The sequence below is a fragment of the Actinophytocola sp. genome (assembly GCF_035712165.1).
GTDB lineage: Bacteria > Actinomycetota > Actinomycetes > Mycobacteriales > Pseudonocardiaceae > DASYTH01.
Map to the genome: position 1 here is coordinate 1 of NZ_DASTBH010000485.1, position 56,921 is coordinate 56,921.

Consider the following 56,921-nt stretch of genomic DNA (forward strand, 5'->3'; position numbering starts at 1 on the left):
GGTCGTCGTCGTGGTCACCGTCTGGGACACGACAGTCCGCTGACCGTCCTTCTCGAGCGGAAGGTCGCTGTGCACCGGAACCCGGTCGCCGGAGGCGACATCGCGGGCCGCGCTGCGCTGCTGCGCCTCGTCATCGCCGAACAGCTCGCCGAAGAACGCGATGAGCCCCCCGACGATGCCCCCCATGAGGCTGCCGGCCGGACCGAGCAGGCCGCCCAGGTTCGCCCCGAGGGCCGCACCCTCGGCCGCGGCGGTGATCGCGGCGCCGGCGTCCTTCGCCGCCCTGGGGTTGAGTCCCAACGCGCCGAGCGCGCTCGACACACCGTCCCGGGCGAGGTCCTCGACGTGGTGCCACAACTGCTCCGTCGACGGATGGTTGCCCAACTGTCCGAGCCGGCCGCCGTCCAGCAGCCCCAGGTCCCTCGTCTGCGGGTTGAGCAGGGCCGTGCTCGCGTAGCCGCCGCCGGGAACCTCCGGCATTCCCATACCGGAAAGCAGCCAATGGAACTCCTCCATCGCCTGCGAGGGTTCACCTGCACGCCCGGCGGAGAGCAGGGCCGACAACGCCGGGCCCTCGAGCCCGTCGAACCCCTCGTACAGGCCGGCGGCGCCACAGAGGGACTCGAGCAACCGGTCGCCCGCGGCCGGATCTGTCGCACCGATCTGGCCGAGGACGGCGGCGACGGCGGAACTGTAGGCCGCCTGCGCCTCGTCCGGAAGCAGGGCGCCCGCGTCGGTCTGGAACTTGTGACCCACCTCGCCGATCGCGGCGAAGTGCAGTTCGCGCAGCCCCAACCAGGCGTCGTCGGCCGGGACGACGGCGATCAGCGCCGGCGACAGCCAGATGTCCCCGCTCGCGGTCGACGCGATGGCGTCCGGGGCGAGTGCCCGGCCTTCCCATAGGTTTCCGGCCATCATCCCTCCAACCGGTACTCGCGCAGCGCGCGGTCGGCGAACGAGCGGCGTTGCTGGAAGACGGCTTGGACGCGCGGGTCGTCCCGGGGCAGTTTCGTTCCGCCGTCGAGGATCGCGCCGGGCACTTCGAAGCGGTAGACGACGTCGTCGCAGGCGTCCGGCACGCTCACGGCGGGGTCGGCGACGACCGCGTGCACGCCGGGATAGCTGCCGGCCAGCTCGCCGGACAGGTAGTCCAGTTGGGCATCCATGCTGGACAGCACGTCCGGGCCGAGCACGGTTCCGTTGTAGGCGTGGGTGAACAGCCCGGCCCGCCGGGCGCCGCTGGTCCACTGGGCCAGGCCGACCCCGGGCAGCGCGGGTCCGGTCCGCGCCGCCCGGTCGCGGTTCATGATGTCCGCGGCGGAGAAGTCGTGTGTGCGGTCGTCGAATCCCTTGGCGCGCATCGGGGTGCTGGCGGCGCTCCCCTCGATGCGGCTGGGCAGCACGCCGGACTCCGCCCAGAGGTTGCCCACGATGCCCGCGGCGCCGTTGGCCGGATATCCGTAGTTGTCGACCAGAACCCGCACCGCGTAGGCGAGGCGTTGGGATCCGCCGACGGTGGTCCAGTCGACCTCCGGCGGGATCGGCTGCCCCGGCGTCGCGTAGATCTCCAGCACGCCGTCCTCGGCCGTCCAGTACAGCGAGCCGCCCTCGAAATCGCTCGTCCGGCCCGCGCCGTCGGGATACTCGTCGGAGAGCGGGAATCCCCAGGAACCGGCGGGTCCGCCGAGCGTGTCGAGGTAGTGGGCGCCGATCAGGCCGTGCACCTCGTGCGCGCCGAACCGCGGATGCGCGCACAGGGTGGCGAACTCGTGGCCGCGCCAGGCGCCCGCACCCGAGTAGGTGGTCGGACCGGTGGCCGCACCGGGGTCGAACCCGATCGCCAGCAGTTGCGCGAGTTTGCCGTCGAGCGCGGCCTCGGCGTCGAAGTCTTCATCGGACACAGGATCACCATCCAAGATCGAAATGCATGATGTCGCCACTCTCGTCCGGCCCGAAGTCGCATGCGCCCCAACGCATGCCGCCGACCTCCACCAGCGCGAGGACCACCTCGCGGCGTAGGTCGAGGAAGCCGCGCGCCGGGTTGCGGGTGGACCGGACGTCCGCCGGGCTGCCGAACACCATCGGCGTGCGGACCAACTCGAAGTCCCGCAACAGTTGCCAGTACTGCTGGGCCGGGGTGTACGGCCAGTTCGGATGGGCCTCGCGCCAGCCGTCGCTGGACATCTGCCCGTCCAGCGCGGCGATGACGGCGTCGGCGGCCGCGAGACCGCCGGGAAGCTCCGCGCCGAACACGTCGAAGGCGGGGTCGCCGTCGGCCAGTTCCGCCACACCGGGAACGGGCCGCCGGTCGACCCTGCGCGGGTCGGCGGAGAAGGCGGCGCCGAGGTAGTAGACCAGGCAGTCCGAGGCCACCTGGAAGTGGTCGTAGATGTCCCCGATGCTGTCGTGTATCCGGCAGCTTGTGTCGGAGGTGTCGGTCTCGCTGAACGTGAACGCGACGGCGCGGTCGTAGACCTCCACCGCCGCGCGCCGCACGGCGACCGCCGAGCCACGCTCGCCGCCGAACGTGTGCACGGTGCGGGTGGCCACATAGGGATTGGTGGTGTAGTTCAGGTCGACCGCGATCCCCGCCGCGTGGTGCCCGCCGGGATAGATTCCCTTGTGCGGCTCGTGGATCCCGGCCCACTGTTCGAACGGGCTCTCGACACCGGCGGCGCGGTGGAGTTCCCGCAGGTTCTCCTCGACCGCCGCCAGCGCTGCGACCATCGACGGATCGACCCCGTTCTCACACGGCTGACCCAGGAAGGTAGTCATGGCGTCTCCAGTTCCGTTGCCGGCACTGGGTCGGAGGGCCAAGACGCCCGCCTGATACGTGGGTACCCACTCGGAATGCCCCTGGCGACTCCGGTCCTGGTCGAGGACGGGTCGCGGGGTTGCCGGCATTTCCGTTGTGTGCCTGAGGCTTCTCCTAGGGTTGAGGGACCTCCGAGCTGAGGGGGAGTCACGATGGCGCACGACCCCGGCCTGGAGGCTCGGGTGCGCATGGCGGCGGATCTGCTCACCCCCATGGTGATCCGGGTGGCCGCGACCTTGCGCCTCGCCGACCACATCGCCGACGGCGCCCGAACCTGCGCGGCACTGGCGAAGGTCACCGACAGCGACGAGGACGCCCTGGGACGCGTGCTCGGTCACCTGGTGATGGCGGGATTTCTCGTTCGGCAGGATGGGGACGGTTTCGGCCTGACCGGTTTGGGCGAAGTGCTGCGCGGGGACGACTCCCGGGACGTCCGGGCCTGGCTGGATCTCGACGGCGCGACCGGCCACGCCGACCTGTGTCTGGTCGAGCTCCTGCACACGGTGCGGACCGGCCGGCCGGCCTTCGCGAAGCGTTACGGGCGGACGTTCTGGGAGGAACTGGCGGCCGACCCGGAGCTGTCCGCATCCTTCGACGCGCTGATGAGCTCGCAGGAGATCGGCCACCCGGCCGTCGCGGCGGCCTACGACTGGGGTGCGTTGGGGACGGTCGTGGATGTCGGCGGAGGCAACGGATCACTGCTGGTCGCGCTGCTCACCAGGTATCCCGGTCTGCGCGCGACCCTGGTCGAGCTGGACGCACCGGCGACCAGGGCGCGGGCGGCCTTCGCCGCGGCCGGAGTGGCCGACCGCACGGAGGTCGTCACCGGCAGCTTCTTCCGGCCGCTGCCACCCGGCGCCGGCGGCTACGTGCTGTCCTCCGTGATCCATGACTGGGACGACGACGCCGCGCTCGCGATCCTGCGCCGGTGCGCCACCGCGGCCGGCAGCAACGGCAAGGTGATCCTGATCGAGCAAACCCAGAGCCAGGGCGGAAAATCGGCGCGCACCGCCATGGATCTCCGCATGCTCGCCTACTTTCGTGGCCGGGAGCGCGGCCTGGACGACATCGCCGAGCTCGCCGCCGCCGCCGGGCTGACCGTCATCGCGGTCCATCCGGTCGAGTTCCGCTCCGTCATCGAGCTGCGAACGCACCGGTGACCGCCGCGCCGGGCTCACCCGGTCCGGTGCAGGCGTTCGAGGCCGTCGAGGAGCAGGTCGAGGGTGAACTCGAACTCGGTCTGGCTGTCGCACCAGCCGAGGGTCGGGTCGGTGACGTCGTGGACTTCGGCCGCCACCATGGCCGCCAGGTGCGGCAGGGTCGCGGCCATCGCGGCCAGGTCGGTCTCGTCCGCGATGCTCGCGCCCGCCGGTTCCGGGCTGAAGACCTCCTGGGCGAACCCCAGCGGCAGGCTGCCCAGCGCGTGCAGTGCCCGGTGGGCGAGGTGATGGGAGAACCCGGCGCCGAGGAGCGTGCCGACTATCCCGTCGCAGTAGGCGTACATGCCCGCCGGAACGGTTCTGCGCGAGTGCAGCAACCCGGGCGCCCACGGATGACGCAGCATGACCGCGCGCGCGGCGAGAAACCGCCGGCGCAACCGCACCCGCCAGCCGCCCTGGGCGTCGGCGTGGTCGGCCGCCGCGGTGATCTCGGCGAGCACGGCCTCGGCGAGGCCGTCGAGCAGTGCCTCCTTGCCAGGCAGGTGGTAGTAGAGCGACATGGCCTCGACATCGAGGTCGGCGGCGAGCCGGCGCATCGTCAGCGCGGGGATGCCCTCGGTGTCCGCCAGGACGACGGCCGCCGCCAGGACCCGCTGTCGGCTGAGCGGTGTGCGGGATGCCTTCGTTGCCACTGGACCCTCCTCACCCTTGCCTTGACCTTACAGCGTATGATTACCTTACGCGGTAAGGTCGAGCGCGGGGAGGGGCTGCGATGAAGGCCGCGGTGCACACCAGGTACGGCCCGCCGGAGGTCGTGTCGATCCGTGAGGTGGACCGGCCGCCGGTCGGGGACTCCGACGTGCTCGTCCGGGTGCACGCGACGACGGTGAACCGGACCGACTGTGCCTACCGGGCGGCCAGGCCCTTCTTCGCGCGGCTGCTCACCGGCATCACCCGGCCCCGGCGCACGATCATGGGCACCGAGTTCGCCGGGGAGGTCGAGGCGGTCGGCCGCGCTGTCACGTCCTTCACGGTCGGCGAGCGGGTGTTCGGGTACAGCGAGGGCGCGTTCGGCGCGCATGCCGAGTACCTGTCGGTGCCGCAGGACGGCTCGATCGCGACCATGCCGGCGGGCGTGACCTTCGAGCAGGCCGCTCCCGGAACCGAGGGGGCGCACTACGCGCTGGCCTGCATCCGGCACGCCGGGACCCGGGCCGGACAGGACGTCCTCGTCTACGGCGCTACCGGCGGGATCGGCTCGGCGGCCGTGCAGTTGCTGAAGAGTCTCGGCGTCACCGTGACCGCGGTGTGCGCGACGGAGAACCTGGCGCTGGTGAAGGACCTGGGCGCGGACCGGGTGGTCGACTACACGGTAGGAGACTTCACCGAGGACGAGCAGACCTACGACGCGGTGTTCGACACGGTGGGCAAGAGCACCTTCGGTCGCTGCCGGCGACTGCTCAAACCCGGTGGGGTCTACCTGTCCGCGGAACTCGGGCCGTGGGCGCAGAACCTCCTGCTGGCCCTGGTCACCCCGTTGCTGCGGGGCAGGAAGGTGAAGTTCCCCTACCCGCACGACAACCAGGCCATCGTCGGCCACCTGCGAGATCTGATCGAGTCCGGGGACTTCACGCCGGTCATCGACCGGCGGTATCCGCTGGACCGGATCGTCGACGCCTACCGGTATGTGGAGACCGGCCAGAAGATCGGCAACGTCGTGATCACCGTCGCCCAACTGGACTGATCGACCTTTTCCCTGCCGACCGGTCTCTGCTCCGGTCATAGGATCGCGAGCGGCCACGGGATTTCCGCGTGGTGCGGACTCAGGCAGGGAGTGCGGCAGGTGGCGTGGCAGTTCGGCCGTTATCGGATGGAGGAGTTGCTCGGCCGTGGGGGGATGGGTGAGGTTTATCGCGCCTATGACACCCGGCACGACCGGGTGGTCGCGGTCAAGCTGCTCGCCGAACACCTCGCCGCCAACGACGAGTACCGGCGGCGTTTCATGCGGGAGGCGCGGGCCGCGGCACGCCTGCGGGAACCGCACGTCATCCCGATTCACGACTTCGACGAGATCGATGGCCGCCTGTACCTCGACATGCGCCTGGTCGAAGGCGACGACCTGGGCGCGATACTGGCCGCCCGCGGTCCGTTGGACCCGGCCGCCGCCGTGGACGTGATCAGCCAGGTTGCCGGCGCCCTCGACGCCGCCCACGCCGAAGGGCTCGTGCACCGCGACGTCAAACCCTCGAACGTGCTCCTCGACGCCCACGGGTTCGCCTACCTCGTCGATTTCGGCATCGCCCGTTCGGTGACCGGAAACGCCGACATCACGGCGACCGGCACGCCGATCGGCTCACTCGCCCACATGGCGCCGGAACGCTTCACATCCGGGCCACAGGACCACCGGGTGGACGTCTACTCCCTGGCCTGCCTGCTGTTCCAGTGCCTGACCGGCAGCACACCGTTTCCCGACCGCGACACGCTGGCCCTCATCCACGCCCATGGGCATCTGGACCCGCCGAAACCGACGGCGATCCGGCCCGGCCTGCCGCCCGACTTCGACCGCGTCATCGCCACCGGCATGGCCAAACGTCCCGAAGACCGGTTCCCCAGCGCCGCGGCGCTGTCCGCGGCCGCCCGGCACGCCCTGGCCCAGCCGCCGCCCGGGCCCACGCCGACCCGGCCCATTCCTGATCCCCGCCCGACGCCGCCCGCGCGGTCCGGCCGCTGGTGGCTGGCCGGCACCGTCGCGCTGGCGGTGGTCGCACTGGCCGCGGCGGTGGCACTGTTCCTGCTACCCGACTCGACCGCCGGCAGGTCCCCGGGCCCGGCCTCCACGCCGGTCACGACCCCGACCACCGCCACCCCGACCGCCGCGACCACGGCGCCGGCGGCGGATCTTTCGGTCTCCGTCCCGCTGTCCAGGCCGGCCTGCGAGGGGTACATCGTCGTCGTCGGCTCCGCGGTCGACCCCGAGCGCTACCAGCGCGAAGTCCAGGCGTCGCTCGACGCCCACCCCGGAGCGAACTATCTGCACGTCCCCTCCACCGGTTGCCCCGCGCTGCGCGGACGTGACCAGTACGGTCATGACGTCTACGCCGTCTACTACGGACCGTTCGCCGGCAAGGACGGAGCCTGCCGGAGGAGTGCCGCCGCCGGCGGCGGCGCCTACGTCCGGCGCCTGGACAACGCCGTGGTGCAGGACATCGACTGCGGCTGAGCGGATGGCTATGGCCGGCCGGTGCCGGTGGCCAGCGGTGGGGGCCAGGCGGTGGCGTCGGCCGGGTCGGGTGGGGCGGTCGCGCAGATGACGTAGTGGCGCGGGGTCAGGGCGACGGGGAACTCGTCGAGGACGGCCAGGCACCGGGCGTGGGCCTGTTCGGGGGTGCGGACCGACTCGGTGGCGGTCAGGTAGGCGACCAGGGGCTCGCCGCCGGCCGATGCGAAGATCCGCGCGACCGCGGGGGCGAGGGCCGCATCGAGCAACTGTTGCACCTGCGCCACATCGACCCAGCAGGAGTCGAGCAGGATCCAGTCCGGTCCGCGGGACACGGGTTCCAGGGCGATCGTCGCACCGATCCGGGCGGCGTCGAGATCACCGTCGGCGGCGGCGACCAGCAGGCGTTCCACGGCCAGCAGCAGCGACTCCATCTCGGTGCGGGGCACCTGGCCGGTGTCGGTGCTCCACAGGTCCAGCTTGAGCAGGCCGTCCACCTGGTTGAGGCCGAACCGCACGAGGGTTCCGTTGCGCGGCACCGGTCGCCACCGCAGTTCGGTCGGCGGCACCTGCGCGGGGTCACGCCGGACGCCGGCGGCGAGCGCGGACCGGGACTCGGCGACGAGGCTGTTGAACAGCGGGTCGTACATGAACCGCAGGCCGCGCTCGTGTTCGATCTCCTGGTCGGCATCGGCCCGCTGAGCCGCGTCGTACCCGCTGTGCCGGCTGGCCTCGATCACCGCGGTCCAGGTCTGCCGGACCAGCGCGTCGAAGTCGCGCTCGCCGACGTCCACGGTCACGAGGGCGCCCTGGGCCAGCGGTCCGACGTAGCGGGCCAGGCGGCGCTCGAACCGGTTGCTCGAGATCAGCGGAAAGGTCAGCTCCCGGTAACCGAGCCGGCGGGCGAGCACGGCGCAGATCGCGGCGAGCACGATGCTGGACCGGCTGGCCCGGGTGCGCGCCGCCACCCGGCCCATCGCGATCGCGGCCGCCCCGGACGACAGTTCCACCGCCAGCGACTCGCCGGTCGGCCGGGCGCCCGGCAGCGCGTACAGGCACCGGGGCAGGCGCCGCGTCTGGTCCAGCATGTACCGCAACGCCTGCTCGGCGCGCAGCCGCGCCGCCGGGGTGGCCTCCGCCTCCGCCTGGTCCAGCGGCTGGTGGCGGGGTTCGCCGGTCCGCGCGGCCGGGTCGCGCACCAGTTCGGCGAACTCCTGCCTGACGATCTCCAGTGCCTGGTGGTCCACGGCCATGTGCGAGATGCCGGCGGCGCAGGCGATGACCCGCTCGCCGGGGCCGAGCGCCACCGCCACCCGCAGCGGAAGTCCCGGCGGGGCCGGCGATCCGCGCAGCCACCGGATGAGCGCCTCGGCCACGGCGGGCCGGTCGCGCGGTCCCCACTGGCCCTCCCCGAGCGAGCAGACTTCCAGCGTGAGCACGCCGGAGCCGGCGACGACCTGCCGAGGGGGCTCGTCGTGCAGGTAGGTGGTGCGAAGGCTTTCGTGCCGGCCGAGCAGCACGGCCAGCGCCCCGGCCACGCCGTCGACCGAACACCCGGCGGGCACCTCGAGCTCGCCGAAGACGTAGGCCAGGTAGTGGTCCGGGGTGCGGATCAGCCACCGTTGGATGTTGAGCTGTCCCAGGGTGAGCGGACCCTCGGCAGCGCGCGTGCCGGTGAACTCGACCGCGACGGTGCGCAGCGGGGTCAGCTGGGTTCGCCGCCGGCGGGTGCCGGTGGGGGTGCTCACGCCGGGTCGCCGATCAGCTCACGGAGAACGACCGCCAGCGGCCGCCCGTCCGCCGTGCAGTCGTGCACCCGCACGGTCGCCGGCCAGTCCACAGTGGACCCACTGCCGAGGACGTCCAGCGTGCCGGGGTACGGCTCCGGTCGCCAGTCCCGGACGGCGTCCCGGTTGGCCTGCCACACCCCGGCGGCGTCGGCCGGTTCGTCCTGCGGCACGAGTCCGGCGTCGATCGCGGCCAGCAGGCGCACCTCGGCCGGACCGAGTCGGGTGGCCATCTCGTAGGCGATCGCCGCGCCGGTGTCGCAGCCGCCGAGCAGGTAGGGACCGGTGGGCTGGACCGCCCGCACCGCCTCGAGGTAGGCGCGCGCCATGGCCGGCACCGTGCGGACCGGCTCGGCGCCGGTGTACAGGCCGGCGGCCTGCAGCCCGAACACGGTGAACTCCTCGCCCAGCTCGTGGGCGAGGGCGCTGTACGAGCCGACCTGACCGCTGGCCGGATGGACCAGGAACAGCGCGGGCAGGCTCCCGTCGCCGCGTTGAATCTGCTGCAGGGGACCGGAAAGCCGCTCGTTCAGCGCACCGAGCCGGTCGGCGAGCGCCTCGACGGTCGGGTTCTCGGTCATCACGTTCAACGGGAGCTGGACGCCGAACTCCTCCAGGACGGCGTTGATGATCCGGGCGGCGTCCAGCGAGTTTCCGCCTATCTCGAAGAAGTTCTCCCGGATCCCGACCCCGAACCCGAGGACCTCCTGCCACTGCCGGGCCAGCCAGAGCTCCACCGGGTTTCGCGGGTGGAGGTAGCCGGTGCCGGTCGCGTCGTCAACGGCTGGGTTCATCGCGCGGTGCACCGCCTTCGTGGTTCGGGTCGAGTCGCCAGCGTTGGAGCTTTCCGGCCGCCGACCGAGGGATCCGGTCGACGAACGTGAACTGTTTCGGGATCTTGTAACCGGCCAGCCGGCGCCCGCAGTGCGCGGCCAGTTCCGCCTTGCGCAGCGTGGTCTCGGGGCGCAGCACGACCTGCGCGCCGACCACCGAGCCGAGTGTCTGGTGTGGAACGGCCATGGCCACCGCGTCGAGCACCCCGGGGTGGTCCAGGAGTGCCGCCTCGACCTCGTTCGGGTCGACCTTCTCCCCGCCGACGTTGATGGTGTCGTGGTCGCGGGGTTCGAGGAACAGGTAGCCGTCCCGGTCGAGCCGGCCGCGGTCGCCGACGGTGGCGAACCCGTCCGGGGTGGTGCGGATGGACCGGTCGTCGACGTAGTCGGACCGGCCGATCCGGTGCGGCGTGCGCAGGTAGACCGTGCCGGAGGTGCCCGGCGCGACCGGCCGGCCGGCGCCGTCCAGGACGCGGATCTGGGTGAGGAAGCCGCGGCCGACCGTTCCCGGGCGGGCCAGCCACTCGTCGCCGCGCACCAGGGTCACGCCGATTCCCTCGGTCGCGCCGTACAGTTCGTACACCCGGTGCGGGCCGAGCAGGTCGATCCAGCCGCGCTTGGTGTCCGGGTCGCACCGGGCGGCGGTGTGCAGCATCGCCCGCAGGCCGGCGAAACTCTCCGGATCCGGCCGCGCGAGCCGCAGGATCTCACGCATGTGGGTCGGGGTGAGCTGCATCCACTCGACGGCGTACCGCCGCACCAGCTCGACCGTCCACTGTGGAGAGAAGAGGGGCTGCAGGACGACGGTGTTGCTGTCCAGCAGGGCATCCAGGAAAGCGGTGAACGGGGCTGCGTGGTACAGCGGCCCGACGATGAGTTGCCGCTGCCCGGTGCGCCAGCCGGTCTGCCTGATCACCATCGACGGGGTCCGGGCCGGGTCGTAGCGGATCGGCCCCGGCCGCGCGGAGATTCGGGGGATGCCGGTGCTCCCGCCGGTGGCCAGCAGGTAGCCGACGGCGCCGGCGCCGGCCGGCGCGGACCCGGCCGGTTGGTCCACCCGGTGCGGCCGGTGGTCCTCCGCCATCAGGTAGACGTGGCTGAACCGCTGGCCGAGCAGGCCGAGCAGGATGTCCCGTTCGGCCGGCGGGGTCGCCGGGTTCATCGGGAAGACCGGGACCTCGGCGGCGAGCGCGGTCGCGATGCCGGTGGCCGCGGCCAGGGTGTTGCCGGCCGGCACGACGACGCACGGCCGGTCGCGCCCCGCGAGCTCCGCGCGCACGATGCCCGCCCCGGTCTCGACCAGGCCGGCCAACTCCCGCCAGGACAGGGCCTGCTCGGCCAGGTCGGCGTCGAAGCCGACCAGGGCCGGCTGGTCGGGCACGGCGCTGCCGGTGTCCGAGATGCGCTGGCGAACGGAACGGATCATCGCTACCGGAGGATCTCGGCCAGCCGCCGGACACTCGACGCGCTCATGAACTCGTACACGTCCAGCGACCGGTCGAACTCCGTCTCGATGGCGGCGATGATCGCGAGCGCCGAGAGCGAATCGCCACCGAGCTCCAGGAAGTCGTCGTTGGCGCCGATGGAGCGGACCTCCATCTGCGCCGACCAGATCGCCGCCACCCGGCGCTCGACCTCGTCGCGCGGATCCTCGAACAGCGTGCACCGGCCGTCCGCGACGGCCGCGGCGACGTACGCGAGGTCGACCGCGTCGCCGGACATCGGAATGCGTTCCACGATGAGCACTCCGGCCAGCCCGCCGTCCGCGCCCAGCCGCTGCCGGACGTGGTTGCGGAGCAACGGCCCGCTCAGGTACTCGCTGGTCTCGACGACCGCGATGGTGACGTCCTGCCCGTCGTGCCGCACGGTGGCGGTCTCGGCGCGGCCGACCCCGGGATATGCCGTCAGCACCTCGGAAATCTCGGACAGCCTCACCACTGTTGTTCTCCTCTCAGCAGACCGGCGACGAGCTTGTGCACCTCGGCGTCACGCAGAAGTTCGGTGTGGCCGGCATCGAGCGAAATGTTCCGGACGCCGTCCGCCGGCGGCTCATGGTCCTTCGAGGACAGGAACAGCGGGGTTGCGTCGCGCAGCTCGAACCGGCCCTGGCTGGCCAGCAGCAGGTAGTCCAGGTACGCGGTGAACCCCCTGGTGAGCTCCTGGCGGAAGAACTCGTTGAGGGACAGCCGTTGTGCGACCGCGCCCATCAGCCGGTCGTACCGGTCACGCAGCTCGGCGGCGAGGCCGGGCAGGTCGTCCGGACGCGACTCGAGCAGTTCCTCCGCGAGCAGCCGGGCGCCGTCCAACTCGTCGGCGGTCAGGTGCCCGGCCGACGACTCGACCGCGGCGATGAACTCACCGCACAGCGAACCGCCGGCCGTTGCCACGGCGTCGAAGAGCAGCACCACGGGCGGCGGTCCGGTCGCGGCGACCGCGTCGGCCACACCGGTGGCCAGGGCGGCTCCGGCGCAGTATCCCAGCACCGCGCGGACCGGCCGGCCGGTCGACCTGGCCTGCGCCACCCAGCGGGCTACGCCGGTGTCCAGCGACTCGACCCCGGCGAACCCGGAGTGTCCGATGTGGAGGAAGCACGCGTCCACCGGCACCGCGGCCGCCAGTTCCGCGAAGCCGGCCTCGGCCCGCCCGCCCGGGAAGTCCAGACACAGCACAAGGTCAGGTCCCCGGTCGGACAGGGGTTGCCAGTCCGTCAACTCCACCGTCCGACCTCCCGCGCGTTTCCATGACCGTCGCCAGTGTCCGGTAGTCGACCTTTCCGCCAGGTGTCTGGGGAAGCCGGTCGACGGACCGGAAGACCACGTGCCGGCTCGGCACCCCGAGCGTCTCGGCCAGTTGCCGGCGCTGCTCCTCGTGCACGGCGGGATCGCCCGCGCCGACCAGATACACCACGTCGTCGTCGCCGCAGATCACCGCCGCGGGCTGGCCCGGCCGGTCCACCATGCGCTCCAGGTCGTCCAGGCTGGTTCGGACGCCGAGCACCTTGACGATGCGCTTGGTTCGTCCGGTCAGGTACAGGTATCCGTCGCGCAGGTACCCGAGGTCGCCGGTGTCCAGGACGTCCACTTCGGCGCCCCGGCACAGGTCCGCGCGGCCGGTGGCGTAGCCGAGCATGACGCCGGGCCCGCGGTAGTGGACGGCGCCCTCCCCGGGCCGGGCCCGGTGGTGTGCGCTCGACGGTCCGATCGTGATCGTCGCACCCGGGACCGCGGTCCCGACCGACCCGAGCCGGGCGGGCAGGTCGGCCGGGTCGAGGCAGGCGATCCGCGCGGTCGCCTCGGTCTGGCCGTACATCACGAAGAACCGGCCCCGCCGTTGCTCCATCATGCGCACCAGGCGCATGGTCAGCTCCTCGTCCAGACGCGCGCCGGACTGCGTCATTGTGCGGATGTTCGTGTGGGCCAACAGGTTGATGTGGGTGGGGCCGAACGCCGAGTAGGTGGTGGGCACCGCGGCCAGTGAGGTCGCGCCGGCCCGGGTCAGGTGGTCCCACATCGCCAGCGACAGCGGTGACCGGTCGCTCAGCACCACGCTCGCGCCCGCCAGCAGGTGGGTGTTGAGCACCGAAAGCCCGTAGGCGTGGGTGATCGGCAAGGTGGTCGGCGCGCATTCCGCGGCGGTGATGCCCAGTGCCTCGATGATGGCGGCCGTGTTGCCGGCGAGCCCCGCGTAGGACAGCCGCACCGCCTTGGGACTGCCCGTGGTTCCCGAGGTGGCCAGCAGCAGGGCGGTGTCGGCGTGGATGTCGCCTTCCGGCGCGGACGCGGCGCGCCGGAACACCGGGACGCCGTCGGCCACCTCTTCGCCGGGGCGGTAACCGAGGCCGGTCAGGCCGTTTTCGGCGCCGCGCGTCGGCACGACGAACTCGGGTTGGTAGGCATCGATAATTTCGGTGGACGCCGGAAGAAACGCGACCGTGTGGCCGAGCCGCAGTCCGGCGAGGTAGGCCAGCAGGGTCGGCAGGTCCCGGTCGCCCGGGCACAGCACCAGCGCCTTGCTGTCGTGGCGCAGCGACCGTTGCCCGTCTGCGAGGCGTTTGGCCAGGTCGCCGTAGGTCAGCGTCCGGCCGCCGGTCAGTTTGACGGCCGGCGAGCGCGGCGACGCGTCATCATGCGTCACTAGGTCGAGCATCGCCGGCGCCACGGACACATTCTGCTGGCGACACTGATCGCGGTCCATAGCCCGCGCCCGCGAAGAATGGAGCTTGACGGTCCCGATCCGATGGAAAAGGATTTCGTTGATCGGTCGGGGAAAGGGAGCGTCCGCCATGGTCGACGAGATCCGCCAGTTCCTGCTCGAGTCGCTGACGGAGATGAAGTACAGCACCGAGGACATCGACGACGGCACGGTGCTCGGCCCGGCCGGGGTCGACCTGGAGTCGCTCGCCCTCGCCGAACTCGCGATGCGGGTGGAGGACCGGTACGGGGTGCGGTTCGACGAGGACGAGGCGGAGACGTTCGCCGCCATGACCGTCGGCGAGTTCTGTGTCGCGGTGGAACACCGGGCGCAGGCCGCCTCGGCGATGTGACCACGTCGGTGCGCGAAAACGTTGCGGTGACCGGGATCGGGCTGGTGAGCGCGGTCGGCGGTGCGGTCACCGAGGTGTTCGACGCGGTGTGCGAGGGACGGTCCGGGCTGGTGCGACCGCCCGCGGACCACGCGCTGCACGGCGTCGTCGACGTGGCCGCGATCGGCCCGGCCATCGACCCGGAGAGCGTGATCCCGGCCAAGGACGCGCGGATCGTGGACCGGTCGATCGTGCTGGCCGTGCGGGCCGCCGGGGATGCCTTGGCGGACGCGGGGATCGAGGTCGGCCGGGACGTCGACCCGTACCGGGTCGCGGTCGTGCTCTCCGGCGTCGGCGGCCTGGGGACGCTCGCCGGCCAGGCGGTCGAGCGATCGCGGCGGGGCCGGTTGGGCGTCAGCCCGTTCATGCTGCCCGGCACGCTGCCGAACATGGCGGCGGCCCGGATCGCGATCAGGTTCGGCGTGCGCGGGTACACCTCTTCGGTCGGCACGGCGTGTGCGGCCGGCGGGCAGTCGGTCGGCGAGGCGATGCGCATCCTGCGGGCGGGGGACGCCGACGTGGTGGTGTGCGGCTGCACCGAGGCGCCGCTGTTCCCGACCTTCGCCGACGCGTTCGGCAACGCGCTCGCCCTGGCCCGGGGCTGGTCCGACCCCACCGTCGCGAGTCGCCCGTTCGACCGGCGGCGCAACGGTTTGGTGCTCGGCGAAGGGGCCGGCGTGTTCGTGGTGGAGCGACCCGGGTTCGCGCGGGCGCGGGGCGCGCGGGTGCACGCCGAGGTGCTCGGCTGGGCGGCGACGAGCGACGCGTACCACCCGACCACGCCCCGGCCGGACGGCTCCAGCGCGGCCGAGAGCATGCGCCTCGCGCTGCGGGACGCCGGCCTGTCCACGGGCGACATCGGCTACCTCAACGCCCACGGCACGAGCACGAAGGCCGGTGACGCCGCCGAGGCCAAGGCGATCAGGAGCGTGTTCGGCGACGGCATGCCGCCGGTCAGCTCGACGAAGGGGGTGACAGGACACCTGCTCGGCGTCTCCGGCATGGTGGAGGCCGCGATCAGCATCATGGTGCTGCGCAACGGACTGCTGCCGCCGACCTACAACCTGGACGACCCGGACCCGGCCTGCGACCTCAACCACGTCCGCAAGGAACCGCTGCCGGCCAGGGTCGGCGCGGTCATGTCCAACTCGTTCGGTTTCGGCGGCCACAACGTCAGCCTCATCCTCGGCCCGGCGTCATGACCGAGCCCGTCGTCGAGCGGATCCCGGTCGCCTTCTCCGGGCCCGGCGCCGGCACCGCGCCGCTGACCTGGGGGCAGAAGGCGATCCTGCAGGACATGCGGGCGACCGGCTGGCCGCACAACAACAGCGGGGCGCATCCGGTGCCCGAGGGCGCCACCGTCGAGGACCTGGCGCACCGCCTCGGTGTGCTGATGAGCAGGTTTCCGGTGCTGCGGATGCGGTTGGCGACCGACGCGGACGGCAGGCCGTGCCAGGTGATCTGCGCCTCCGGCGAGATCGACCTCGAGGTGGCGACGTTCGCCGACGACGTGGACCCCCGCGCGCCCATCGACTACGGCAACACCCTGTGGCGCGAATGGCTGATGACCCCGCTCGCTCCGCACACACCGTGGTTGCTGCGCATGGCGGTGATGCGGCACCGAGATGCCGCGGTGTACATGGTGCTCGCGGTCAACAGCGTGGTCGCCGACGGCACCGGCACCCTGCTGTTCATGTCGGACCTCGGAATCGGAGAGCTGGCCGGGCGCAAGGTGGACGGGGACGCGATCGGAACCCTCGAACTGGCCCGGCGGGAGCAGACGCCCCAGGCCCGCCGGGTCAGTGAGCGCGCCATGCGTTACTGGGCGGGGCACCTGCGATCGCTGCCGCCGAAGACGTTCGGCGAGCCCCGCTATCCCGGCCGGCTCGGCGAGCGCTTCTGGCACGGGCGGTTCAACTCGCCCGCGGCGTACCTGGCCGTGCTCGCCATCGCCGAGCGGACCCGCACGGACACCTCGCGGGTGCTGCTCGCGGTGATCGCCATCGCGATCGGGCGGGCCACCGGCATCGACCCGCTGACCACGAACGTCATCGTGAGCAACCGGTTCCGGCCGGGCTTCGCCGAGGTCATCGGCCCGCTCGGCCAGGACTCCGTGCTCACTCTGGACCTCGGCGGCACCGTCGACGACGTGGTCGCCCGGACCCGCCAGGCCGCGATGGTCGCCTGGCTGCACGGCTACTACGACCCGGACCAGCTCGACGAGCTGACCGCCCGCCTCGACGCCGAGCGCGGTCACCCGGCGCGGATAACCTGCCGGTACAACGACCGCAGGCTGACCACCCGCCCGCCGTCCGAGGAGGTGGCCCAGGGCGCCGCCGTGACCCCGGAGATGATCCGGGCGAAGCTGGGGGAGACCTTCCTGGTGTGGGACGGAACCGTCGACCACCTGCCCGAGCAGGCCTTCATCAACGTCGAGAACCATCCCGAGACCGTGTACCTGCAACTCGTCTGGGACATGGCCGTCTTCACCACCGAGCAGGTCGAAACCCTGCTGCGCGGTGTGGAAGAGGTGGCCATCGAGGCCGCCTTCAACCCCGCCGCGCCTACCCGGGTGACTCCGGGTCAGGTATCCGGTTAGCCGGCGTGGTCAGGTATCCCAGGTCACGGGCAGCGTTTCGAGGCTGCGGACGACGAGACCGGGTTTGAAGCGGAGCTCCGCCTCGGGGACGGCGGGGCGCAGGCCGGGCAGGCGGCGGAGCAGGGCGCCGAGGGCCTCTTCGAGCTCCATCTGGGCGAGGGCGGCGCCGATGCAGTAGTGCGGGCCGGCGCCGAAACCGAGGTGTGGGTTGGCGGTTCGGGTGAGGTCGAGCCGGTCGGGTTCGGCGAACACGGCGGGGTCGCGGTTGGCGGAGACCACGGCGGGCAGGACGGCCGATCCGGCGGGGAGGGTGAGTCCGCCGAGCTCGACCTGCTCGGTGGTGACCCGGGGCAGGAGAATTCCGTTCTCGCCCAACTGGATGTAGCGGGTGAGCTCGTCCACCGCGCGGGACATCGCGACGGGGTCGTCCGGACGCAGCTGGGCGAGCTGGTCGGGATTCTGGTGCAGGACAAGGAGGAACAGGTTGATCTGGTTGGTGGTCGACTCGTGGCCCCCGGCCAGGATGCCGGCGGTGACCGAGATCAGCTCGGCCTCGGTCAGGTCGTCCTCGGCGTCCCACGCCGCGATGAGCGCGCTCATCAGGTCGTCGCCGGGGCGCTCGCGGCGCCGCTCGATCAGCTCGCCGAAGGCGGCGAGGGCGGCCCGAGGAGTGTCCGGGTCGGCCTCCCAGTCTGCGACGAGGGCGTCGGACCACTCCTTGACCCGGCCCTGGTCCTCCTCGGCCACCCCGAAGAGCTTGCTGATCACGTAGATCGGCAGCGGCGCGGAGACGTGGGTGATCAGGTCGACGGGTGGGCCGGCGGCCACCATCCGGTCGATCATCCCGTCCAGCAGCCGGGCGACGACCGGACGCAGCCGCTCGACCCGGCGGGCCGTGAACGCGCTGTTGACCACCCGCCGCATCCTGGTGTGCCGCGGCGGATCGATGCCCAGCAGCGAATCGGAGGCCAGCGAGCCGAGCTCTCCGGTCGGGCGGTCCGGCCCGGACGCGGCGGCCCGGCTGAACCGCGGGTCGGTGAACACCCGGCGCACGTCGGCGTGCCGGGTGGCCAGGTAGGCGACCGTCCCGTCGGGTAGCTCGATCCGGGGCACCGGGTGGGAGTCGCGCAGCCGCGCGTAGTCCGGTGAGATCTGGTAGCTCGCCGGGGCGGGCGTGAGCGGGAATCGGATCGGCGCCGGCTCCGGCCGTGTCACGCGCGGGCTCCTTCCGCCTCGACGAGTTCGGCGAGCGATCCGGCCACCTCGGCGGGCGCCGGCATCGCGTGGATCCGGTCCCGCATCAGCCCGGCCGCGGCCCGCCAGGGACCGTCGCCGGCCAGCGTGCCCACGGTGTCGCGCACGGTCGCCGCGTCCGGGTTGTCCAGCCAGGTCCCGGCTCCCGTCGCGGCGAGCCGCTCGGCGTTGAAGTGCTCGTCGGTGATCTGCGGCAGGATCAGTTGCGGCACACCGTAAACGAGTGCGGTCATGATCGTGCCGGCGCCGCCGTGCTGAACGAACGCGGCGCAGGTGGGCAGCACCAGGCGCAGCGCGATCGGCGAGTCGGGCACCCGGACGTTGTCCGGCAGCGGCCCGAGGGTTTCCCGATGGGCCGGCATCACGGCCACGACCACCTCGACGTCCAGTTCGGCCACCCCCCGGATGACCTCGGTCAGTTCCGTCCGTTCGGACAGGCCCGGGCCTGCCACCGTGCCGCCGGTGACGCAGACCCGCGGGCGTGCCGGCGGTTCGTGCAACCAGGCCGGCAGCACGGCCGTGCCGTTGTAGGGCACGTACCGGATCGGCCGGCTCGGGCCGGCGAGCGGCACCTGCATCGGCGGCGGCACCGGGTCGAGCATCATCGTGCCGGTCAGGCTGACCTCGGATGCGGCCAGACCGAACCGGTTCGCCAGCGGCCCGACCACCGCTTCGGTGTCCAGCCGCAGGCTCACCGTGTAGTCCGGCCCCCACAGCGCCAGCACGCCCGGCACGCCCAGTGCGGCGGCGGCGATCGGGGCCGCAAGGTTGAACGGTTCCCAGACAACCAGATCCGGCCGATAGGACCGTCCGAACGCGACCAAATCGTCCAACAGCGCATCGGCCATCCGGACCACACCGCCGTCCGGGCTGATCCGCGGTTCGAGGGAACCGTCGTCACCGTTCGCCTCGAACCGGCCCACCTTTCCGATGCGGCCGCTGAACACGGAGGCGAAGTCGACGTCCGCGCCCAGGGGCACCGCGGCGAGCCCGGCGCCGGTGATGACGCCGGTCATCGACGGGTGGCTGGCGACCAGCACCTCATGCCCCGCGGCCCGCAGCCCCCAGGCGAGCGGCACCAGGGAGTAGAAGTGCGAACGCCAGCCCCAGGTCGACATCAGAATCCGCATCGCTCACTCTAACCCGCCGGTCGAAGCCAGGAGAATCCGTTGACGTGGCACGGATTCGTGCCGGAGGCTTACCGTCCATGGCCGTCGTTTCCGAGCTGCGCGAATATCCGTTCACGCCGTTCACGGGCGATCTCCCGGACGAACTGCTCGACATGATCGAGTCGAACCCGGTGAGCCGGGTGCGGTTGCCGGACGGCCAGCCGGCCTGGCTCGTGCTCTCCTACGCGGACTGCTGCACGGTCCTGTCCGACCGGCGGTTCTCCCGCCTCCCGCCGGGCGCCGGGCCGGGCGGGGACGAACCCCGGGATCTGAACATGGACGGGCCGGCGCACTCGGCGGTGCGCCGGGTGGGCAGCCGGGCGTTCACCGCGCGCCGCATCGACAGCTACCGGCCCCGGGTGCAGCGGATCATCGACGACCTGATCGACGCCATGGTCGCCGGCCCCCGGCCGGCCGACCTGGTCAGCGGTCTGATCGCGCCGCTGCCGTTGCTCGTGATCTGCGAGGTGATCGGGGTGCCGGCGGCCGACCGGCAGCGGTTCCACGGCTGGCTCGCCGGCCTCAACTCGGTGCTCACCTACAACTCCACGGAAGCCGCGAAGGAACTGTGGGTGTACCTGTCGGCGCACCTGGCCGCCAGGCGCACGGCCCCCGGCGACGATCTGCTCTCGGTGTGGCTGGACGGGCAGGACGAGCACGGGCTGACCGACCACGAGCTGACCGTGCTGGCGATGGGCCTGCTGCGCGGCGGTTTGGAGGTCAACTCCACCGCCGCCGGGTTGCGCGCCTTGTTCCTGCATCCCGAGCAGCTGGCGAAGGTGTTGCGCCAGCCGGAGAAGATCGGCGCGGCGATCGACGAGATCCTCCGGTACACCGCGGTCAGCAGCATGTTCCGGGTCCAGGTGGTGACCGAGGACCTCTCGCTCGGCGGGGTGGCGATGCGGGCCGGTGAACGCGTGATGGCCATTCCGTGGGTAGGTAACCGCGATCCCCGGATCTTCCCCGAACCCAACGTGTTCGACATCGACCGCAAACCGACCGTGCCGCATCTCGCGTTCGGCTACGGCCCGCACTTCTGCCTGGGCACGGCACTGGCCAAGATGCAGGTCGAACTGTCCACCGCGACCCTGTTGCGCCGGCTGCCCGGGCTGGCCCCGGCGGTCCCGATCGACGAACTGCCCTGGCGGCACGACCGGATCAACGGCGGCATCGTGTCGTTTCCGGTTGTCTGGCAGGAGGATCAGTAGCCTTCGACGGCGTTCACCGAGTCCGGCCAGTAGCGCTGGCCGGGCGGGGCGACGTAGTGCTCCCAGCGCGGCGGGTTGCCGGTGGGCTCGTCGCCGAGGATGGTGATCCGCTGACCCCGGCGGGGTTCGCTGTAGTCGTTGACCGCGTAGTGCATGGTCACCCGGTTGTCCCACATGGCGACGTCACCGGCGCGCCAGTGGTACCGGCAGCTGAACTGGGGGCCCTCGGAGAACCGGAACAGGTACTCCAGCAGCGCGTCGCTCTCGTGCCGGGTCAACTGCGGGATGTGCGAGGTGAACAGCCGGTTGACGTACAGGGAGCGGCGCCCGGTCTCCGGGTGCACCCGGACCACCGGGTGCTCGGCCCGGCTGCTGTACTCGTTGCCGACCCGGATCGTGTGGATCGCGGTCAGCCCGTCGAGGAGGTCGCGCAAGGGCTGCGACAGCGACTCGTACACCAGGCACTGGTTGGTCCACATCGTGTCGCCGCCGGGGGACGGAACCTTGATCAGGTGCAGGATCGAGGCGATCGGCGGGCTCTGGTGGAAGGTCATGTCGGTGTGCCAGACATCGACCTTGGCGCCGTCCTCCGAGTCGATGATCACGATCTCCGGATGACCGTCCAGCCTGGGCAGATACGGGTGCAGCTCGACCTCGCCGAACCGCCGGCCGAAGGCGATGTGCGCCTCGGGCGTCAGATTCTCCTGCCCGGCCAGGAAGATCACCTGGTGGCGCAGCAACCGGTCGTGGATGAGGTGGAACTCGTCGTCGGTGAGCGTGTTGAGGTCGATGCCGTGGATCTGCGCGCCGAGGGCGCCCGTGGACAGCCGGACCTCCGGCGCGGTCACACTGGTCATCGGCCCATTCTGTGCCACGGCAACGGAAAGGTCCACGCCTTGACGGCGGCTCGCGGAGTCGGGAAGGCTACTCCGATGCTATCCGGCGATCCGGCCGCGCGACTCGACCTGCTCACCGACCTCGCGACCCCGCTGGCCGTACGCACGGCGGTCACACTGCGGGTACCGGAGAAGGTCGCGGGCGGCACGACGAAGCTCGACGACCTGGCCACGGCGTGCGCGGCCGACCGGGACGCGCTCGGCCGGCTGTTGCGCTATCTGGCCCATCGCGGGGTGTTCGTCGAGGTGTCGCCGGATGTGTTCGGACTGACCGAGGTCGGCGAGTTGCTCTGCGACCGCAGCGCCGGCGGTTACGGCACCCGCCTGGACCTCGACGGACTCGCCGCCCGGCTGGATCTGGCGGTCCTCGGCCTGCCGCACGCCGTTCGGTCCGGGGGGCCGGGTTACGCCGCCGTGCACGGTCGCGAGCTCTGGGCCGACCTCGATGCCACGCCGGAGTTTCGGGCGCACTTCGACGAGTTGATGGAGAGTCTGCAACGGACCACCGCGCCCGAGGTGGCGGCGCGCTATCCGTGGCCGGAGATCGGCACGGTCGCCGACGTCGGCGGCGGTTCCGGCGCGCTGCTGGCCGAACTCCTGACCGCGCACCCGCACCTGCGCGGCATTCTGGTCGACCGGGCCGAGCCGGTGGCGACGGCGGCGCGGAGGTTCGCCGACCGCGGGCTCGCCGACCGGGTCGAGTTGGTGGCCGGGGACTTCTTCCAGCCGCTGCCGCCGGGCGCCGACGTCTACCTGATCTCCCGGGCGCTCACCGACTGGAACGACGGGGACGCGACCGCGATCCTGCGCCGGTGCGCGGAAGCCGCCGGGCCGGACGGGCGGATCCTGATCGTCGAGGTGCTGCCGACCGAACCGCATGTGCCCCATCTGTCCTCCTACGATCTGCGGATGCTGGTCGAGGTCGGCGGCCGGGAGCGCGGTCTGGACGACTACGTGGTCCTGGCCGCGGCGGCCGGGCTCGCGCCACGCCGAAATTTTCGGGGCGCGGCCGGATTGACGTTGATGGAGTTCGGCTGATCGCTCGCTTGTGACCGGAATTGGCGCGTCGTACGGTCGCCTTGGGTGGCAACATCACCATTCTCGAAGGGTGGACCCAATGGCCGTCGCCGATTCCACTTCCAGGCCGGATCAGTCCTTCATCGAAGGCCTCGCCCGCAGCGAGTCGGCCCGGTTGCTGCGGGCGAAGCTGGGTCATCGCTGGCCGGAGACGACCGACGAACTCGATGTGATCACCCGGTACGCACTGCTACCCGCCGGCAAGCTGCTCCGGCCGTTGCTGGCGCTGCACGCCGCGGAGGCGGTCGGCGGGAATCCGGCGGATCTCCTGGTGGCTGCGCTGGGCCTGGAGTATCTGCATGCCGCGACCCTGGTGCACGACGACATCATCGACGGTGACGCGGTGCGGCGCGGCCGGCCCTCGGTTCCGGCCGCGTACGGCGTGCCGAACGCCATCGTCGTCGGCGACCACCTGATCTTCGGCGCCTTCGAGTCCATTGTGGAGGAACCCTGGGTCGCGTCGCCGGCCAGGGTGATCGCCGCCGTCGGCGAGCTGGCCGAGGCCGGACGGGACCTGTGCCGGGGGCAGACGCTGGAATCCCAGCTGGTAGGCGACATCGAGGCCGGCGCCCGGTGGTACCCGGAGATGATCCGGCGCAAGACCGGGACGCTGTTTCGGACCGCGTGCCACATCGGGGCGACGCTCGGCGGCGGGAACGCCGACGCCATCTCCGGGCTCGCCGCCTACGGGGAGCACATCGGCATCGCCTTCCAGATCCGGGATGACCTGCTTTCCTTCGTGGCCACACCGGAACAGACCGGAAAGTCCGCCACGAGCGACCTGACCAACGGGCGCCCGACGCTGCCGCTGATCCTCGCCTACCAGGCGGCCGGCGACGCCGACCGCGCCGAGTTGTGCGCGGTGCTCGCCCGCCGGGGCGCGGGCCCCCGCGACCTGGCCTGGCTCCGTGATCTCGTCGCGAACACCGGCGCGGTGGCCGGCGCGTACCGCCAGATGGCCGGGCACGTCGAGCGCGCCGTCACCGAGTTGGCGGTGCTGAGCCCGTCCCCGAGCGTCACCGTGCTCACGGGCATCGCGCGGTGGACGACGAGCCAGAACCTGTGAAAGTAGGGGAGGTGCTGCGGGCGCATGTCGAGACGTGGCGCCCCTACACGCTCGGGTACGTCGGGCTGGTCGGGCTCGGCGGCGCCGCGGTGGCCGGCGGCGCCGGGCATCCGTGGGTGCTGCTCGCGGCCTGGGCGGCGCCGACCGCGGGTTGGCTCGGCGGTCACTACCTCGGCGACTACTTCGACCGCGACCTGGATGCCATCGGCAAGCCGCACCGGCCGATCCCGTCCGGCCGGCTGAGTCCGCGCACCGCCTTGCTGTGCGGCGCTTTCTGCATCGGCGTGCTGGTCGCCCTCGCGGTGGCCGGGGGCTGGGGGACCCTGGCGGTCGCGCTGCTCGGCGTGTGCGGGATCGTCGCCTACAGCCGCTGGCTCAAGGCCCGGGGGCTGGCCGGCAACCTGGTCCGGGGCGCGCTCGGCGCGATCGCGCTGATCTACGGCGCGTGTGCCGTGGGCGTCTGGCCGCCGACCGCGGCACTTGCCCTGTTGCTGGTGCTGGCCGCCTTGTTCTGGTTGCACGACACCATGTCCAACCTGGTCGGCACGCTGCGCGACGTGGCGGGTGACCGGGCAGGCGGCTACGCCACGCTGCCGGTCCGACGCGGCACCCCGTTCGCGGTCTGGACCGTGTTCTGGCTCTACGCGGCCATGATCGTGGTCGCGTTCGCGGCGGCCGCGCTGGTCGAAGTGGACGCCCGGCCGGCTTACCTGACCACGGTGGGAATCGTCATGGCGCTGGGGGTGACCGCGCTGGCCCCGCTGCTCCGGCGGCGCGGCGACCTGCCGGTCGCCGTGGCCCTGCGGGCGCACGAGGTGCTGGTCGTCGAGCGGGTCGTGCTCGCCTCCGCGGTGGTCGGCGTGGGGCTCGGGCCCGGCGCCCAACTCGGATTGGCCATTCCCATCGTGGCGCTGACCTGGTGGACTCAGTCCGCCATGCGTGCACGGCACGAACTGGGCACTACCGCAACGCTTCGTCGAATACCCGTGGAGGACGTCTCATGAAGGCCGTGTCCGACGCCGACGTCGTGAAGGTCATCGAGAGCGGCGCCGAGGCGTTGTTCGCCCGTCAGCGCGACAACGGCGTGTTCGGCGACGATCCCCCCGCGTCGGTCCTGGGCACGGCGGGAACCGTGGCCGCGCTGCACGCGGCCGATCCGGACGGCTCGGCCGACCTGGTCGCGGCGGGCACCGCGTGGTTGCGCGACAACCAGCTCCCGGACGGCGGCTGGGGCGGCGTCGCCGGTGCGCCGAGCGAGATCGTGCCCACGTCGATCGCGACCGCGGCGCTGGCGATGACCGCGCCGGAGGCCAGCGCCGAGGCGATCGAGGCCGGCCGCGCCCGGATCACCGCGCTCGGCGGGGTGGACACGGTGACCGACCGGGCGGTCACCCTGATGTGCCGGCAGTTCCTCACCATGGCCGGGATGACCGAGGAGGCCGGCCCGCTGCGCAGGCTGCCGCTGGAGATCGTCGCCGTCGACCGGGTGCGTCGCCGGCTGGTCTCGTTCCGCACCACGCCCTTCGTCGGCCTCGCCCTGATGCAGGCGGATCTGTTGCCGGCCAGCCGGTTACGCCGGTACACGCTGGCCCGCGCCCGACCGGCCGCACTGCGGTTGGTGCGTTCGGTCTACGACCATGAGGGGAAAACCGGTGCGCTGAGCGAAGATCCGTGGCCGGCCGCGCTGGTGCTGCTCGGCCTGGCCCGGTCCGGCGAGGCCCCGGACATCGCCGAGGCGATCACCGGTTGGTTGCGCCGGGCGGTTCGTCCGGACGGCGCCTGGGACGCGGTCACCAACCTCGACCTGACCCGCACCGGCTACGCCGCGACCGGCCTGATCGCGGCCGGCTACGCCGCCGACCCCCGGCTCGGCCCGACCAGGGATTTCCTGCACGCCACGCGAAAGACCGAGTCGTTCGAGATCCTGGACGTGCCGCCGGGCGGATGGAGCTTCTCCAACCAGCGCGGCTGGCCGGTGACCCTGGAGTCCGCGGAGATCGTCGCGGCGCTGGCCGGGTTCCCGGACGCCGGCACGGATCCGGTGCTGCGCGGCGGAGCCGAGTGGCTGATCGGCCGGCAGGACTCCCGGGGCTCGTGGAGCCTGTGGGTGCGCGACACCAAGCTCGCCAACGACGGGCCGTGCCCGGCGATCACCAGCCAGGCGATCACCGCGCTGCACGAGTCGGGCCACGCCGACGAGCATCCCGCGATCGTCGCGGCGGCCGAATGGCTGCTGTCCGTGCCGAACCCCGACGGCACCTTCGACAACCTCTGGTACCGCGACCACACCTCCGGGACCGCCGTGGTGGTCGGCGCCCTGTCCCGGGTCGGCCACGCCCACCACGACGTGGTGCGCCGGGCGGTCCGGTGGCTGTGCGACACCCAGCTTCCGGACGGCTCCTGGGGTCCCGGCGACGGCACCGACGGATCGGTCGAGGAGACCGGCTGGGCCGTGCAGGGCCTGCTCGCGGCCGGCGGTGGCACCGAGGTCGCCGGGGCCGTCGGCCGGGGCGTCGGCTGGCTCGTGGCGGCCGCTTCGCCGGACCACGGCTGGGAACCGACCCGGGTGTGCAACTACATCCGTCACTACATGCACTACGCCAACGCGGTGATCACGCAGTCGGTGGCGTTGAAGGCGCTGGGCGAGTACCGGGCCGCCACCGCGCGCAGCGCCGCCGACGTTCCCGGTGCGGTCGCCCGATGACCACCACCATCCCGGACTCGGTCGACGTCGTCGTCTCCGGCGCCGGCGCCGCCGGACTGGCCGCGGCGCGCGCGCTCGGCGCGACCGGGCGGACCGTGCTCGTGCTGGACCGCCAGCGCACGCCGACCCCGGTGGCGAAGGGCGAGATCCTGCAGCCGGAGTCGGTCCGGATCCTCGACGAGTGGGGCGTGCTGGAGGCGTTGCGCGCCACCGGGGCCCGCCCGGTCGAGCGCCTGGCGATCCGGGACCCGCACGGAGAACCGTTGCTGTCCATCGACTACGGCCAACTGCCCGGCCCGTACCGGCAGGTGCTCTGCGCCGAGTACGCCGATCTGCGTAACGTGCTGGCCGGTGGAATGCCCGGCACGGTGGAGATCCTGCGGGGCGTACGGGTCACCGGCGCGCTGCGGGACGGCGCCGGCCGGGTGTCCGGTGTGCACACGGTCGGCGACGGGGCCGGTGCCGGCGGCACCGAGATCAGGGCCGGCCTGGTGGTCGCCGCGGACGGCATGTCGTCCCCGCTGCGCAAGGCGGCCGGGGTCGGTGTGGACCGTCAGGAGTACCCGCACCGGCTGCTCGCGCTCGACGTCGAGGGCGTGGACGTGGCCGCCGAGCTCGCGGCCTACCGCACCGCCCGGGGGCTGTGCCTGGTGTACCCACTGCCGGGAAACCGTTGCCGGCTCTACGTCCAGGTGCGACCGGACGAGTTCCGGGCGTCCGGAATGGCCGATCTGAACCCGTGGTGCGACGCGCTGCTCGCCGACGTGCCGGCGATCGCGCCCCTGGGTTCGGCCGTGCGGGCCAGCCTGCGCCGCCGGCAGCTGTTCGCGGTGTACCGGCTGCGCGCCGACCGGCTGTCCGCGCCGGGCCTGGCGCTGGTCGGCGAGTCCGCGCACGCCGTGCATCCGATGGCCGCGCAGGGCGTCAACAGTTCGCTCCGCGACGCCGAGACCCTGGCCGGGGCGGTGACCAGTGAGTCCACTGTGGACAATTCGCTTGAGGCGTACGAGGCGGACCGCCGGCCGCGGCTCGACCACATCGCGACGGTCAGCCACAACGCCGCGCGCATGATTACCGCCTTGTCCGGGGCGCCGAAACTGCTCGGCGCGCGGATGATGCGCCGGACCGCGGCGAACCCGCGGCTGCTCCGGCAGACCGCCGGCAACCTGTCCGGAACCGACGTGCGGCCGCTGACCCTCGTCGACCGCCTGTACCAGTTGGGGTTGCTGGTCGACCGGCACGCCAACACCCCACCCGTCACCGCTACGGACCGGAGCGAGGCCCGATGACCGCCGTGGAGACCGACGAGTCGACCGACCTGTCGATGAACGAGACGCCGTTCCCGCCGCTGCCGACTCTGCGCCGGGTCGTCGAACAGGGCGCGGCACGGCTCAACCGGTACCCGGACCGGACCGCCGCCGCACTGACCGCGGGCCTGGCCGGGCGGCTGGGCGTCGGACCGGAGGCGATCCTGGTCGGCCCGGGCTCGGCGGGGCTCTGCCAGCATCTGGTGCAGGCGTTCGGCCCCCGGCCGCACGTCGTGCACGCCGCGCTGTCGTTCGAGGGCTACCCGCTGATCATCGGCAACGCCGGCGCACAGGGTGTCCCGGTGCCGATGGACGGTTACCGGCACGACCTCGCGGCGATGGCCGCGGCCGTGACCGGCACCACCAGGTGTGTGCTGATCTGCAACCCCAACAACCCGACCGGCGCGGTGCTGCACCGGGCGGAGCTTTCCGCGTTCCTCGACCGGGTTCCGGCCGACGTTCCGGTCGTCATCGACGAGGCCTACCGGGAGTTCGTCACCGACCCGGACGTGCCGAACGCGCTGGACCTCTACCACGCCTACCCGAACGTGGTGGTGCTGCGCACCTTTTCCAAGGCGTACGGTCTGGCGGCACTGCGGATCGGGTACGCGGTGGTGCCGCCGGCGCTCGCCGGCCCGGTGCGGATGGCCGGCGCGGTGTTCTTTCCCGGCGCGCTCGGCCAGGCCGCGGCGCTGCGCGCGCTCGAACCGGACGTGACCGCCGAGTTGGAGCGGCGCTGCGCCACGCTGGTGGCCTCCCGCGACCGGCTCGCCGCCGAACTTCGTGGTCTCGGCCTAACCGTGGCGCCCAGTCAGACGAACTTTCTCTGGCTGCCGTTGGGGGAGCGGGCTACCCCGTTCGCCGAGTCGGCCCGGGCGGCCGGAATTCTGGTGGCGGCGCTCGACGGCCGGGGCGTGCGGATCACCGTCGGTTCGGACGAGACCAACGACCGGTTGTGCGCCTTCCTCCGAAGCCACCTCACCAGCCTGACCTGATGGTCGCCACGATGTGGGCGCGGTCCTCCTCGGAGAGCCACCAGCCGACCGGGATGGACACCATGCGCTCGCTGACGCTGTCCAGTCCGGGTAGCAGCGAGGCGAACTCGCGGACGCAGCTGTAGACGTCGTTGCGTTCGTGCACCTGGCTGACCATCACCCCGGCGTCGTCCATCTTGCGCATGAACCCGTCCCGGTCCTCGACCTTGATGGTGTAGATCCAGAACGAGGGTTCCCGGTCCGCGGAGCGCTCGGTCAGTTCGAGACCGGGGACATCGCTCAGTTCGGCGTCGTAGTGGGCGGCGTTGCGCCGGTGCGCGCGCAGGTTCTCGTCGGCCTGCTCCAGGTTGGCCAGACCGATGCTCGCGTTGATGTCGTTCATGTGGAACTTGAAGCCGAACTCGGCGATGTCGTTCTTGAACGTGAACCGGACGTTGCTGTCCCGGTCGATTCCGTACCAGCGCAACAACCGGGTGCGGCGCTGCAGTTCGTCGTTGGGCAGCACCATGAGGCCGCCGTCGCCACAGGTGAGGTGCTTGATGGCCTGGAAACTGAACACCGCGATGTTGCCGTGGTTGCCCAGCGGCCGGCCCTGGAAGGTCGCGCCCCAGGCGTGCGCGCAGTCCTCGATCACCATCGGCCGGACGCCATGGGTCTGCTCGGCCCGGTCGAGGATCTTGCGCAGCCGTTCGAGATCCACCGGATATCCGGCCCAGTGCACGAGGACGATGGCCTTCGTGGTCGGAGTGATCTTGCGGGCCAGGTCGTCCAGATCGATGTTGAGGGTGGCCGGATCGACGTCCACCCACCGGATGCGCAGGCCGTTGGCCAGGATCGGCCAGTTGGTGGCACTGCACGTCATGGGGGTGGTCAGCACCTCGCCGCCATCCTTGCCGCCACCGGTCACCAGGTGCAGGGCGAGGTGCAGCCCCGAGGTGGCGCTGTTCACCGTGGACACGTTGGCGTGTCCGATCCGGACGGCGAGGGCGCGCTCGAACTCGTCGACCTTCTGTCCCTGCCCGATGAAGCCGCTCAGCAGGACCTGCTCCAGCAGCGCCGGCGCGGATTTCGACATCGCCACCTTGAAAAGCGGAATCACCGGAACACCTCTCCTTCGTCCATGACGGCGGGCTATCGCACCTCGATCCCGGCCAGGCAGAGATAGCGCAGGTCGGGGTCGTAGTCGGCGGCCACCACCAGGCCCGCCGAGCCGGTGAGCGCGTCGGCCAGGTGCCACCACACTCCCGTTGTCGGCTGCCCGGCCGGGACCGTCGTGTGGTCCGGGTGACCGGTCCACGCCGCGGCGAGCGCGTCGGAGCGCACGACCCGCACGCCGTCGCTGCCGGCGGCCAGTTCGGTGACGTCGCGGTCCGCCTGCCCGGCAACGGCCTCCGGAGCCACGGCCGGGTGCTGGCGCAGGCCCGTGACCCGCGGGCCGCCGATCGCGCCGAACAGCATGGCGACCCCGCGATGCTCGGCCGGCGTCGGCGCGGTCGAGTCGTAGGGCAGCGTCGCCTGCTCCACGACGATCAGCAGGGCGCGCGGCGCGCCGTAGTCACGGATGATCCGGAGCCCGGTGAACGGCGCCGCGCTGCCCTGGTCGCAGACGGCGAACGACAGCGGTGTGCCCGGACAGAGCCGGCTGAGGTAGGTCGCGGTCGCCCGGCCCGGCCACAGGTCGTGGATCGAGAACGCCAGCACCAGCAGGTCGACCGGCTCCGCGGGCGCGACCGCGGCGAGAAGCTCCCTGGCCATCTCCCCGTAGGACTGGCCGGACCGGACCCGGTGCGGCTCGGTGCCGAACGGTCGGGTCAGGTCCGCGAAGTAGGCGTCCACTTCGGCGCGCTGCCCGTCGTCGGCGAGGAACACGGCCGGCGCGGTGAACGTTCTGCGCTCGATCCGGATCAGGCGCATCCCGGGTTACCAGGGCCGGCTGTGCCCGGCGATGAACGTGGCCAACTCGCCCACGGTCTGCAGTTCGTCCGGGTTCATGGTCTCCACGTCGATCTGGATCCCGAGCCCTTCCTCCAGCTCCAGCAGCAACTCCAGGCCCAGCGACGAGCTGAGACCGAGCTCGTCGGCCAGGTGCATGTCCTCGGTCACCGGCGCCTCGCGCTCGAGCAGCCGCTGCAACACCGTCGACATGACATCGACGACGCGTTGCCGTAACTCGGCATCGACGGTGTCGAGCTCGGCATCGGGCGCGGTCATCCTGGCCTCCTTGGACGTGCGGTATCAGTGCTGGAACACCATGGCGGCGAACGTCGCCCCGGCCCCGGCGCCGACGGCCGCGACGAGGTAACGGTCACCCTCGCACAGCAGCCCGCGCTCCCGGGCGGTCTGGTAATTGGCAAACGCGTCGGCGCAGAACAGATGGCCGTTGATCGGCACGTTCGACAGCATCACGCGCTCCACCGGGAAATCGAGCAGCAGGCACAAACGCTGCCAGGTCACGATGTTCACATTGTGCGGCAGAACCAGCCGAATGTCGTCAAGTGTCAGGCCGGCATCGGCGACCGCCCGCCGGATCACCTCGGCCAGCGCCGGGCGGTACTCGCGCTGGAACCGCTCGTTGGGCTCGCCGAGCTCGGCGTCGAACTCGCCGCGCTGGTCGCAGGCGTAGGAAAGCAGCCGGTCGCGCTTTCCGGTGGCGCTCACCAGACACGCGGCCGAGCCCTCGCCGAAGATCGAGGTGCCGGGCAGCAACCGGGCATCGCGGGTGAAGGCCTTCTCGCCCGTTAGGACGAGCGCGAGGGCTCCATCGGCAGGATCCCCGGCCAGCAACCGGCCGGCGAGCTGGACCGCCAGCAGTCCGCTGGCGCAGCTCTGCTGGGTCACGGTGAACGTCAGCGCGTGGCCCAGCCCCAGCTCACCGCAGACCTCGTGCAGCGGGTTTCGCGGATACGGCACGACGACCGGCATCGCCCGGCCGTAGACCACGTACCGGACCCGGTGCTCCCGGCCGCGCAGCTCGTCGATCCCGGTGGCGGCGGTGCGCAGCAGATCGGCCAGCGACCGGTCCGGGTCGAACCGGATCTCGCCCAGTCCGTGGAACCGGCGGAACAGCCTGACCTGCATGTCGGTCAGGCCGAGCGGATCCGCCAGGTTCTCAATGGGCACACGGAAAGCCGGCGTGTACACCGACACCGCGTCCAGGGCGGTCATATCGCGAGATCTCACCACGCGGTTCCGGCCACCGTCAACGCGTGCCATCATTGCCCGATGTCGCGGTTCCTGCTCGTGGTGCTGCCGCTGCCGGGTCATCTCTATCCCATGCTCGCCATCGGGCAGCAGCTTGTCCACAGTGGACACGAGGTGGTCTGGTGCGGTCCGGAGTCGGTGCTGCGACCGATGGTCGGTTCGGACGCGACGATTCACCCGACCGGCCTGCGCACGTTCCGCCGCTACGACGAGACCGGCATGGCGGGGCTGCGGGCGCTCTGGGACGGCTACCTGATCCCGTTCAGCCGGTTCATCCTCGGCCCCGTCGACGCCGCGGTGACCGAGCACCGGCCGGACGTCATCGTGACCGAGCAGTACGCGCTGGCCGGCGCGTTGGTGGCGCACCGGCGCGGCGTGCCGTGGGCGACGCTGTGCACCGGGACCCTCGAGCTCACCCCGCCGCCGGAACTTCCGGAGTTCGCGGACTTCGTGGCCGAGCGGGTGGCCAAGGCGGTGGCGATGGCGGGCCTGGCCGGCGACCCGATCGACCCCAGGTTCTCGCCGCACCTGGTGATCGCCCTGACCACCCGTGGCCTGACCGGCGACGCCGAACTGCCGGACCGCTGCGTGCTCACCGGCGCGGCCACCGGTCCGCGCCCGAACGCCCCGGATTTTCCCTGGCACGCCTGGGATCCGGACCGGCGGCACGTGCTGGTGACGGTCGGCACCATCGTCGGGCACATGATCGGGGACTTCTACGAACGGACGGCGGCGGCGCTCGCGCCCATGGCCGGCGAGGTGCAGGCGGTGTTCGTCACCTCCGGGGTCGCCGAAAGCCCGTGGCCGGACAACGTGATCGCCGCCCCGCTGGTGCCGATGCTGGACCTGATGCCCCGGCTGGACGCGGTGGTGTGCCACGCCGGGGGAGTGGTCAACGAGGCGCTCGCCTGCGGTGTTCCCCTGGTGGTGGCGCCGGTGCGGGCCGAGCAGGTGGCCCTGGCCCACCAGGTCGCCGCGTCGGGCGCCGGGATCGAGATTCCGATGGCCGAGGTGGGGCCGGACGGGATCGCCGCCGCGCTGCGGGCCGTGCTGGACGAACCGGGCTACCGGCACCACGCCAAGCGGATCGCCGCCGAGTTCGCCGCCGCCGGGGGCGCGGCCGCGGCCGCCGCCGAACTCGTGGCGCTCGCGACTGTCGCGCAGCCGCCCCCGACCGCGAGGATGGCCGGGTGGACGAACCCAGGCTGATGGCGCTGCCGACCGGCGAGGATTTCGCGTGGGCCCGGCAGCGGCGCGCCAATGTCCGCGTGGCCGGCGGAATTCTCGACCTGGTGCTGCCACTTCGGGAGGGTGGCGACGGGCCGGCGCTGTTCTGCCCGCCGCCGCTGGTCGGCGTGAGCTGGTGCTATCTGGCGCTGCTGCCGCACATCGGGCCCGATCACCCGGTCTACGCCATGCAGTCGCGGGGGTTGCGCCGGCCGGAGCCGCTGCCGGTCGACATGGCCGAACTGGCCCGCGACTTCGCCGACCAGATCCGGATCACCCGGCCACACGGCCCGTACCACCTGTTCGGCTGGTCCCTCGGCGGGAACATGGCCTACGCGATCGCCGAGGAACTCGAGCGGCGCGGCCACGAGGTCGGGCTGCTCGCCATCGGGGACGCGACGCCGCTGCTGCCGCACAGCATCAGCCCTGCGGACGACAACACCTGGCTGCTCTGCGACTTCGTGCTCCGGGAGTTCGGCTACCAGCCGACGATCGAGCCGGACGAACCCGAACCGGTGGCACGCATGCTCGAGCTGATCCGGGCGCGGCCCGGCCTCGGCCTCGACGAGTGGCCGGACCGCCGGATCCTGGCGCTGCCGAGGGTGATCAGGAACAACATCGCGATCGCCCAGCGGCACCGGCCCGGCCGGGTCCGCGCGCCGATGCTGTTCTTCGCCGCGACCCGGATCGACCCGGACACCGACGCGAAGCTCGCCACCTGGCGGCCGTACTACGACGGCCCGATCGACGTCGTCGAGGTGGACTGCAAACACGAGCACATGCTGCTGCCGGAACCGGTCGCGCGGATCGGCGACGAACTCGACGGCCGGCTCGGTCCGAATGAATCACGACCAAATGCATGATTGTCATCAGGGGCCGGACCAAATTAGCCTCACCTGGTGAGTCCGCGACCGCCGTTGCCGATTTACGCCGCCGCCGAACCGGGCCCAGCCGCCGTCTCCGCACCAAAAGCCCTGATGATAGAGGCTACGGGCTTGCGAAAGACCTACCGGGCCCGTGGCCGGAAGGCCAAACCGGTCGAAGCGGTGCGCGGTGTGGACTTCGCTGTGCGGACCGGCGAAATTTTCGGTTTTCTTGGACCCAACGGCGCGGGTAAGTCGACCACGCTGCGAATGCTGGCGACGCTGATTCGGCCGGACGGCGGGCAGGCCACCATCGGGGGCGCCGATCTGGTGCGCGCGCCGGCGCGGGTCCGGGACGTCATCGGGTTCGTCGCCCAGACCGGTGGCACCTACGACGAGGCCACCGGCCGCCGCGAACTGGTGCTGCAGGCCCGGATGTACGGTCTGCCCAAGACGAAAGCCGTGGCCCTGGCGGAGAAGGCGATCGCGGCCTTCGACCTCACCGAGTTCGTCGACCGCCGCATCCACACCTGCTCCGGCGGGCAGCGCCGGCGGCTCGACGTCGCGCTGGGGGTGATTCACGGGCCCACGGTCATGTTCCTGGACGAACCGACCGCGGGGCTCGATCCGCCGAGCCGGGCGCGCATGTGGCGGGAGGTGCGGCGGCTGCGCGAGGAGGGTATGACGATCTTCCTCACCACGCACTACCTCGACGAGGCGGACGCCCTGTGCGACCGGATCTCGATCATCGACAAGGGACTGATCGTCGCCGAGGGCACGCCGTCGGCGCTCAAGCGGGAGATCTCCGGGGATGTGGTCGTGGTGGACCTTGCCGCGCCGGACACCGCGGGTGTGGTCGGCGAGGCCGCCCTGCGCGCCGCCGCCGAGGTGCTGACCGTGCAGCCCTACGTGCACAGCCAGGAGACGGTGGACACCACGCTGCGGCTCTACGTGGACAGTGCCGCGACCGCGATCCCGTTGGTCATCCGCGCGCTCATCGCGGCCGGGATCGAGCCGGGCGCGATCGAGTCCCGCCGGCCCAGTCTCGACGACGTGTTCCTGGCCAAGACCGGCCGGACCCTGGACGAGTAGCGGCATGCGTGGCATGAGGGCACTCCGCGACACCTGGCTGATCTTCCAGCACGAGGCCGGGTGGATGGTGCGCAATCCGGCGCTGGTGGCGCTCACCCTGGCTCAGCCGATCGCCTATCTGATCCTGTTCGCGCCGTTCCTCAAGGTCGCCATGGCCAACCAGGGCGTGGAGACCTACGCCGAGGCCTACCAGGTCTACGTGCCCGGGCTGTTCGTGGCGATGGGCCTGTTCGGCGGCCTGTTCTCGGGTTACGGCCTGCTGAGCTCGTTACGGGCGGGCGTCATCGACCGCTGCCGGGTGACCCCGGTCAGCCGCACCGGCCTGCTGCTCGGCCGGGCGCTGACGCACGTGGCGCTGATCGAGGTGCAGGCGATCGTGATCACGATCGCGGCCCTGCCGTTCGGCCTGCGGGTGAACCCGGGTCACCTGCTGCTCGCGTACCTGTTGCTGGCCATGGTGGTGCTGCTGAGCACGTCGGTCTCCTACGACATCGCCCTGCTGGTGCGCAACGACAACAGCCTCGGCGTGCTGATCAACACGGTGGGTCAGCCGGTGTCGCTGCTGGCCGGCGTGCTGATCCCGCTCACGCTCGCGCCGCTGTGGGTCCAGGACGTGGCGCTGTGGAACCCGTTCGCCTGGGCGACCGACGGCCTGCGCGCCCTGTTCGCCGGCAACATCACCGATCCGGCCGTCTGGCAGGGCACGCTGATCGCGTTCACGGCCTGCGCGGTGAGCGTCGCCTGGTCGGCTCATCTGTTCAACCGGGAGGTCTCATGAGTATGGGCAAGCTGCGGGCCGCGCTGGCCGGGGACATGCGGGTCGGTGCCGGCAACGTGCTGCCGATGCTGGCCGAGCACGGCGTCGATCCGGACTCGCCGAGGGTGACCTTCGACGTCGATGTGGACGGGATCGCCGCGTGGACACCGCTGTCCCTGCGCATGCTGACCGAGCGGGTGGCGGCGCGGGCGGAATGGTTCGTCCGCAAGGGAGTCCGGCGGCGCGACCCGGTCGCGGTGTACACCACCTCGGCGGCCGACGTGTTCCTCAACTTCTTCGCGCTCACCTGGCTGGGCGCGATTCCGGCGCTGATGAACGGAAACATGCCGATCGAGGTGGCCGCGGAGTTCATCCGGAGACTGCGCGGGACCGGGGCGGTGATCGACGCCGACCATGCCGAACTCACCGGGCATGATCTCGGCGTACCGGTCTTCGAGGCCGCCGAGACCGGCACCGGCGATCCGGAACTGGCGCCGCCGCACTTCCGGCACCACGGCGACGACCCGGTGACGATCACGCACTCCTCCGGCACCACCCGCACGCCCGCCGCGGTGGTCCACTCGCACCACAGCCTGTTCGCCGCGATCCGCGCGGTGCGGCTCACCGAGGCCCGCCCGTACGGCGAGGTACGCGAACTGTCGGCGCTGCCCGCCGCGCACGCCGCCGGCATCATCGTGCTGAACCAGGCGCTGTGCAACGGCTACCAGATCCTCTGTGTGTCCGGCCAGGGCGGACCGTTCCAGCGCAGCGGCGAGGTGATCCTGGACGCCATCGAGCGGTGGCGGCCGACCGCCGTCTTCGGGTTCGCGGTGACCTGGTCCGAACTGGCCCGGTTCGACCTGTCCACTCGCGACGTCAGCTCGGTGCGCAACTGGTCCAGCACCGGGGACTGCGCGCACGAGGCGCACGTCCGACGCCTGGTCGCGGCCGGCAGTCACCTGGCCTGGACCCGGGACGGGGTGGTCAGCGTGCCCGGCTCGAAGTTCATCGACATGCTCGGTTCCACCGAGATGGGCCACAGCGCGTTCTTCGTCACCCACCGGCTGGGCAGCGACCGCTACGACCGCTGCGTCGGCAAGCCGTACCCGTTCGCCGAGGTGGCCCTGCTGGACGTGACGACAGGTGAGGAGGTTCCGGTCGGCCAGGTCGGTCAGTGCGGGCTGCGGTCCCCGACGCTCGCGCTCGGCTACTGGAACGACTCGGCCACCACCTTCCGCACCCGGCTGAACGGCTACTACCTGACCGGGGACCTGATGTACCGGGACGAGGACGGCTTCTACTACCAGGTCGACCGGGCCAGCGACGCGGTCGACCTCGGCGGCGGGAACTGGCTCTACACGGCGCTTTCCGAGGAACGCATCCTCACCCGCTGCCCGGACGTGCGGGACTGCAGCGTGATCGCGGCCGGGCAGGACGGCGGCCCCCCGGTCACCGACGTGCTGCTGGTGCTGCATGCCGGCGCCGATCCCGCGCTCGACCGGAGCGAGGCGGTCCGCGCCGCGCTGGGCCCGGCGGCCTCGGCCACCCTGCGGCGGATCGAGGTGGTCCTGGACGACGACGTGGTCATGGGGCCGACCGGCAAGGTGCGCAAGTTCCTGATGCGCGAACGGATTCTGGCCGAAGCGCGGGGGAGGTAGCGGGTGCGGTACCCGGTGTCGTTCGCGCAGCGGCGAGTGTGGCTGCGCGAGACGCTCGCGCCCGGTGGTCCCGCGTCGCACCTGCGGTACGCGGCCTGGCTGGACGGCCAGGTGGAGCTCGGCGTCCTGCAACGCGCGCTGGACGCCGTGGTCGCCCGGCACGCGGCGCTGCGCACCAGCATCGTCGCCGGCGGCGACGAGCCCGAGCAGGTCGTCGCCGATCGGGTGAGCGTGCCCATCGACCACGTCGTCCTGCCGGACGGCCCGGACGCCGCCGCGCGGGCCGAGGTCGTCGCGGCCGGGCTGGCCGAGCAGCCGTTCGACCTGGCCCGCGGCCCCCTGCTGCGGGCCGCGCTGATCGGGGCCCGCCCCGACCGGTCGTTGTTCGTGCTGGTGGCGCACCAGATCATCGCCGACGAGGCGAGCCTGGCCATGCTGCTCACCGAACTGTCCACTGTGTACCAGAAGGACTCCGAGGCGTTGCCGCCACTGTGGATGGACTACGGGGACTACGCCGTCTGGCAGCGCGACCGGCTGCGCGGTGAGGAACTGTCCCGCCAACTGGACTACTGGCGTGAGCGGCTGCGGGACGTGCCCCCCGGGCTCACCCTGCCGAGCGACCGGCCCCGGCCGGTGACGCGGTCGGTTCAGGCCGTCACGGCGACCGCCGCGCTCGACGCGGCCGCGGCTGGCCGGCTGCGTGCGATCGCCCACGAGGCCGGCACGACGCCGGCCATTGCCATCCTCACCGGCTACGCGGTTGCGCTGTCGCGGTATGCCCGGCAGGCCGACCTGCTGATCGGTGTCCCGGTGCGCGGCCGGATCCGGGTGGAGCTGGAACCGATCGCGGGCCGGTTCGCCGACACGGTCGCGGTCCGGCTGTGTCTCGCCGCGACCGTCCCGTTCACCGAGGTGCTCGGCCAGGTGCGGGATGCCGTCGCGGAAGCCGAGACGCACGGCGAACTTCCGCTCGACAAGCTCGCCGAGGAGTTGGGCGTGGAGCCCGCCGTCCGGTTCGTCCCCGCGGCGTCCGCGGCGCCCGCGCTGGAGCTTCCCGGCGTGGCCGCTCGGACCCTGGAGCCGGCCACCGGCATCGCCGAGTCCGATCTCGACCTGTCCACGAGCGACGATGGAACCCTGACGCTGCGGTGCCGCAGCGACCTGTTCGACGAAGCGTTCGCCGGCCGGTTCCTGCGTTCGGTGCTGACCGTGCTCGAGCACGCCGCGGCCGCGCCGGACACGCCGGTGGCCGGCCTGCCGCTGCTGACGCCCGCGGAGCGCGCGGCCCTGACCACCGGCCGGCCCGCGCCGCAGGCGCCGTCCGATGTGCGGCGGCTGCTGGCGGCGTCGGCCGCCACGGCGATGCCGGGGGTGTGCGAGCGGGCCGCCCGGCTCGCCCGGGTGCTCGCCGACCACGGGGCCGGCCCGGAAACGCGGGTCGGCGTGTGTCTCGGCCGGGACGCCGGCCTGCTGACCGCGCTGCTCGGCGTGTGGTGGGCGGGCGCCGCGTTCGTTCTGCTGGAGCCCGAACTTCCGTTGGCCCGGCTGGAGATCATGGCCCGCGACGCCGGGCTGCGGATCGTGCTGTCCGACGGCGCGCACGCGGGGTTGGCCGGCTCGGTCGGCGGCGGGGTCACGGTGATCATGGCGGACGAGCCCGCCGCCGAACCGCTGGATCCCGTGCCGGTGCCGCCGGAGGCGTTGGCCTGCACCGTCTTCACGTCCGGTCCTGCCGGACCGGTCGGCGTCGACATCGAACACCGGGCCGTCCTGGCCGTGCTCGCCGCGACCCGCGACCTGGGCGTCGCCCTGGTCGACGGGTTTCCGGCGGACCTGCTGCTGCCCCTGGTGTCCGGGGCCGATCTCGGTCACGTCCGCCGCTACGTGCTGGACGAGCGCCTGACGCCGGTACCGGTCGGAGTGGTGGGGGAGGTGTATGTCGCCGGCCCGGGCCTGGCGCGCGGCTACCTCGGCCGGCCGGGCCACACGGCGGCGGAGTTCCTGCCCGACCCCTGGGGAACCGAACCGGGGGCACGCATGTACGCCACCGGCGACCTCGGCCGCTGGCGGGAGAACGGCGACCTGGAACCGGCCGGCAGCGCCGGGCGCCGGTTCACCGTCCGCGGCGTCCGGGTCGACCGCGGCGAGGTCGAGACCGTGCTGCGCGCGCATCCAGCGGTGCGCGACGTGGCGGTGACCGGCATGCCCAGGGCCGGCGAGACCGCGCTGGTGGCCTATGTCGTGCCCGATCCGGACTCTCCGGCCGCGCGGCCGGAGACGGACCTGCTCGCGCTGTTCCGGGCGCACCTGCGTGCGGCGCTGCCCGACCAGCTGATCCCCGCGCTCATCGTCGGGCTGCCGGCGCTGCCGCTTCGCCCCGACGGGACGGTGGACCGCACCGCACTTCCCGCGCCCGGGTGGGCCGCGCCGCCGGCCGCGGACCGGGTGCCGCCACGCGATCCGGTCGAGGCGGCCATGGCCCGGATCTGGGCCGAACTGCTGCGCACGGGCGAGCCGATCGGGGTGCACGACAACCTGTTCGGTTTCGGCGGGGGCTCGTTGACCGCGATCCGGTTCGCCGCGCGGATCGCCGACACCTACGGCGTGAACCTGCCCATGCACCGCATCTTCGCCACCCCGACGATCGCGGACCTGGCCGCGCTCGTGTCGGCGGAGCTGCCCCCGCCCAGCACCGGAACCGACCGCGAGGCCGAGCTTGCCACGCTGTCCGACGACGAGTTGGACGACCTGCTGCGCGCCGCCCTGGCCGCCCGCGACCGCCGCCGCACCGCCCGGGGAGACCCGTCGTGACCACGTCGACCACGCCCTGGCTGCGGGAACTGCTCAGCGAACCGGGCCGGCGCGACCCGTATCCGCTCTACGCCCGGCTGCACGCACTGGGGCCGGCCGTGGCGCTGCCGCCCGGCAGCCGGCACGCCGCCATCGTGCACGGCTACGAGGCGGTCGGCCAGGTGCTGCGCGACCCCGACTTCCGGGTGCTGGACGCGGAGTACCTGGACCGGACCAGCACCCGGTGGCGTGCGCATCCAGCGGTGCGCACCATGCAGGACTCCGTCTTCCATGCCAGTGGCGAGAACCTCGCCCGCACCCGCCGCCTGTTCGGCCAGGTGTTCAGCGCCACCAAGGCGGCCGCGCTGGAACCGATGATCGACCGGATTGCCGGCGGCCTGGTCGACCGGCTCGCGGCCCTGGGCGCGGACGGCGTCCCGGTGGACTTCATGGCCGAGTTCGCCCTGCGCCTGCCCAGCGACGTGATCGGCGAACTGCTCGGTATCCCCGAGCCGGACCGGGCCGGCTTTCCGCGGCGGGTAAGGGATTTCGACGCGATCCTGGAGGTCGGTCAGCGCTCGTTCCGCGAGTTGCGGGCCGCCGATGCCGCGGCCGAGGAGCTGACGGCCTACTTCGCCGGTCTCCTCGCCGCCCGCCGGGCGCACCCCGCCGACGACCTGATCTCCGCGCTGGCGGACGGCGGGTTGCCCGAACCCGTACTGCTGGCCAACCTGATCGTGGTGTTCAACGCCGGCTTCCGCACCACGGCGAACCTGCTCGGCAACGGCCTGCGCCTGCTGCTCGCGCACCCCGACGCCAGGACGAAGCTCGGCGCTGACCCCGCGCTGGCGCCGGCCTACGTCGAGGAGATCCTCCGCTTCGACCCGCCCGTGCACTTCGCCATCCGGTTCGCGGCCGAGGACACCGACGTCGCCGGGATCTCCGTGCCACGCGGACGATCCGTCCTCGTCCTCACCGGCGCCGCGAACCGGGACCCCACCCGCTTCCCCGACCCGGACCGGTTCGACCCGGGCCGCACCGACAACCACCACTACGCGTTCAGCGCCGGCCCGCACTACTGCCTGGGCGCGGCCCTCGGCCGTGCGGAAGGAAAGCTGGCTCTACCCCGGCTGCTGTCCCGCTTCCCGTCCCTCACCCTGGCCGTGGAACCGAGCCCGCGCCGGCACTTCATGCTCCGCGGCTATGACCGCCTGGAGGTGCTTCTTGTCCGGTGACCTCGCGGCGACCAGCCCGGACTGGGTCGACGAGATCCTGTTGCGTGGCGCGGACACCGACGTCTGCCTGCATTCGGACGCGCCCATCGACCGGGCGGCACTGCGCCGGATGGTGGGGGAGCGCCAGTCCCGGCTGGCGGCGGCCGGGCTGGGTCCGGGCGGCTCGCTCGCCCTGCGGCTGCCGCCGTCGCTCGCCTACGTCGCGAACCTGCTCGCCGGCTGGCGCCTCGGTGCTCAGGTCATCCTGCTCGACCATCGCCTCACCCCGTTCGAGGTGGACACCGCGCTGGAACGGCTCGCGCCACAGGTGGTGGTCGCCCCGGACCGGACCAGGGGCGGTGCGCTGCGAATGTTCGCCGATGTCACCGAGTCCGTCGCAGCACATCCCGGCCGGCCCGCGCCGACGCCGCATGCCGTGATACAGCTCAGTTCCGGCTCGACCGGACCGTCCAAGGTGATCGGTCGGACCGCGGCCGACCTGATCGCCGAGATCGACCGGTACACCCGGATCGACGGCGTGCCGGTGCGCGGCGAGCGGGTCGTCGTGCTGGCCTCGATGGTGCACGTGCTGGGCCTCGTCGGCGGCCTGCTGTACGGCCTGCACGCCGGCGTGCGGATCCGGCCGCCGGACCGGCTCACCGGGGACAGCATCATCCATGCGGTGGCCGCCGAGCCGGAACCGGTGACCGTGCTGGGGGTTCCGTTCCACATCGGCCTGCTCACCTCGGTCCCGGATCCGCCCGCGCTGCCGCAGCTCAAGCGGATGACCACCGGCGGCGAGCTCGTTCCGGCCGCGACCGCGGCCGCCTTCGTCGAGAAGTACCGGGTGCCGCTGGGAAACATGTGGGGCATGACCGAGGTCGGGGTGATCGCCACCGACCTGTCCGGCGCGCACCGGCCGGCCCTCGCCCCCGCCCCGGGGCTGGAGGTTCGGGAGCGTGCGGGTGAGCTGCTGGTCAGCCGGCCGCAGTCGCCCTACGTCGGGCTCAGCGACCCGACCCGGTGGGCGGACGGCTGGCTGCACACCAGGGATGCCGGCGCGGTCGATCCGGTCACCGGGCTGGTCACCGTCAAGGGCCGGCTCGACTCCCAGGTCTCGGTCGGCGGCCTGAAGGTCGACCTGACCGAGGTCGAGGCGACCCTCGGGGCACTGCCGGGAGTGGTGGCCGCTGTGGTGCTGTACGACGGCGTGATCACCGCATACGTGCAACTCACCTCGCCGGGCACGGCGGCGACCGTCGAGGCCGGGTTGGCCGAGCGGCTCGCGGCCTACAAGCGGCCGCGCCGGCTGCACGTGCTTTCGGCGATGCCGCGCACCACAACCGGAAAGCTGGTCCGCGACCGTTCGGTACTCGGCCAGGCCCCTCGGGAAGGAAGCTGATCCGATGAGCGAGCTTGCGAGCGAGTCAATAGGCACGGTGTCCGAGTCGCGCCACCGAGCTTGCGAGGTTGCGCGATGAGCGACATGGACGTCGGTCGGGACGACATCGTGGCGATGCTGGCGAGCCTGGGCGACCGGCCGGCGGCGGACATTCCCGAGCGGATCGACTCGATGGAGTTGGCCTGGCTGCTGCACCAGGCGGAGCAACGCTACGGCGTGCCCATGGAACCCGACGACAGCCAACTCGGACGGATGGGCACCGTCACCGGAGCCGTCGACGTGCTCCGGGAACTGATCGGGAACGGCAAGCGATGACCGGGTTCGTCCTGTCCGAGCGGGAGCGGACGTTGCTGCCGTCCGATGCGGACGTCGCGTTCTTCGCCGAGCACGGTTGGTACCTGTCGAAGAAGCTGTTCTCCGACGACGAGGTCGACGATCTGTCGTCGGCGGCCGGGCGGTACTACGCGGGGGAGCGGGACCGGCGGTTGCCGGTGCGACCGCCACGGCTGGCCTACTGGCAGCCGGAGCACGGCGACGTGCAGCGGCACAACGACTACGTGCACTACGAGAGCGACGCGTTCGCCACGGTGCTGCGCAAACCGCTGATCGGCGCGGTCGCCGCACGGCTGGCCGGAGTGGACGAGATCCGGGTGTTCCAGTCCACCCTGATCTACAAGCCGCCGGTCGCCGGCGAGCCGTCGAACATCGTGCCGTGGCATTTCGACAAGCACTACTGGGCATCGTCGTCCTCGGACCGGATGCTGACCGCGTTCATCCCGTTCCACGACTGTGGCGAGGAGATGGGCACGATCACCATGGTGGACGGCAGCCACCGTTGGGCGGAGGTCGGTGCGGACGACAGCACGACCAAACATTTCGCCGACCGCGACAACGATCACCTCGAGGACCTGCTCGCCGCCAACGCCGCGCACAACGGCGCCGAGATCAACAAGATCCCGATGATCATTCCGAAGGGACACATGAGCTTCCACCACTGCCGGACGTACCACGGCAGCGGCGCCAACCGAAGCGACCGGCCCCGGCAGGCCATCTCACTGCACCTGCAGGACGGCGCCAACACCCACCGCGACTATCCGCTCGCCGACGGAACCATGGCCGGCTACAACCACGACGCCCTCGTGCGCCGCACCCCGCACGGCAGCCCGGACTACGCCGATCCCGAGTTCTGCCCCACCCTCTGGCGCTCATGACCGCACCACCACCGGACACGCCGGCCGGCCTGTACCGAACGGTCCGGCTGATCCGCCGGTTCGAGGAACGCGCGATCGAGCTCGTCACGTCCGGCGAGATCGTCGGCGGCATCCACCCGTACATCGGCCAGGAAGCCGTCGCCGCCGGGGTGTGCGCCGCCCTGCGCCGGGACGACCTCATCACCAGCACCCACCGGGGTCACGGGCACGTGCTCGCCAAGGGCGCCGATCCGGCCAGGATGCTCGCCGAGCTCGCCGGCCGCGCCACCGGCCTGAACCAGGGCCGGGGCGGATCCATGCACGCCGCGGACTTCGCGCTCGGAATCCTCGGCGCCAACGCGATCGTCGGCGCCAACGCCCCGATCACCGCCGGCGCGGCCTGGGCGGCCCGCCGGTCCGGCCGGGACACGGTCGCGGTCAGCTTCTTCGGCGACGGCGCCGTCAACCAGGGGGTGCTCCTGGAAGCTCTGAACCTCGCCGCCCTGTGGCGACTTCCGGTTCTGTTCGTCTGTGAGAACAACGGCTACGCCACCACCCTGACCGTCGAGAACGCGGTCGCCGGCACCGTCACCGGCCGGGCCGAGGCGTTCGGCATCCCGGCCGTGACGATCGACGGCATGGACCCGCAGACCGTGCTCGAGGCCGCCCGGCAAGCCGTGCACCGGGCCCGGACCGGCGCCGGGCCCACCTTCGTCGAATGCCTGACCTACCGGTTCGACGCCCACCACACCTGGGAGCACCGGGCCCGGATCCGCTACCGCGACGACGAGGAGGTGCGCCGGGCCCGTTCCCGCGACCCCGTCTCGATCCAGGCCGCCCGACTCACCCCCGAGGACCGGGCCCGCGCCGATGCCGAGATCGAGGCGGTGCTCGACGACGCGGTCGCCTTCGCCCGCGCCGCCCCGCACCCCGACCCGGCCGACGCCCTGGATCACCTCTACGCCACGGGTTTGCGTCCCCGCCCGGGCGGCGGTGCGTGATGCCCTGGCTCTCCTACCAGAAGGCCCTCAACCGGGCGCTCACCGACGAACTGTCGCGTGACCCCACCGTGTTCGTTCTCGGCGAGGACGTCCGCGCCGCGGTCGCCAACGTCACCGCCGGCCTGCTGCGCCGGTTCGGCCCGGACCGCGTGCTGGACACCCCGCTGTCCGAGCAGGCCTTCACCGGCTTCGCCACCGGCGCCGCACTCGCCGGTCTCCGCCCGGTGATCGAGTACCAGATCCCCGCTCTGCTCTACCTGGCCTTCGAACAGATCGCCAACCAGGCCCACAAGTTCTCGCTGATGACCGGCGGGCAGTGCCGTGTCCCGGTGACCTACCTGATCCCCGGCTCCGGTTCCCGCACCGGCTGGGCCGGGCAGCACTCCGACCACCCCTACGCCCTGTTCGCCCACGTCGGCGTCAAGACCGTCGTCCCGGCCACCCCCACCGACGCCTACGGTCTGCTCGTCTCCGCCATCCGCGACGACGACCCGGTTGCCGTGTTCGCGCCCGCGCAGGCCCTCGCCCTCCGCGAGGACGTCGACTACGCCACCCTCGCGCCGATTCCCCTGGGACAGGCCCGAATCCACCGATCCGGCACGGACGTCACCGTCGTCGCCATCGGCCATCTCCTGCAGGACGCTTTGACCGTGGCGGAAAGCCTCGCCGGCGAAGCCTCCGTCGAAGTCCTCGACCCGCGCACCATCCACCCCTTCGACTGGCCCGCCCTCACCGCCTCGCTACGGAAGACCCGCCGCCTGGTGGTCGTCGACGACACCAACCGCACGTCCGGCGTCGCCGCCGAAATCCTCGCCACCGCAACCGAAACCGTCGACCTGCTGGCCCCACCCGTCCGAGTGACCCGCCCCGACGGCGCCGTCCTTCCCTTCGCCCCCACCCTCGACCGTGCCGTGCAACCCGATCCCGCCCACCTCGCCACCGCGATCCAGACCGTGCTGAAACACTGAACGAGATCATGGTGGCCGTCGTTCGCAGCCGAAGAGAAACCGAGAATGCAGCGGATCAGAACGAGTTCGGAGACACCCGCCCACCGGCGACGCGTGCAGCTGAGCCCCCGGCGAGCGATCCCGGTCGCCTTCACCGGTTCGCGCGAGGCAGAGGGACCGCTCACCGTCGGCCAGATCAGCTTCCTGGGCTGGTTGAACCCGAAACCCCATGAGATCTTCGCGGTGCTCGGTGCGGAACTCGATGTGCCCGACGGGGTGTCGGTCGACGACGTCGCCGAGACGGTGGCCGTGCTGGTGTCCCGGCACGAGACGCTGCGCACCAGCTACGACACCGGCCCCCGGCCGCGGCAGCGGGTCGCCGCGTCCGGCGAGCTACCGCTCGACGTCTGCGCGCTCGGCGAGGGATCCTGGGGGCCTCGGGACCGGCCCGCGGTGGCCGAGGCGCTCCTCCGCTGGCTGCGAACCCAGCAACCTCCCTACACGACACCGGCTCCGGTGCGGGTCGCGGTGGCCACCGGGTCCGGCGACGACGAGCGGGTCATCGCCTGCGCCGCCGTGTTCTCGCACATGGCCGTCGACTTCGCGGCAATCGAGATCATCAGGGGCGAGTTCGCCGAGATGATCCGCGACCCCGCCGCCCGGCGGGTCGGACAACCGCGCCATCAGCCGTTGGACCAGGCCGCGCTCGAAGCGACCCCGGACGGGCGGCGCCAGGCCGAGGCGGCGCTGCGTTACCTGCACGGCCAGTCGATGCGGCTGTCCCGATGCCTGTACGCGGTGCCGGACGCCCGCGAGACCGCCGAGTCGGTGGCGGTGGAACTGTTGTCGGTGGCCGCCGCGATGGCGGTGCGCCAGGTCGCCGCCCGCACCAGGGCCAGCCGTTCCAGCGTCGTGCTGGCCGCGATCTGCGCCGTGCTCGCGTGCCGCACCGGCTGCCGCGAGCTGGTGGTCCCGCTGATGGCGAGCAACCGCTTCGAACCCCACCTGACCGACTATGTCGGCCCGCTGGCCCAGCTCGGCCTCGCCACGGTCGAGGTCGGCCGGCACAGCTTCGACGCGGTGGTCGCCGGCACCTGGAGATCGGTCCTGGAGGCAAGCCGGCACGCCAGGTACGACCCGGGCGAGCGGGCCGCCATGAACGAACGCATCGAACACCGGCGTGGCCTGCGGATCGAGCACGACGCGCTGTTCAACAGCCTGGTGGCGGAAAGCTGGTCGGGGGTCGACGCCGGCGCCGGATGCGACCCCGAACGGGTCAGCGCGGCGCTGCGGCACACCGAACTGCGGTGGCGCCCGGTACCGCCGCACGGAACACCGATCCGGTTCAGCCTCAACCAGATCGACAGCCACCTCCATCTCGACCTGTGGAGCGCCGACACCGGCCTGGCGCCCCGGGCCGAGCTGGAGTCGTTGCTCCGGGCGATCGAGCGGCTGCTGGTGGCCGCCACCGACACCGACCTCGACGCCGAACAGATCCGGCACGCCATCGGCCTCGACCCCATCGCCCGCGGACCGGACTGGGTCCTCGTCGACTCCTGCTGGGTCGACCTCACCGAGGTCCAGCGTCTCCTCGACGAGGCTCTCGCACCCGCGGTCGCCCGGATCTTCGCCACGGCCGACGGGGCGCCCCTCGTCGCCTACCTCACCGCGACCGACGCCATCCGCACACCCGACCAGGCCCACGCGCGCTGTATGGCCGCCCTCGCCAACCACCCCACCGCCCTCACCCCACGCCACTACGTCATCTGCGAAACCGCCCCACCGCGGCCGGCCGACCGCGCCGCCTGGCGCACCATCCGCACCGCCGGCTCCGGCCGCGCGTGAGGAGGGGGTCCGCACCCGACAGGCCGCTTGTGTCGCACCGTGTCCGGTCGGCTACGGTTCGACACCTGCGGACGGGGAGGTGTCGTGGCCGGAGGGGGCGATTACCGGCCCGGTACCTCGGCATCGACCTGGTCCCGGCCGCGTGGGGCCGCGGCCTGGGCGGCACCGCCGGCACCCTGCTGACTCGATACCTGTTCGACACCACGGAGATCGACCGGGTCCCGGCCTTCACCGACGTGGACAACGTCCCCGGCTGGCGGGCCCTGGACAAGAGCGGGTTCCACCGCGAAGGCGTCCTGCGGGGTGTCACCAAACGCGGCGGCAGCGCCGGGACGTGGTCTTCTACAGCCTGCTGCGCTCCGACGTGGACTGACGAGACCGGGCTCACATCCTGAAGCGGCGCCTTGCGGCTCCGCTATTCAGCGTTACTATGTACCGGTAGTCAGTGACACCGAGTAGCCCGAGGAGGTGGGTCCGTGGCCAAGCAGATGACGGAGATGCTCAAGGGTGTGCTGGAGGGCATCGTGCTGGCGATCCTGTTGGGGCGGCCCGCCTACGGCTACGAGATCACGGCGTGGCTGCGGGACCAGGGCTTCTCCGACATCGCCGAGGGCACCGTCTACGCCCTGCTGGTCCGGGTCGAGCAGCGTGGCTTCGTCGACGTGACGAAGGTCCCGTCCGAGAAGGGGCCACCCCGCAAGGTGTACTCCCTCAACGCCGCGGGCCGGTCACACCTCGACGAGTTCTGGAGGACGTGGAGCTTCCTCGCAGAGCGGCTGGAACGGCTCCACAAGGGAGGCAAGTGACATGGCGGCGAAGTGGATCGAGCTGCTCACCGGGTCGCTCGAACAGAAGAAGCGGTACAAGCAGTACAAGGCCCGTCTCGCGGCGCTGCCCGAGCCGTACGGCACGGCCGCAAAGGCGTTCCAGCGGTACTTCATGTACTACGGGGGAGTCGTCGACGGCGAGACCATCCTCGCGATGTGGGGCGACTTCGTCGACCTCTGGGAGCGCGCCGCCGCCGACGGCACCCCGGTGCGCGACATCGTCGGAGCGGACCCGGTCGAGTTCGCCGAGACCTTCGCGCAGGCCTACACCGGCAAGCAGTGGATCGACAAGGAGCGCGCTCGCCTGACCAGGGCGATCGAGGACGCGGAGCGCGGTGAGCGGAAGTGACCGCGGACAAGGCGATCCAGGTGCGGAACCTGGAGAAGTCGTACCAGGCGCTGCACGTGCTGCGCGGGGTGGACTTCGACGTGGCGCGTGGCAGCATCTTCGCGCTGCTCGGCTCCAACGGGGCGGGCAAGACCACGGTCGTGAAAATCCTGGCCACGCTGCTCAAAGCGGACACGGGAACGGCGAACGTCAACGGCTTCGACGTCGCCACCCAGGCGGCGCGGGTGCGGGAGTCGATCAGCCTCACCGGACAGTTCGCCGCCGTCGACGAGATCCTCACCGGGCGGGAGAACCTCGTGCTGGTCGGGAAACTGCGGCACCTCAAGGATTCGGGCACGATCGCGGACGGGCTGCTGGACCGCTTCGGGCTGGCCGAGGCGGCGGCGCGCAGGGTGGGGACGTACTCGGGTGGCATGCGCCGCAGGCTCGACATCGCGATGAGCCTGATCGGGAACCCGCCGGTGATCTTCCTGGACGAGCCGACCACCGGGCTCGACCCCGAGGCGCGCCTGGAGGTGTGGCGGGCGGTCAAGGAACTCGCCGGCCGGGGCACGACGGTGCTGCTCACGACGCAGTACCTGGACGAGGCCGAACAACTCGCCGACCGGATCGCGATCCTGCACGAGGGCCGGATCATCGTCAACGGCACCCTGGCCGAGCTCAAGGCGTTGCTGCCACCCGCCACGGTCGAGTACGTCCAGAAGCAGCCGACGCTCGAGGACGTCTTCCTCGCGCTCGTCGGGAAGGAACAACGGTGAGCAAACACTTCCCCGGTGACACCGCCGTCCTGTTGGGACGGTCGCTGCGGCACATCACGCGCAGCATGGACACCATCATCACGACCTCGGTCATGCCGATCTCGTTCATGCTGCTGTTCGTCTTCGTGTTCGGCGGCGCGATCGAGTCGGGATCGGACTCCTACGTCACCTACCTGTTGCCCGGCATCCTGCTCATCACCGTCGCATCGGGTGTCTCCTACACCGCGTTCCGGCTCTTCCTGGACCTGAAGAGCGGCATCTTCGAGCGCTTCCAGTCGCTGCCGATCGCCCGGTCGGCCGTGCTGTGGGCGCACGTGCTGACCTCACTGGTCGCCAACCTGATCTCGCTGGTGATCGTCGTGCTCGTCGCGCTGCTCATGGGTTTTCGCTCGGGGGCGGGAGTTCTGCCCTGGCTCGGAGTGGCCGGCATCCTGGTCCTGTTCACCCTCGCGTTGACCTGGCTCGCCGTCATTCCCGGTCTTACCGCCAAGTCCGCCGACGGCGCGAGCGCGTTCGCCTACCCGCTGATCTTCCTGCCGTTCATCAGTTCGGCCTTCGTGCCCACCGGCACCATGCCCGGCCCGGTGCGCGCTTTCGCCGAGCACCAGCCGGTGACCGCGATCGTCGACGCGATCCGCGACCTGTTCACCCGACAGCCGCTCGGCACCGACATCTGGGTCGCGCTGCTCTGGTGTGTCGGCCTTCTCATCGTCGCCTACGTCTTCGCGATCATCATCTACCGGCGCAGGGTCTCCTAGGCCGGTAGGGTGACGATCATGCCCACCCGGTTGGTTCATCTCGCGGTCGACTGTGCCGATGCGCCGCGGATCGCCCGGTTCTGGGCGGAGCTGCTCGGCTGGTCGGTCACCGAGGAGGACGCGGAGGAGTCCTACATCGAGGATCCGGCCGCACCGGCGGTCGGGTTGTCGTTCGGTCCGGTGCCGGAGCCCAAGACGGTGCGCAACCGGCTGCACCTCGACCTGTCCAGTTCCTCGCTGGCGCACCAGGACGAGCTGGTGACCCGCTCGCTCGACCTCGGCGCGCGCCGCGTCGACATCGGCCAGGGTGCGGTGCCGTGGGTGGTGCTGGAGGACCCGGAGGGCAACGAGTACTGCGTGCTGGAACCCCGGCCGGCGTTCGCCGCGACCGGCCCGATCGCGGCGCTGGCCCTGCAGACCGCGGACCCGGTGGGGCTGGCGCCGTTCCTGTCGGCCGCGGTGGGCTGGCCGGTCTTCTGGTGGCGCGAGCGCGAACTGGCGCTGCTGCGCCCGCCGGCCGCGGGCATGCCGTGGCTGGCGATGGTGCGGGCCGGTGAGCCCAAGACCGTGAAGAACCGGATCCACCTCGACGTCGCGCCCTACCAGGGCGAGGAGATCGCCGGGGAGGTGGCCCGGTTGACCGCGCTGGGCGCACACCCGGCCGACATCGGCCAGGGCGACGTGCCGTGGACCGTGCTCACCGACCCGCAGGGCAACGAGTTCTGCGTGCTCTCCCCCCGGCCGGATCGGCAGGCCGCTCCGTAGCCCGGAGTTGCGCCGCACGCGTTACGTCCTGGGCAATACACTCGATTGGCCGAGAAGGGACCGCCCGGGTCGGCCGAAGGGTGTTGAGCAGAGCGTGACCGGACAATCGCGCGGGGTGCCGCCCCCGATCGACATGACGATTGCGCATCCGGCACGCATGCACGACTACTGGCTCGGCGGCGGGCACAACGTCGCCGCGGACCGTGAGCTGGCCGAGAAGATCCGGGAGGTCCTGCCGGGAGTGGAGCACTCCGCCCGGCTGAGCCAGTCCTTCATCCGCCGGGCCGCGCTGTTTCTGGTCGAGTCGGGAGTCCGGCAGTTCCTGGACATCGCCTCGAGCCTGCCTTCGGTCGGCGCCCTGCACACGATCGTGCAGCGGGCCGAGCCGCAGTGCCGGGTGGTGTACGTGGACATCGACCCGGTGGCCATCGCGCACGGCGAGTTGAAGCTCAAGGATGTCGCGTGGACCGCGGCGATCCGGGGAGACGTGCGGGACGCGGCGGGCATCCTCCGGTCCGAACCGGTGCGGCGGCTGTTCGACCTGAGCCAGCCGGTCGCCGTGATGGCGCCGATGCTGCACTTCCTTCCGGACAGCCTCGATCCGGCCGCCGTGCTGGCCGGTTACCGGGACCGGCTCGCCTCCGGCAGCTACGTGGTGGTGGCCAACGTCGCCGCGGACGCCACCGCGCGCGGGCTGGCCGACGCGGTCGAGGTGTACAAGTCCGCCCGCTACCACGTGCATCCGCGCTCCGCCGAGGAGATCCGGCGGATCTGCGCCGGGTTCGACATGGTCGAGCCGGGCCTGGTCGGCTCCCCGCACTGGCGCCCGGAGGAGCCCGGCGACGCGACCGGCGACCCCGACATCGACACGCTCATCTACGCCGGGGTGGGCCGCAAACCCTGAGCCGGCCTCAGTCCTGCCCGGTCCGGTCGGCGACCCGGCCGCGGACCCGGACGGTGGCCTCGATGCTGGCCAGCAGGAACCGTTTGATGGCGGCGCGCTCCGGCTCGGTGAACCCGACCCAGACCTCGGCCAGTTCGGCGCCCAGCGGCGCGAAGAAGCGGTGGCCGATGGCCAGGGCGCGCTCGTCGATGACCAGGTCGGTGCGCCTGCGGTCGCGTTGGCTGTGGGCCCGGCGGATGTGCCCGGCCGCCTCCAGCCGGTCGAGCACCGAGGTGGTGGCCGAGGCGCTGAGGTGCAGCGCCGCCGCCAGTTGGCCGGGGCTGAGCGGCCGGCCGCCCAGGCTGGCATCCATGATCACGGCCAGGGCGTTCAGGTCGGTTCGGTGCAGGCCGTTGGCCTGGCCGAATATCTCGGTGAACCGGTCGGTCTCGACCGTGAGCTGCCGCAGCAACCTGGTCAGCTCATGATCGTCCGGACCGCCACCGGGCTCGTCGGATGCCATGCGACCTCCTGCCGGCCGAGTTGCCCAACCACCCGGGACAGCATAATCTTTCGATCGTCGAACTATGCGACGGTCGAAATAACTATCGGGACCTGTGAGGAGCCAACAGTATGGGCGATCGGCAGCGACCGGCGCACAGCCGGACGCGGTGGCTCGTTCCGGCGCTGATCGTCCTGGGCTGGCTGGTGCTCGGCGCGGTCGGCGGGCCGTTCGCCGGCAGGTTGAGCGAGGTCGCACAGAACGACGGGTCGGCGTTCCTGCCGGCATCGGCGGAGGCGACCGAGGTGTCCGAACTGCGCCAGCGGTTCGACACCGGCGACGGGCTGCCGGCCATCGTGGTGGCCGAACGGTCCGGCGGGATCACCGCGGACGACCGGCGCTTCGCCGACGACGCCGTGGCCGCGATCGACGGGATCCCCGGAATCGGCAAGTACTCCCCGGTGATCGCGGCTCGCGACGGCGCCGCGCTCGAGGTCGTCGTGGCGCTCGCGCCCGGCGCCGATCCCGGCGAGGTGGTCACCGCCCTGCGCGACGCGCTGGACCAGGCCCCGGACGGCCTGACCGTCCTGGTCACCGGACCGGCCGCGCAGATCGCCGACCTCGGCGAGGCATTCGCGGGCATCGACGGCCTGCTGCTGCTGGTGGCCGGCGGGGTGGTCGGCGTGATCCTCATCCTGGTCTACCGCAGCCCGGTGCTGCCGGTGCTGGTGCTGCTGTCCGCGGTGTTCGCCCTCGGCCTGGCCAGCCTGATGGTCTACCTGCTGGCCGACGCCGATGTGCTCGCGCTCAACGGGCAGAGCCAGGGCATCCTGTTCATCCTGGTCTTCGGCGCCGCGACCGACTACGCACTGCTGCTGGTGTCGCGGTTCCGCGAGGAACTGCGCGACGTTCCCGACCGGGTCGCGGCGGTCCGCTCCGCCTGGCGGGCCACCATCCAACCCATCGTGGCCTCCGCCGGCACGGTCATCCTCGGTGTGCTGTGCCTGGTGTTCAGCGACCTGAAGTCCAACCAGGGACTGGGCCCGGTCGCCGCCATCGGCATCGCCTCGGCGCTGGCCGCCTCGGTGACCTTCCTGCCGGCCGTGCTCGCGCTGACCGGCCGGACGGCGTTCTGGCCGTTCCGGCCGGAGCAGGGCTCGGCCCACCCCGAGCACAGCGGTCTCTGGGCTCGGGTCGCCCGCCTGGTCGGCGCCGCGCCCCGGGCGGTCTGGATCGTCACCACCCTGGTCCTGCTCGCCGGCGCCGCGTTCCTGCCCCAGTTGCGGGCCGACGGCACCGCACAGTCCGACGTCTTCCTCAACCCGGTCGACTCGGTGGCCGGGCAGGAGGTCCTGGCCAGGCACTTCCCCGGCGGCACCGGAACGCCGACCGTGATCATCGCTTCGGCCGGGCGGACCGATGCCGTCGTCGCGGCGGCCAGGGTCGACGGCGTTGCCGACGTTCGGGTGCTGGCCGACGGCAGCGGAAAGCCGCAGGTGGCCGACGGGCTCGCCGAGATCGACGTGACCCTGACCGACCCGGCCGGCTCCGAGGCCGCGGTGGACACCGTGCGACGGCTGCGCGGCGCCGTGCACGCGGTGCCCGACGCGGCGGCGAAGGTCGGCGGCCCCACCGCGATCCAACTCGACACCCAGGACACCTCGCGGGCCGACCGCACCCTGATCATCCCGATCGTGCTGCTGGTGATCTTCATCGTGCTCGCGCTGCTGCTGCGGGCACTGCTCGCGCCGCTGATCCTGATCGCCACCGTGGTGCTGTCCTTCGCCGCCACCATGGGCGTGTCGGCGCTGGTGTTCAACCACGTGTTCGGCTTTCCCGGCGCGGACCCGGTGATCCCGCTGTTCGGGTTCGTGTTCCTGGTCGCGCTGGGCATCGACTACAACATCTTCCTCATGACCAGGGTGCGGGAGGAGACGATTGCGCTCGGCACAAGGGAAGGAACGCTGCGCGGGCTGTCCCTGACCGGCGGCGTGATCACCTCGGCCGGCGTCGTGCTGGCCGCCACGTTCTCCGCGCTGGCCGTGCTGCCCATCCTGTTCCTCGCCCAGATCGCCTTCATCGTGGCGTTCGGCGTGCTGCTCGACACGCTGATCGTGCGGTCGCTGCTCGTCCCGGCGATCACCGTGGACATCGGCGCCCGGATCTGGTGGCCGTCGCGCCTGCGGACCGCCGAACGCGAAACGCCGGAGCGGGTCAGTTCCGCAAGCCGCTGAAGTAGCGGGTGGCGGCCTTGACGCCGCCGCCCGCGCCCAGCGCGACCATCAAGGCCATCCGGGCCTTCTGCGGGCTCAGGCCGGCCGCGCCGATCGCTCCCATCCGCTCGGCGAGACCGATGTCGGTGGTATGGGCCCGGGACGCGACGACCACCGGTATGTCCATCTGGGACAGTTCCATGATGGTGCCGAACAACTCCACCGGCACGTTGCCGGCGCCGGTGCCTTCGAGCACCACGCCCTGAGCGCCGAGGTCGGTGACCGTGGTCAGCAGCGCGGGCGGCATGTCCGGGTAGGTCTTGAGCAGTGCCACATCGGTTTCCGGGGCGCCGTCGGCGACCGGCGGCCGCGGCGGCGGGGCCGAGGTGAGCCGGACCCTGCCGTCGACGAGACGGCCGAGCATGGGGTGCGGTGCCGAGGAGAAGCCGTCGGTGAGAGCCGCGAACCTGGCCGCGTGCAACTCGTCGCCCAGACACACCACCGCGCCCGCGCCGCGCAGCGCCGGATCGGCCGCCGCGGTCAGGGCCGCGGCCAGGTTGGCCGGCCCGTCGGGGTCGGCGGCCGACAGCGCCCGCAGCGCACCGGTGAACACGATCCCGCCGCGGGCCCGGCCGGCCAGCAGGTCGGTCAGGAAAGCGGTCTCCTCAAGGGTGTCCACGCCATGGGTGACCACGACCGCGGTGAACTCGTCCTCGGCAAGGGCCTTGCGGACCCGGCGGGCCAGAGCGAGCTGGGTCGACACCGACGTGTCCCAGGACGGCTCGGCCAGCACGTCCTCCACCACCACCCGCACCGGCGCCGGACCGGCCAGCTCCAGCAGTTCGCGCCCGGTGGCGACGCTCGACGACCGGTGCGCCATCGTGCCACCGGTGGCGATCAGCAGCAGCGTCATCGGTCATCGCCTCCCGCCTCGACCGGCCACCCGATTCTGCCCAACCGCCGCCCGAACCGGGTGCCTTCGTCGGGCCCGACCAAGTCGGGTTCGGCACGTTGTCGGTGGCGATGAACACAGCGGCCCGCGTCGTTCCTAGCGTCGTGGGGTATGAGCGGTCTTCACGATGTCCGGGCCTGGCTTGACGAGCGGTTGGCGCCGTTGCTTCGGGACTACGAGGTCCCGGGTGCGGCGTGGGCGGTGTGCCACGGCGGCGAGGTGGCCGACGGGGCCGCCGGCCTGCTCAGCACGGCGACCCGGGTCGAGGCGACCGTGGACTCGGTCTTCCAGATCGGGTCGGTCACCAAACTGTGGACCAGCACGCTGGTCATGCAACTGGTCGACGAAGGCTCGGTGGACCTCGACGCGCCGGTGCGCACCTACCTGCCGGAGTTCCGCGTCGCCGACGAGGCGGCGGCCGCGCGGATCACCGTCCGGCAGCTGCTCAACCACACCGCCGGGTTCGAGGGCGACATCTTCACCGACACCGGCAAGGGTGACGACTGCCTGGAGAAGTACGTCGCGACCCTGCACGAGGTACCCCGGCTGTTCTCGCCCGGCGAGCAGTTCTCCTACAACAACGCCGGCTACTGCGTGCTCGGCCGGCTGGTCGAGGTGCTGCGCGGGCGGCCGTACGACGAGTGCCTGCGCGAGCACCTGATCGGACCGCTTGGCCTGACCCACACCGCGCCCGGTCCGTACGAGGCGATCATGTTCCGGGCCGCGGTCGGCCACGTCGAGCCGGAACCGGGCGCGGGCTACGCCCCGGCCCCGGTGTGGGCGCTGGCGCGATCCAACGCCCCGGCCGGCTCGACGCTCGCGATGCGCCCCCGCGACCTGGTCGCCTTCGCCCGGATGCACCTTGAGGACGGCCGCGCCGCCGACGGCGCCCGGGTGCTGGCGCCGGGGACCGCCGCCCGGATGCACGCCCGGGAGGTCGACCTGCCCGACCTCGGTCTCATGGGCTCGTCGTGGGGCCTGGGCTTCGAGCGGTTCGACACGCCGGCCGGCACGATCATCGGCCACGACGGCACCACCATCGGGCAGGCCGCGTTCCT

At 71.9% G+C, this 56,921-nt stretch carries 54 protein-coding genes (1 of these 54 running past the window's edge); 35 read left to right on the forward strand and 19 right to left on the reverse strand.

Annotation, left to right across the window (positions count from 1 at the left end):
• From VFO68_RS27345 to VFO68_RS27355, 3 genes are all read right to left on the reverse strand, one after another.
• Window positions 1-915 (reverse strand): hypothetical protein (locus tag VFO68_RS27345; protein WP_414635589.1); only part of this gene is annotated, 915 nt, incomplete at its 3' end.
• Complete coding sequence (locus VFO68_RS27350) at window positions 915-1,901, reverse strand: phage tail tip lysozyme (RefSeq protein ID WP_325161271.1); 987 nt, start codon at window positions 1,899-1,901, stop codon at window positions 915-917. The genes VFO68_RS27345 and VFO68_RS27350, both read right to left, overlap by 1 nt.
• 4 nt (window positions 1,902-1,905) lie before the next feature.
• The gene (locus tag VFO68_RS27355; protein WP_325161272.1) at window positions 1,906-2,775 is read right to left on the reverse strand and encodes a hypothetical protein; all 870 of its coding nucleotides are present in this window, start codon (window positions 2,773-2,775) and stop codon (window positions 1,906-1,908) included.
• A 192-nt stretch (window positions 2,776-2,967) separates the two neighbouring features.
• On the opposite strand from VFO68_RS27355, the gene VFO68_RS27360 reads away from it, so the two are divergent.
• Window positions 2,968-3,975 carry a methyltransferase gene (locus VFO68_RS27360; protein WP_325161273.1) on the forward strand — a complete coding sequence of 336 codons (1,008 nt, stop codon included), beginning with the start codon at window positions 2,968-2,970 and terminating at the stop codon, window positions 3,973-3,975.
• A gap of 14 nt (window positions 3,976-3,989) precedes the next feature.
• On the opposite strand, the gene VFO68_RS27365 is transcribed toward VFO68_RS27360, so the two are convergent.
• Window positions 3,990-4,667, reverse strand: coding sequence for a TetR/AcrR family transcriptional regulator (locus tag VFO68_RS27365; protein ID WP_325161274.1), 678 nt, complete (start codon window positions 4,665-4,667; stop codon window positions 3,990-3,992).
• Window positions 4,668-4,747: 80 nt separating this feature from the next.
• Between VFO68_RS27365 and VFO68_RS27370 the strand changes: the two genes are divergently transcribed.
• Both VFO68_RS27370 and VFO68_RS27375 read left to right on the forward strand, forming a co-directional pair.
• On the forward strand, window positions 4,748-5,719 hold the full coding sequence (locus VFO68_RS27370; protein ID WP_325161275.1) for an NAD(P)-dependent alcohol dehydrogenase: 972 nt from the start codon (window positions 4,748-4,750) through the stop codon (window positions 5,717-5,719).
• Between the two features lie 99 nt (window positions 5,720-5,818).
• Window positions 5,819-7,195 carry a serine/threonine-protein kinase gene (locus VFO68_RS27375; RefSeq protein ID WP_325161276.1) on the forward strand — a complete coding sequence of 459 codons (1,377 nt, stop codon included), beginning with the start codon at window positions 5,819-5,821 and terminating at the stop codon, window positions 7,193-7,195.
• An 8-nt stretch (window positions 7,196-7,203) separates the two neighbouring features.
• On the opposite strand, the gene VFO68_RS27380 is transcribed toward VFO68_RS27375, so the two are convergent.
• Genes VFO68_RS27380 through VFO68_RS27405 form a run of 6 tightly spaced genes read right to left on the reverse strand, consistent with a single transcriptional unit; the run spans window position 7,204 to window position 13,946 of the window.
• Complete coding sequence (locus tag VFO68_RS27380; RefSeq protein WP_325161277.1) at window positions 7,204-8,940, reverse strand: condensation domain-containing protein; 1,737 nt, start codon at window positions 8,938-8,940, stop codon at window positions 7,204-7,206.
• Window positions 8,937-9,773: a thioesterase domain-containing protein gene (locus tag VFO68_RS27385; RefSeq protein ID WP_325161278.1), complete on the reverse strand. Its 837-nt coding sequence runs from the start codon at window positions 9,771-9,773 to the stop codon at window positions 8,937-8,939. Before VFO68_RS27385 ends, VFO68_RS27380 begins: the two co-directional genes overlap by 4 nt.
• Complete coding sequence (locus VFO68_RS27390; protein ID WP_325161279.1) at window positions 9,757-11,238, reverse strand: AMP-binding protein; 1,482 nt, start codon at window positions 11,236-11,238, stop codon at window positions 9,757-9,759. The genes VFO68_RS27385 and VFO68_RS27390 overlap by 17 nt, the downstream gene beginning before the upstream one ends.
• A 2-nt stretch (window positions 11,239-11,240) precedes the next feature.
• Entirely contained in the window at window positions 11,241-11,750 is a 510-nt protein-coding gene (locus VFO68_RS27395) for a phosphopantetheine-binding protein (protein WP_325161280.1), read from the reverse strand.
• On the reverse strand, window positions 11,744-12,529 hold the full coding sequence (locus tag VFO68_RS27400; protein WP_325161281.1) for a hypothetical protein: 786 nt from the start codon (window positions 12,527-12,529) through the stop codon (window positions 11,744-11,746). Before VFO68_RS27400 ends, VFO68_RS27395 begins: the two co-directional genes overlap by 7 nt.
• A complete protein-coding gene (locus VFO68_RS27405) occupies window positions 12,486-13,946 on the reverse strand; it encodes an AMP-binding protein (protein ID WP_325161282.1) in 1,461 nt (486 codons plus the stop codon). Before VFO68_RS27405 ends, VFO68_RS27400 begins: the two co-directional genes overlap by 44 nt.
• Before the next feature lie 148 nt (window positions 13,947-14,094).
• On the opposite strand from VFO68_RS27405, the gene VFO68_RS27410 reads away from it, so the two are divergent.
• From VFO68_RS27410 to VFO68_RS27420, 3 genes are read left to right on the forward strand one after another with little or no spacing between them, the layout of a single operon-like run.
• Window positions 14,095-14,355 carry an acyl carrier protein gene (locus VFO68_RS27410; RefSeq protein WP_325161283.1) on the forward strand — a complete coding sequence of 87 codons (261 nt, stop codon included), beginning with the start codon at window positions 14,095-14,097 and terminating at the stop codon, window positions 14,353-14,355.
• Window positions 14,356-14,363: 8 nt separating this feature from the next.
• Complete coding sequence (locus VFO68_RS27415; protein WP_325161284.1) at window positions 14,364-15,596, forward strand: beta-ketoacyl-[acyl-carrier-protein] synthase family protein; 1,233 nt, start codon at window positions 14,364-14,366, stop codon at window positions 15,594-15,596.
• Window positions 15,593-16,993 carry a condensation domain-containing protein gene (locus VFO68_RS27420; RefSeq protein WP_325161285.1) on the forward strand — a complete coding sequence of 467 codons (1,401 nt, stop codon included), beginning with the start codon at window positions 15,593-15,595 and terminating at the stop codon, window positions 16,991-16,993. The genes VFO68_RS27415 and VFO68_RS27420 overlap by 4 nt, the downstream gene beginning before the upstream one ends.
• A gap of 9 nt (window positions 16,994-17,002) precedes the next feature.
• Here the strand turns inward: VFO68_RS27420 and VFO68_RS27425 are convergent, their stop codons facing one another.
• A complete protein-coding gene (locus VFO68_RS27425; protein ID WP_325161286.1) occupies window positions 17,003-18,208 on the reverse strand; it encodes a cytochrome P450 in 1,206 nt (401 codons plus the stop codon).
• Window positions 18,205-19,377 carry a nucleotide disphospho-sugar-binding domain-containing protein gene (locus VFO68_RS27430; RefSeq protein ID WP_325161287.1) on the reverse strand — a complete coding sequence of 391 codons (1,173 nt, stop codon included), beginning with the start codon at window positions 19,375-19,377 and terminating at the stop codon, window positions 18,205-18,207. The genes VFO68_RS27425 and VFO68_RS27430 overlap by 4 nt, the downstream gene beginning before the upstream one ends.
• Window positions 19,378-19,454: 77 nt before the next feature.
• Here VFO68_RS27430 and VFO68_RS27435 point away from each other — a divergent pair, with 77 nt between their 5' ends.
• Window positions 19,455-20,624 (forward strand): cytochrome P450, encoded by a 1,170-nt coding sequence (locus tag VFO68_RS27435; RefSeq protein ID WP_325161288.1) that lies wholly within the window; start codon window positions 19,455-19,457, stop codon window positions 20,622-20,624.
• Here the strand turns inward: VFO68_RS27435 and VFO68_RS27440 are convergent.
• Window positions 20,618-21,481 (reverse strand): TauD/TfdA dioxygenase family protein, encoded by an 864-nt coding sequence (locus tag VFO68_RS27440; RefSeq protein ID WP_325161289.1) that lies wholly within the window; start codon window positions 21,479-21,481, stop codon window positions 20,618-20,620. The two genes, VFO68_RS27435 and VFO68_RS27440, sit on opposite strands and share 7 nt — an antisense overlap.
• Window positions 21,482-21,556: 75 nt before the next feature.
• On the opposite strand from VFO68_RS27440, the gene VFO68_RS27445 reads away from it, so the two are divergent.
• The 6 genes from VFO68_RS27445 to VFO68_RS27470 all read left to right on the forward strand — a co-directional run bounded on the left by VFO68_RS27445 (window position 21,557) and on the right by VFO68_RS27470 (window position 28,669).
• Window positions 21,557-22,558, forward strand: coding sequence for a methyltransferase (locus VFO68_RS27445; RefSeq protein WP_325161290.1), 1,002 nt, complete (start codon window positions 21,557-21,559; stop codon window positions 22,556-22,558).
• A gap of 79 nt (window positions 22,559-22,637) precedes the next feature.
• Window positions 22,638-23,663: a polyprenyl synthetase family protein gene (locus tag VFO68_RS27450; RefSeq protein ID WP_325161291.1), complete on the forward strand. Its 1,026-nt coding sequence runs from the start codon at window positions 22,638-22,640 to the stop codon at window positions 23,661-23,663.
• An 11-nt stretch (window positions 23,664-23,674) separates the two neighbouring features.
• Window positions 23,675-24,667 carry a UbiA family prenyltransferase gene (locus VFO68_RS27455; protein ID WP_325161292.1) on the forward strand — a complete coding sequence of 331 codons (993 nt, stop codon included), beginning with the start codon at window positions 23,675-23,677 and terminating at the stop codon, window positions 24,665-24,667.
• Window positions 24,664-26,367: a prenyltransferase/squalene oxidase repeat-containing protein gene (locus VFO68_RS27460; protein ID WP_325161293.1), complete on the forward strand. Its 1,704-nt coding sequence runs from the start codon at window positions 24,664-24,666 to the stop codon at window positions 26,365-26,367. Before VFO68_RS27455 ends, VFO68_RS27460 begins: the two co-directional genes overlap by 4 nt.
• A complete protein-coding gene (locus tag VFO68_RS27465; RefSeq protein ID WP_325161294.1) occupies window positions 26,364-27,656 on the forward strand; it encodes an NAD(P)/FAD-dependent oxidoreductase in 1,293 nt (430 codons plus the stop codon). The genes VFO68_RS27460 and VFO68_RS27465 overlap by 4 nt, the downstream gene beginning before the upstream one ends.
• Window positions 27,653-28,669 carry an aminotransferase class I/II-fold pyridoxal phosphate-dependent enzyme gene (locus VFO68_RS27470; protein WP_325161295.1) on the forward strand — a complete coding sequence of 339 codons (1,017 nt, stop codon included), beginning with the start codon at window positions 27,653-27,655 and terminating at the stop codon, window positions 28,667-28,669. Before VFO68_RS27465 ends, VFO68_RS27470 begins: the two co-directional genes overlap by 4 nt.
• On the opposite strand, the gene VFO68_RS27475 is transcribed toward VFO68_RS27470, so the two are convergent.
• The 4 genes from VFO68_RS27475 to VFO68_RS27490 are packed head-to-tail and all read right to left on the reverse strand — an operon-like array spanning window position 28,653 to window position 31,834.
• Window positions 28,653-29,768, reverse strand: coding sequence for a DegT/DnrJ/EryC1/StrS family aminotransferase (locus tag VFO68_RS27475; RefSeq protein WP_325161296.1), 1,116 nt, complete (start codon window positions 29,766-29,768; stop codon window positions 28,653-28,655). The genes VFO68_RS27470 and VFO68_RS27475 overlap by 17 nt on opposite strands.
• 32 nt (window positions 29,769-29,800) lie before the next feature.
• Window positions 29,801-30,583, reverse strand: coding sequence for a hypothetical protein (locus VFO68_RS27480; RefSeq protein ID WP_325161297.1), 783 nt, complete (start codon window positions 30,581-30,583; stop codon window positions 29,801-29,803).
• A 6-nt stretch (window positions 30,584-30,589) separates the two neighbouring features.
• A complete protein-coding gene (locus VFO68_RS27485) occupies window positions 30,590-30,880 on the reverse strand; it encodes a phosphopantetheine-binding protein (RefSeq protein WP_325161298.1) in 291 nt (96 codons plus the stop codon).
• A 24-nt stretch (window positions 30,881-30,904) separates the two neighbouring features.
• Entirely contained in the window at window positions 30,905-31,834 is a 930-nt protein-coding gene (locus VFO68_RS27490; protein ID WP_325161299.1) for a 3-oxoacyl-[acyl-carrier-protein] synthase III C-terminal domain-containing protein, read from the reverse strand.
• A gap of 57 nt (window positions 31,835-31,891) precedes the next feature.
• Here VFO68_RS27490 and VFO68_RS27495 point away from each other — a divergent pair, with 57 nt between their 5' ends.
• From VFO68_RS27495 to VFO68_RS27585, 20 genes are all read left to right on the forward strand, one after another.
• On the forward strand, window positions 31,892-33,079 hold the full coding sequence (locus VFO68_RS27495) for a glycosyltransferase (protein ID WP_325161300.1): 1,188 nt from the start codon (window positions 31,892-31,894) through the stop codon (window positions 33,077-33,079).
• Window positions 33,061-33,960 carry an alpha/beta fold hydrolase gene (locus VFO68_RS27500; RefSeq protein WP_325161301.1) on the forward strand — a complete coding sequence of 300 codons (900 nt, stop codon included), beginning with the start codon at window positions 33,061-33,063 and terminating at the stop codon, window positions 33,958-33,960. The genes VFO68_RS27495 and VFO68_RS27500 overlap by 19 nt, the downstream gene beginning before the upstream one ends.
• Window positions 33,961-34,074: 114 nt before the next feature.
• Entirely contained in the window at window positions 34,075-35,052 is a 978-nt protein-coding gene (locus VFO68_RS27505) for an ATP-binding cassette domain-containing protein (RefSeq protein WP_325161302.1), read from the forward strand.
• A 13-nt stretch (window positions 35,053-35,065) separates the two neighbouring features.
• Window positions 35,066-35,830 carry an ABC transporter permease gene (locus tag VFO68_RS27510; RefSeq protein ID WP_325161303.1) on the forward strand — a complete coding sequence of 255 codons (765 nt, stop codon included), beginning with the start codon at window positions 35,066-35,068 and terminating at the stop codon, window positions 35,828-35,830.
• The gene (locus VFO68_RS27515) at window positions 35,827-37,467 is read left to right on the forward strand and encodes a class I adenylate-forming enzyme family protein (protein WP_325161304.1); all 1,641 of its coding nucleotides are present in this window, start codon (window positions 35,827-35,829) and stop codon (window positions 37,465-37,467) included. Before VFO68_RS27510 ends, VFO68_RS27515 begins: the two co-directional genes overlap by 4 nt.
• A 3-nt stretch (window positions 37,468-37,470) precedes the next feature.
• Window positions 37,471-40,278 carry a condensation domain-containing protein gene (locus tag VFO68_RS27520; RefSeq protein WP_325161305.1) on the forward strand — a complete coding sequence of 936 codons (2,808 nt, stop codon included), beginning with the start codon at window positions 37,471-37,473 and terminating at the stop codon, window positions 40,276-40,278.
• Window positions 40,275-41,492 carry a cytochrome P450 gene (locus tag VFO68_RS27525; RefSeq protein WP_325161306.1) on the forward strand — a complete coding sequence of 406 codons (1,218 nt, stop codon included), beginning with the start codon at window positions 40,275-40,277 and terminating at the stop codon, window positions 41,490-41,492. Before VFO68_RS27520 ends, VFO68_RS27525 begins: the two co-directional genes overlap by 4 nt.
• The gene (locus tag VFO68_RS27530; RefSeq protein WP_325161307.1) at window positions 41,461-42,873 is read left to right on the forward strand and encodes a class I adenylate-forming enzyme family protein; all 1,413 of its coding nucleotides are present in this window, start codon (window positions 41,461-41,463) and stop codon (window positions 42,871-42,873) included. Before VFO68_RS27525 ends, VFO68_RS27530 begins: the two co-directional genes overlap by 32 nt.
• A gap of 75 nt (window positions 42,874-42,948) precedes the next feature.
• Window positions 42,949-43,188: a hypothetical protein gene (locus VFO68_RS27535; RefSeq protein WP_325161308.1), complete on the forward strand. Its 240-nt coding sequence runs from the start codon at window positions 42,949-42,951 to the stop codon at window positions 43,186-43,188.
• Entirely contained in the window at window positions 43,185-44,084 is a 900-nt protein-coding gene (locus VFO68_RS27540) for a phytanoyl-CoA dioxygenase family protein (protein ID WP_325161309.1), read from the forward strand. Before VFO68_RS27535 ends, VFO68_RS27540 begins: the two co-directional genes overlap by 4 nt.
• Window positions 44,081-45,064: a thiamine pyrophosphate-dependent dehydrogenase E1 component subunit alpha gene (locus tag VFO68_RS27545; RefSeq protein WP_325161310.1), complete on the forward strand. Its 984-nt coding sequence runs from the start codon at window positions 44,081-44,083 to the stop codon at window positions 45,062-45,064. Before VFO68_RS27540 ends, VFO68_RS27545 begins: the two co-directional genes overlap by 4 nt.
• Window positions 45,064-46,032, forward strand: a complete 969-nt coding sequence (locus tag VFO68_RS27550; protein ID WP_325161311.1) for an alpha-ketoacid dehydrogenase subunit beta — start codon at window positions 45,064-45,066, stop codon at window positions 46,030-46,032. Before VFO68_RS27545 ends, VFO68_RS27550 begins: the two co-directional genes overlap by 1 nt.
• Window positions 46,033-46,125: 93 nt before the next feature.
• Window positions 46,126-47,856, forward strand: coding sequence for a condensation domain-containing protein (locus VFO68_RS27555; RefSeq protein ID WP_325161312.1), 1,731 nt, complete (start codon window positions 46,126-46,128; stop codon window positions 47,854-47,856).
• Between the two features lie 29 nt (window positions 47,857-47,885).
• A complete protein-coding gene (locus VFO68_RS34345; RefSeq protein ID WP_414635590.1) occupies window positions 47,886-48,251 on the forward strand; it encodes a GNAT family N-acetyltransferase in 366 nt (121 codons plus the stop codon).
• Between the two features lie 81 nt (window positions 48,252-48,332).
• A complete protein-coding gene (locus tag VFO68_RS27560; protein WP_325161313.1) occupies window positions 48,333-48,662 on the forward strand; it encodes a PadR family transcriptional regulator in 330 nt (109 codons plus the stop codon).
• 1 nt (window position 48,663) lies between these two features.
• Complete coding sequence (locus tag VFO68_RS27565; RefSeq protein WP_325161314.1) at window positions 48,664-49,032, forward strand: DUF1048 domain-containing protein; 369 nt, start codon at window positions 48,664-48,666, stop codon at window positions 49,030-49,032.
• Window positions 49,029-49,790 (forward strand): ABC transporter ATP-binding protein, encoded by a 762-nt coding sequence (locus VFO68_RS27570; RefSeq protein WP_325161315.1) that lies wholly within the window; start codon window positions 49,029-49,031, stop codon window positions 49,788-49,790. Before VFO68_RS27565 ends, VFO68_RS27570 begins: the two co-directional genes overlap by 4 nt.
• Entirely contained in the window at window positions 49,787-50,548 is a 762-nt protein-coding gene (locus tag VFO68_RS27575; protein ID WP_325161316.1) for an ABC transporter permease, read from the forward strand. The genes VFO68_RS27570 and VFO68_RS27575 overlap by 4 nt, the downstream gene beginning before the upstream one ends.
• Before the next feature lie 18 nt (window positions 50,549-50,566).
• Entirely contained in the window at window positions 50,567-51,313 is a 747-nt protein-coding gene (locus VFO68_RS27580; RefSeq protein ID WP_325161317.1) for a VOC family protein, read from the forward strand.
• A gap of 94 nt (window positions 51,314-51,407) precedes the next feature.
• Entirely contained in the window at window positions 51,408-52,217 is an 810-nt protein-coding gene (locus VFO68_RS27585) for an SAM-dependent methyltransferase (RefSeq protein ID WP_325161318.1), read from the forward strand.
• 7 nt (window positions 52,218-52,224) lie between these two features.
• Here VFO68_RS27585 and VFO68_RS27590 read toward each other — a convergent pair whose 3' ends face one another.
• A complete protein-coding gene (locus VFO68_RS27590; protein WP_325161319.1) occupies window positions 52,225-52,719 on the reverse strand; it encodes a MarR family winged helix-turn-helix transcriptional regulator in 495 nt (164 codons plus the stop codon).
• A 110-nt stretch (window positions 52,720-52,829) separates the two neighbouring features.
• Between VFO68_RS27590 and VFO68_RS27595 the strand changes: the two genes are divergently transcribed.
• Window positions 52,830-54,932, forward strand: coding sequence for an MMPL family transporter (locus VFO68_RS27595; RefSeq protein ID WP_325161320.1), 2,103 nt, complete (start codon window positions 52,830-52,832; stop codon window positions 54,930-54,932).
• Here the strand turns inward: VFO68_RS27595 and VFO68_RS27600 are convergent.
• The gene (locus tag VFO68_RS27600) at window positions 54,913-55,824 is read right to left on the reverse strand and encodes an asparaginase domain-containing protein (protein WP_325161321.1); all 912 of its coding nucleotides are present in this window, start codon (window positions 55,822-55,824) and stop codon (window positions 54,913-54,915) included. The two genes, VFO68_RS27595 and VFO68_RS27600, sit on opposite strands and share 20 nt — an antisense overlap.
• Window positions 55,825-55,974: 150 nt before the next feature.
• On the opposite strand from VFO68_RS27600, the gene VFO68_RS27605 reads away from it, so the two are divergent.
• Window positions 55,975-56,921: the 5' portion of a serine hydrolase domain-containing protein gene (locus tag VFO68_RS27605; RefSeq protein WP_325161322.1), read on the forward strand. The gene runs 442 nt beyond the window's last position; the window shows 947 of its 1,389 coding nt (coding positions 1-947); its start codon is at window positions 55,975-55,977; its stop codon lies off the right edge, out of view.

Coding starts and splice junctions, on each gene's coding strand:
- VFO68_RS27565 (WP_325161314.1), top strand. CDS start 48,664: ATGGCGGCGAAGTGGATCGAGCTGCTCACCGGGTCGCTCGAACAGAAG.
- VFO68_RS27550 (WP_325161311.1), top strand. CDS start 45,064: ATGCCCTGGCTCTCCTACCAGAAGGCCCTCAACCGGGCGCTCACCGAC.
- VFO68_RS27485 (WP_325161298.1), bottom strand. CDS start 30,880: ATGACCGCGCCCGATGCCGAGCTCGACACCGTCGATGCCGAGTTACGG.
- VFO68_RS27460 (WP_325161293.1), top strand. CDS start 24,664: ATGAAGGCCGTGTCCGACGCCGACGTCGTGAAGGTCATCGAGAGCGGC.
- VFO68_RS27355 (WP_325161272.1), bottom strand. CDS start 2,775: ATGACTACCTTCCTGGGTCAGCCGTGTGAGAACGGGGTCGATCCGTCG.
- VFO68_RS27490 (WP_325161299.1), bottom strand. CDS start 31,834: ATGACCGCCCTGGACGCGGTGTCGGTGTACACGCCGGCTTTCCGTGTG.
- VFO68_RS27595 (WP_325161320.1), top strand. CDS start 52,830: ATGGGCGATCGGCAGCGACCGGCGCACAGCCGGACGCGGTGGCTCGTT.
- VFO68_RS27580 (WP_325161317.1), top strand. CDS start 50,567: ATGCCCACCCGGTTGGTTCATCTCGCGGTCGACTGTGCCGATGCGCCG.
- VFO68_RS27445 (WP_325161290.1), top strand. CDS start 21,557: ATGCTATCCGGCGATCCGGCCGCGCGACTCGACCTGCTCACCGACCTC.
- VFO68_RS27385 (WP_325161278.1), bottom strand. CDS start 9,773: ATGAACCCAGCCGTTGACGACGCGACCGGCACCGGCTACCTCCACCCG.
- VFO68_RS27535 (WP_325161308.1), top strand. CDS start 42,949: ATGAGCGACATGGACGTCGGTCGGGACGACATCGTGGCGATGCTGGCG.
- VFO68_RS27530 (WP_325161307.1), top strand. CDS start 41,461: ATGACCGCCTGGAGGTGCTTCTTGTCCGGTGACCTCGCGGCGACCAGC.
- VFO68_RS27545 (WP_325161310.1), top strand. CDS start 44,081: ATGACCGCACCACCACCGGACACGCCGGCCGGCCTGTACCGAACGGTC.
- VFO68_RS27450 (WP_325161291.1), top strand. CDS start 22,638: ATGGCCGTCGCCGATTCCACTTCCAGGCCGGATCAGTCCTTCATCGAA.
- VFO68_RS27410 (WP_325161283.1), top strand. CDS start 14,095: ATGGTCGACGAGATCCGCCAGTTCCTGCTCGAGTCGCTGACGGAGATG.
- VFO68_RS27360 (WP_325161273.1), top strand. CDS start 2,968: ATGGCGCACGACCCCGGCCTGGAGGCTCGGGTGCGCATGGCGGCGGAT.
- VFO68_RS27390 (WP_325161279.1), bottom strand. CDS start 11,238: ATGATCCGTTCCGTTCGCCAGCGCATCTCGGACACCGGCAGCGCCGTG.
- VFO68_RS27505 (WP_325161302.1), top strand. CDS start 34,075: ATGATAGAGGCTACGGGCTTGCGAAAGACCTACCGGGCCCGTGGCCGG.
- VFO68_RS27470 (WP_325161295.1), top strand. CDS start 27,653: ATGACCGCCGTGGAGACCGACGAGTCGACCGACCTGTCGATGAACGAG.
- VFO68_RS27420 (WP_325161285.1), top strand. CDS start 15,593: ATGACCGAGCCCGTCGTCGAGCGGATCCCGGTCGCCTTCTCCGGGCCC.
- VFO68_RS27430 (WP_325161287.1), bottom strand. CDS start 19,377: ATGCGGATTCTGATGTCGACCTGGGGCTGGCGTTCGCACTTCTACTCC.
- VFO68_RS27515 (WP_325161304.1), top strand. CDS start 35,827: ATGAGTATGGGCAAGCTGCGGGCCGCGCTGGCCGGGGACATGCGGGTC.
- VFO68_RS27440 (WP_325161289.1), bottom strand. CDS start 21,481: ATGACCAGTGTGACCGCGCCGGAGGTCCGGCTGTCCACGGGCGCCCTC.
- VFO68_RS27465 (WP_325161294.1), top strand. CDS start 26,364: ATGACCACCACCATCCCGGACTCGGTCGACGTCGTCGTCTCCGGCGCC.
- VFO68_RS27495 (WP_325161300.1), top strand. CDS start 31,892: ATGTCGCGGTTCCTGCTCGTGGTGCTGCCGCTGCCGGGTCATCTCTAT.
- VFO68_RS27600 (WP_325161321.1), bottom strand. CDS start 55,824: ATGACGCTGCTGCTGATCGCCACCGGTGGCACGATGGCGCACCGGTCG.
- VFO68_RS27435 (WP_325161288.1), top strand. CDS start 19,455: ATGGCCGTCGTTTCCGAGCTGCGCGAATATCCGTTCACGCCGTTCACG.
- VFO68_RS27510 (WP_325161303.1), top strand. CDS start 35,066: ATGAGGGCACTCCGCGACACCTGGCTGATCTTCCAGCACGAGGCCGGG.
- VFO68_RS27370 (WP_325161275.1), top strand. CDS start 4,748: ATGAAGGCCGCGGTGCACACCAGGTACGGCCCGCCGGAGGTCGTGTCG.
- VFO68_RS27480 (WP_325161297.1), bottom strand. CDS start 30,583: ATGCGCCTGATCCGGATCGAGCGCAGAACGTTCACCGCGCCGGCCGTG.
- VFO68_RS27540 (WP_325161309.1), top strand. CDS start 43,185: ATGACCGGGTTCGTCCTGTCCGAGCGGGAGCGGACGTTGCTGCCGTCC.
- VFO68_RS27590 (WP_325161319.1), bottom strand. CDS start 52,719: ATGGCATCCGACGAGCCCGGTGGCGGTCCGGACGATCATGAGCTGACC.